Source organism: Alteromonas aquimaris (genome assembly GCF_026183695.1).
Taxonomy (GTDB): domain Bacteria; phylum Pseudomonadota; class Gammaproteobacteria; order Enterobacterales; family Alteromonadaceae; genus Alteromonas; species Alteromonas aquimaris.
Map to the genome: position 1 here is coordinate 57,672 of NZ_JAPFRD010000012.1, position 57,671 is coordinate 115,342.

Genomic DNA, 57,671 nt, shown 5'->3' on the forward strand with positions numbered 1-57,671 from the left:
ATCGTAGCCAACAGCTCAGGAAACCATGCTCAGGCGGTGTCTTGCGTGGCGAAGGAATATGGCATTCCAGCAACAATCTTCGCTGCACAAACAATATCGGAAGTGAAGGCCGCGGCGACCCAAAGTTATGGGGCGGAACTAAAGCTTTTCGATACCCGTAAAGAAGCTGATATTGCGGTGAGCGAAGCTGCAGAAAAACCGGGTACCGTCTGGATCCCACCCTATAATCACGCTGATATTATCGCCGGTCAGGGAACCTGCGCGCTGGAAGCAATTGAAGATGCCGGACATGCTGATGCGATTTTTGCTCCCTGTGGTGGAGGTGGATTACTGAGTGGCTCACTAATCGCAGCGCGTGCGATGCTACCAGAAGCCAAGGTCATTGGCAGTGAGCCTTTGTTAGCAAATGACGCGGCGCGGTCATTGCAAAGTGGAAAGATTGAAACGTTAAATGAAACCCCCGATACCCTGGCAGACGGTGCAGCCACCCCCTGTCTGGGTGATTTAACCTTTCCCTATATTCAGCAGCTCGACGAATTTTATGAAGTTAATGAACAGCAAATAACGTACTGGACCCAATGGCTCCAACATTTATTAAAACTGCATGTGGAGCCAACCAGTGCCATGAGCATGGCAGCGGTCGTCTCTTGGGCGCTTTCGGCGCCGTCTGGTCAGACGGCAATTGTGCTGTTGACCGGGGGTAACATCAGTCAGCAGTCAATGTTAAAAATATGGCAAACTGATTATTTGCTACAACCACCCAATATTACTGAACAGGAGTGAGCTCATGAGGAAAACGCTGATTTTTCTTACCCTGATTTTTGCTGCTTTTAGCCTAAATGCGGCAACATTGATTAACAATGTCAAAGGTTACACACTCAACCCTGAGGGAAATTTAGTGACATTTTCCTCACTTTTAATTGACCAGGGAAAAGTTAAGGCATTGGATCCCGAAAGCTCGCCAGTGGAAGCCGAAATCATTGATGGTAACGGGCATGTCATGTTACCAGGACTGATTGATGCTCACGGCCATTTGTTGGGATTAGGTGATAATCTGCTTAAAGTTGATTTACGCAACACTTCCAGCGAAAAAGAAGCCGCTCAGGCTGTGGCAGAATATGCGTTAGGAAAGGCTCATCTTGATTGGATTACAGGCCGTGGCTGGAATCAGGAACTATGGTCTGATCGAGCCTTTCCAAAAAAATCTTCTTTAGATAAATTAAACATAGATAAACCTATCTGGCTCATTCGCGTTGATGGACACGCCGGCTGGGCAAATAGTAAGGCATTAGAACTAGCAGGCGTGACCAAATCGACTCGCGCCCCCGCAGGAGGGGAAATTATTCGCGATGCCCAAGGTAACCCTACGGGCGTACTCATAGATAACGCTATGAGTCTGATAGAAAAACATTTACCACATGAATCTGCTAACGTCATGCATGCCCAGCTAAGGGCTGCTGGTGAACATTTACTGAGCCAGGGCATAACCAGCATGCACGATGCCGGAATAGGCCACAAAGTGTATACATTTTACTTGGCAAAGGCGGTTGAAGAAAAATTACCGCTGCGCGTATATGCAATGGTTAGCGCCACTGATCCTCAATTGGATCAAATACTTGAAAGGGGCAACATAATCGACCCGCAAGGCATGTTGGTAATCCGCAGCGTGAAGGCGTATGGTGATGGCGCATTGGGCAGCCGTGGGGCTGCTTTGTTAAAACCTTACAGTGATGCTCAGCATCAGCACGGGTTGCTGCTCACTCCCAAGGATGATATGCCTACTCTATTTAACAAAGTAATCGGTGCCGGCTTTCAACTTAATTATCATGCTATTGGCGACAAGGCGAACCGATTAGCCCTGGATCAATTTGAACAAACTTTCAAAATGGCTGGCGGAAAAGATTTACGCAATCGCATTGAGCATGCACAAGTAATAGCTATTCGTGATTTACCGCGTTTCGCTGAGCTTGGTGTATTACCTTCGATGCAACCCACCCACGCAACCAGTGATAAAAATATGGCGGAAGACCGCGTGGGTAAAGAACGCATTAAAGGCGCTTATGCCTGGCAGACGTTATTAAAATCTGGGGTGAGAGTACCGCTGGGATCAGACTTCCCGGTTGAATTAGCTAACCCGTTTTATGGGCTTCACGCTGCGGTCACTCGACAAGACAGAGATAATCAGCCGGTAAAGGGTTGGTACCCTGAAGAGGCCCTTACCCTCGAACAGGCATTTAAAGGTTTCACACTCGATGCAGCTTACGCCGCACATATGGAGGAAGAAATCGGCACTCTGACGCCCGGAAAATGGGCCGACTTTATCTTAGTTGATCAGGATATTTTCAACATTTCAGAAAAAGATATTTGGAAAACACAGGTGTTGCAGACTTGGATTGCTGGCAAAGAAGTGTTTAAGCGCCCACAGCAGTAAGGTTCGAGCAGAAAGATTGAAAGGCTAGACTTTATAGCTGCATTGTTAGAAGGTTACCAGTCATGCCGCGTGCTTATCCAAGGTAACTTAACCGCATGGATTCCGCAACATGGAAGAGTTTGCACATAATGAATATGCACAGAGGATAACGCGTTTATATGCAGCAATTTGATTACATTATCCCGTTTATCAGCATCATTTATGGCATTGCGATAGCTGATCTGCTTTCTAGCATTTATAGACTGGTCGAAGAACGCCAGCACGTGCGTATGCACCCAGTGCCTTTCGTGTGGGCGGCGGTCTGTTTTACCGCTATCATCAATGGATGGTGGGCATTTTTTCAGATTATGGAAAATTTCAAAGTTACCAGTGCAGGTAACCTTTTTGTATTGAGTCTACTTCCTACATTAACCTTTTTGTTTAGCTCAGCAGTATTGCCAAATCGCATAGGCGAGAGTTGCGATCTTTGGCAGTTCTACCGTAAGAACAGAGTGATTTTTTTTAGTACCTTCGCTGCGTATTTATTAAGTGTCCCTATCATTTTGTACGGTTTATTCGATCACTTTAATCAACTATACGTTATCAGCCAACTGGTCGGTTGTTTGTTGCTATTTTTATGTATAACGATAGAAAAACCGTGGCTGCACTGGATAATTTCACTTTACTTTGCGTACAATATTGGCGCAGGATTATTTAATCAGACTTTGACTAATCTTGCATAATCCCGTGGTGATGTGTTAATAGTAGCGACATCCAGCTAAAGGAAAACGGTATTCCTCATTGCAGACTGCGTTCAAAAGGAAAGAACGTAGAAAGCGTCTTAGCAAACCCACATCTGAATGAACTGACCGAGAAACTCTCCCCTTCAGAGCATTTGTGCGTTAAAACCCTTAGAGGTTATCCACAGGCCTTTTTACGAAACAGAGATAATGTAATTTATTCGTGGTTACCGTCGTAATCTCGCTCTACCCTGGCTATGGGTGTTTCAAACGCTGAGCACCATTTTTCACGACCTAATGTTTGCGTGATGATATGTTCAGCATTTTCTTTCCAAAGTCTTAGGGAAGACAGTTCAGTCCAATATCAAACCGCCATCCCCACATCTTTTCTTGAAGACTCTACGCTAAGAAAGCCAGGTTGCTGCATTGCCATCTCAACCATTTTATCAGCCCCCTTGGCATCGTCTTCGATTTTAGTAGATTGGTGTGAGGTGAACACAACAGCGTAATACCGTGGAGTTGGAGTGTTCGCAATCAAAGTCATAGTTACAAGTGCCAAATACGCCTAGTTCACCCTTGCGTGCGAGAAAGATGTTAGTTCGAATCTTTTTCTTCAATCTACAAAACAAGGATACTATCGAGATTACTGGGTCAGACCGGCATGTTGTAAATATTAATATAACGTCTTTATCCACTTTTCTTCAGTGATAAAGCTCCAATGCCAACTTTTCCACTTCTCATCTAAACCCACCGTTACGATCTCTTCTACACTTTTACCTTCCGCTTTGTGCTTCTCGACAAAGGCTTTGGTTTGCTCAATCATGGCAAGAAAATTCTGGTAATCCTCTTTGTTTGCTATTGGGCCGTGTCCCGGTATGATTTTAGTGGTGTCGTTAATTTTTGCTAGCAGGCTCTTTACCGACTCTATATACCCTTTTACCGAGCCACCAGATTGCAGATCGATATACGGAAAGAGGCCGTTAAAAAATAAATCGCCGGTGTGCAGGATATTAGGTTCCTTTATCCAGACCACACTGTCACCATCCGTATGCCCGTCGGGAAGATGAATTATTTCCAGCGTTTCATTATTAAAATGAATTTTAATGCCATCCTGATAGGTCACTACTGGCAGTGCGGCGTCATCTACCTTTTCATCCGACAGTAACCTTACCCTTACATTTTCATGTGCCATGATGGTGCTATCTTTATGAGTGTGAAACCAGCTGTTGCCACCGGTATGGTCACCGTGAAAATGGGTATTGATGATAAATTTTGGTGCGTCGCTACCAAGTTTTGAAAGGGTAGCGGCAATTTTTTCAGCTAAGGGTTCGTATTGATCGTCAATGATAAGGAGCCCATCTTCACCAGCAGAAACACCAATGTTTCCACCCTGCCCCGATAACATATGAATTGAACCACCTAATGAAGTGTCTTTGATTTCAGTATCTGCGAATCTGTCTGTGGCAATGGCAGAAAACGATATTACCGACACTAATGCTGCTATGAATTGTTGGCGTAGGCGCATGATATTCCTTAATTTAAACTATTGAGTTGGTATCACTGTAGTTGAAAGTTTTATTTACAGCCAATATCCAGATTATTCTTTTACGTAAGCAAATCGCGGGACATGCCGACCATTCAGGCAAACCGTCTCACAAAACATCGCTAATGGTCTTACCCAAAGTGCCTGTTCGCCATAACAGGGCTTATAGACCACTACTAATTCATCTGTCTCAGAATGTCTTGCCACACCCAATACCTGATACTCATTGCCTTTATAGTGCCGGTACAATCCGGGTAGCGGGTGACTGTTGTTATTTTTCATATTGTCGTATCCAAAGGTAAAATCAGTTGTTCGAATGGCGTATTTTCGGCCAGGCTGATGTGTAAACCTACTAACCTGATTGCGCGCTGCTGTGCGCGTTGAAAGGCTTCCTCCAGCAAGCTGTTAAAATAAGGCAGTGATAATTGAGTATGCTTATGTTCAACAGTGGTTAACTGAAAGTCGTTAAATTTAAGCTTAACACCCAATGACTTAATCCGGATAGCTTGGCCTGAGCGTGACTCGTAACTGTGGACCCGCTTTTGTATTTTCTCAAATAAACCCGGCAATAATTGTTCACATTCGCTGAGGGTGTGAATATCTTCACGCAATGTACGCTCAACCCCGATAGACTTGCGCTCTCTACTGGTGTTAATGCTGCGCTCGTCGACGCCGTGCGCACGGTTGTACAGGACTACGCCAAACTTACCCAGCTCTTTTTGTAAGCGTTCAAACGGATAGTGGCGTACATCTTCGCAGGTATTCAAGCCTAACCTGCTTAACTTTTGCACTGTCACTTTGCCCACCCCTGGTATTTTTCCTAATGGTAACCTGCGTACGAACTCATCCAGTCGATCAGGTGTGACCACGCACAACCCATCCGGTTTGTTTTCATCACTGGCAATTTTTGCCACAAATTTACACGACGCAACGCCTGCTGAAGCTGTGAGATGCAATTCTTCTTTTATGCGCCGTCTTATATCTTCTGCAATTCGCGTGGCACTACCCGAGAAAAGCTTTACATGAGTGACATCAAGGTAGGCTTCGTCCAATGAGAGGGGCTCGATTAAATCGGTATAGTCAGCAAATATTTGTCTAATTTTCTGTGATTCACGGACGTAGACCTCCATCCGTCCTTTAATAAGTATCAAATTAGGACATAATCTTAATGCGTACGCAGTCGCCATGGCGGAACGTATACCAAATTTTCGCGCTGGATAGTTACAGGTGGAAATAACGCCCCTGCCCTTAGCGCTGCCGCCTATCGCAATGGGTACGTCTTTAAGGGCCGGGTTGTCACGCATTTCAACCGCCGCATAAAAGCAGTCCATATCTACGTGAATAATTTTTCGCACAAAACGCCCAGATCAACTGTACACAAAGACAGTATTATAGGGTAATTTTGGAACAAAAATCACCTTAGCCAGCGAATAAAAAAATAAAAAAAAGGAGTAGGTGCTACTTTCAATGCAGCGCGATAGCTGCATTGAAACTATAATATCTGGTTTTGCTTCCATTCATCTAATTTTTTTTGACGGGCTTCTTCTTTCTCCATACGGGCTTTTTTGCGATCACAGGGTTCTGGGCAATCGCATGCTTTTTCAATTCCTAATGCCCCCAAGCCACCGCAACTGCCTGAGATACTTTTTCGCTGCACTACAAAACCTATGGCCATGGCAAAGACCATGGTCAAAAAGAAAACGAATGCCAGAATAAATGTCGACATTAAAAACCTCTCTAATCGTGCATTTCAACAATGCGGTTAAATTCTTCAGAGGCATACTCTTCAAATTCACCAGCATTTTTACGAATTAAATAAACCGCGAGTTTATACTCTTCTGCTAATGCTTTCGCCTCATTCCAGCCAATAACATTAAATGCGGTGGCGAGCCCATCGGCGGTCATTGATGATTTATCGACCACTGTCACGGAAACTAAATTATGTTGTATAGGTTTGCCGGTGCGCGGATCAATCAGATGTGAATAGCGAACACCATCCTGTTCGTAGAAATTACGATAATCACCTGACGTAGCTATCGCATGTTCACCAATTGAGACAATTCGTTGAACATTGCGTTCATTAGATACCGGTTTTTCAATCGCAATCAGCCATTCTTTGCCATTTCCTCGATGCCCGGAAACGCGCATTTCACCGCCGATCTCAACAAGATAATTTTTCAGACCATTGTCTTCCAGTATCGCAACAACCTCATCCACCCCATATCCTTTAGCTATGGTGGACAGGTCAACATACACCATAGGGTGCAACTTTTTAAGCGTGGTCCCATTCAGCTTGATTTTGTCAAGCCCAACGTATTCTCTTACTGCACTGATAGTTTCATTATCAGGCGTACGCTCAGGACGCTTGTTCGGCCCAAATCCCCACAAATTTACCAGCGGACCAACTGTAATATCCAGCACGCCGTTACTTAACTCTCCCAGTCTCAACGCTTCTGCTATCACCGCGGATGTTTCTTTGGATAAAGTCACAGGATCGGTAAAGCGATTTTGATTGAAACGTGACAACTCAGAGGTCGGATCGTACGTTGACATCAACTTATTGATTTGCGCCAAACGCAAGTCGATTTGTTCTTGCAGGCCATTTATTTCACCTTGTTCAGCGACCACGTATTTAACGTTATAGGTCGTCCCCATAGTTTTGCCTTGCAGATGCACTACGGGTAAGGTGTTACCACTACAGCCAACTAAAATAAAAAGTGTCGCAAGCCATAAACTGGCTACAAAATTTTGCCTAAACACAATATCTCACTATTGAAGCTAAAAAAGGGGGCCTTACGCCCCCTTCATACTTATTCCTAACCCTGCTTAACCACCAAAGTCATCAAGCATGATATTTTCGTCTTCTACACCGAGATCTTTAAGCATATTGATAACGGCGGCATTCATCATTGGTGGTCCACACATATAGAATTCGCAGTCTTCTGGCGCTGGATGATCTTTCAGGTAATTTTCTAACAAGACCTGGTGAATAAATCCAGTATATCCTTCCCAGTTGTCCTCAGGCTGAGGATCCGACAAGGCTACATGCCATTCAAAGTTATCATTCTCTTTGGCCAGCATGTCGAAATCTTCTACGTAGAACATTTCGCGCAATGAGCGAGCGCCATACCAGAAGCTTATCTTGCGATTCGTTTTAATTCGACGAAGTTGATCGAATATATGCGAGCGCATTGGCGCCATACCGGCGCCACCACCGACAAACACCATTTCAGCTTCAGTCTCTTTGGCAAAGAATTCACCAAACGGACCAGAAATCGTTGCTTTGTCGCCAGCTTTCAAGCTCCAAATGTACGACGACATTTTACCGGCAGGTAACGAAAGATTATTTGGTGGCGGCGTAGCGATACGCACGTTCAACATGATAATGCCTTCTTCTTCCGGGTAATTTGCCATCGAGTATGCACGGATAGTTTCTTCATCTACTTTTGATTCAATATCGAAGAAACCGAAACGCTCCCAGTCGCCACGGAATTTCTCAGGAACCTCAAAATCTTTATATTTCACATGATGAGGTGGCGCTTCAATCTGAATATAACCACCAGCGCGGAAAGGAACGCTTTCACCATTTGGAATTTTAAGTTTCAACTCTTTAATGAAAGTGGCTTTGTTGTCGTTGGAAATAACTTCGCAATCCCACTTCTTGATACCGAACACTTCTTCTGGAAGCTCAATATCCATATCCTGTTTAACAGCAACCTGACAGGATAAGCGACAACCTTCCCGAGCTTCACGTTTCGTGATGTGGTCTAATTCAGTAGGTAAGATTTCCCCTCCCCCTGATTTAACATCCACACGACACTGCCCACATGAGCCGCCGCCACCGCAGGCTGATGATACGAAAATACCAGCGTCAGCAAGTGCACCAAGCAACTTCCCACCCGGCTCAGTGTGAATGGCCTTTTCTGGGTCGTTGTTTATGGTAATTTTAACATCACCACTAGGCACAAGCTTAGACTTGGCGAACATGATGATAAAGACAAGCGCAAGCACGATGGCAATAAACATGCCCACGCCAAGATAGATTTCTACCTGATTCATTTAATTGCTCCCACGCTTGATTAAAGCTGAATACCAGTAAACGACTGGAAGCCAAGGGCCATAAGACCCGCGATCATAAATACTGATCCCAAGCCACGAATACCATCGGGCATATCAGCATATTTAAGTTTTTCACGTACTGCAGCAAGCAGAACAATTGCAATTGCCCAACCAAAGCCACTACCAATACCGTAAACAATACTCTCGGTGAAGTTATACTCGCGTTGTACAGCAAATGCGACGCCACCAAAGATAGCGCAGTTAACTGTAATTAACGGAAGAAATATACCCAAGGCGTTGTACAGTGCAGGAAAAAACTTGTCCAAGCTCATTTCAAGAATCTGTACCAGTGCAGCAATTACACCGATAAAGGTTAAGAAATTAAGAAAGCTTAAATCGGCGTCAGGGAAGCCTGCCCACGCTAACGCGCCAGGGGCAAGAATGTTGACATAAATTATCTGGTTAACCGGCACTGAAATACCCAGTACCACGATTACCGCTACCCCTAGTCCCATTGCAGTTTTTACTTTCTTTGAAACCGCAAGGAAAGTACACATCCCTAAAAACAGGGATAACGCCATGTTTTCAACGAAAACCGAGCGAACAAATAAAGATAAATAATATTCCATAACTTATTCCTTAGGCTCGACTTGCTCTGGACGGATGGTACGGATGAACCAGATCATTCCTGCAATCAAGAAGAATGAGCTAAACGGAAGAATTAACAACCCGTTACCCTGGTACCAGCCCCCATTTTGAACCAACGGCAGAATTTCAAAGCCTAAAATGGTACCAAAACCAAATAACTCTTTGATAGTGCCAATGACAATCAGGATAAAGGAATATCCTAAACCGTTACCGATGCCATCTAAGAAGCTCATAAGAGGTGGACTCTTCATGGCGTAGGCTTCAGCCCGCCCCATTACGATACAGTTGGTAATGATAAGTCCAACGAACACCGAAAGCTGTTTTGAAATCTCATAGGAGTAAGCTTTAAGTATTTGATCCACAACAATTACCAACGAAGCAATGATGGTCATCTGAATGATGATTCTCACACTGGAAGGTATCTGATTACGAATAAGTGAAATAAATAAGTTAGAAAACGCCACCACTGTTGTTAATGCCAATGACATAACAAGAGCAGTTTCTAACTTAGTAGTAATAGCCAACGCAGAACAGATACCCAGTACCTGTAATGCGATGGGGTTATTATCAAGAATCGGCCCAAAGAGAGCCTTTTTCATTTCTTTAGCGTCTGCCATGAAAAGCTCCCCTTATGAACGCCATGCTTGTTTCTTCAAAAACGGACCAAAGCCGTTTTCACCAACCCAGTAACGAATGGTGTTTTCCACACCGTTACTGGTCAAAGTTGCACCTGATAGACCATCAACCGCGTACGGATCATCCGGATTAGCACTTTTCTTTACCCGAATGGCGACATCACCATCTTCGTAAAGTTTTTTTCCTTCCCACTTCTCTTGCCAGGAAGGGTTTTGCACTTCACCACCTAATCCAGGTGTTTCTTTCTGTTGATAATAGACCAGCTCCGCTACAGTTTCGCCGTCCGCTTCAACCGCTAAAAAGCCGTACATCAAGTCCCATAATCCACTACCATGTACAGGAAGAATAATGCGATTTACCTCATTACCCTCTTTAACCAGCCACACAGAGGCAACATTGGCGCGGCGTTGGAAGCCAACATTGCTCCCTTCTACCTTTGTGCTCCAGTTTGCTTGCTTAGCAGCCTTGTACATATCGTAATCAGGGGTTGGCGCTTCGGTAAATTCCCCAGTATCCAGATCAACATAATGTTGCTCAACATTTTCACTGTATACCGATTCTATCTGACTTCCACTCATCCCCATTTCATAAAGACCAGCGGCAGCCAAAATATTCGATTTTTTATCCAATGCAGCGTTAGTTTCTTGAATAGAGCGTAAGCCTACTGCTGCACCAGATACAACGATGGAACAAACTAAACAAACGGCAACAACGATGCCGATTGTTTTTCCTAAAGATTCTTTTTTAGCCGACACGTGCTAACCTCCGCTTGATATTGCTTTGCGCGACGAAATAGTCAAACAACGGCGCCCATAAGTTTGCAAATAGAATGGCTAACATAACCCCTTCTGGGAACGCAGGGTTAAGCACACGGATTAGTACCGTCATCACACCAATAAATATACCGAATGCCCATTTACCTTTATTGGTAAACGCTGCAGATACAGGGTCAGTTGCCATAAAGAACATAGCAAACGCTAAGCCCCCCACCACAAAGTGCCAATGTGCAGGCATGGCAAACATAGGATTGGTATCGCTTCCGATAAAATTAAGTAAAGAAGCAAAGGCAAGTACACCCACTGCGACGCCCGCAACAATACGCCAACTGGCTATTCGCATATAAAGTATAAATAGGCCACCCAGGATGATAGCTAAGGTGGAAACTTCACCAGCTGAGCCTTGAATGAAACCATAGAAGCTATCCCACCACATGTTCATGTCAGAGTAGTCAATGGTGCCAGATGCAGCTTGGCTCAGAGCGGTTGCGCCAGAATAGCCATCAGCAGCAACCCAAACCTGATCACCTGAAATCTGCACAGGATAGGCAAAGTATAGGAATGCACGGCCAGCCAACGCAGGGTTAAGGAAGTTACGACCGGTACCGCCAAAGACTTCTTTAGCGATAACTACCCCAAAAGTAATCCCCAACGCTACTTGCCACAAAGGAATGGTTGCCGGTAGCGTTAGTGCGAACAATACGGATGTTACGAAGAACCCTTCGTTCACCTCATGTTTTCTGACGGACGCAAACAAGACTTCCCAGAAGCCACCCACGATAAACGTGACGGCATAAATAGGTAACCAGAAACAGGCACCATACAGGAATAAGCCAAGGCCACCCGCATTAGTTAAATCCCCACCCAAGGCAGTGAAAAGTGCTGCCTGCCATGTATCGGGTAATGTTCCTGCTCCTGCCACTAGTGCTTCTTGAGCCTGGAAACCAATATTGTACATACCAAAAAACATAGCTGGGAATGTCGCCATCCATACCATGATCATAATACGTTTGAGGTCGATACTGTCACGAACGTGCGTGCCGGCCTTATTAACTTTACCTGGAGTATAAAAAATGGTGGCCGCTGCTTCATAAAGCGCGTACCACTTTTCATACTTTCCACCTGGTTCAAAATCAGGTTCGATTTTTTCTAAATACGCTTTCAAACCCATGAGTTAACCCTCTTTCTCGATCTTGGTTAAACAGTTACGCAGAATAGGGCCGTAATTGTATTTGCCTGGACAAACGTAAGTACAAAGTGCCAAATCTTCTTCGTCTAACTCTAAGCACCCCATTTGCTGTGCACTGTCGGTATCACCCGAAATCAGATCACGCAGTAACAATGTGGGCAGGATATCTAATGGCATAACCCGCTCATAATTACCAATTGGCACCATTGAACGTTCTGATCCATTAGTTGACGTAGTCATATCGTAAGTTTTATTGCTCAGGTGTCCCAAATAGGCATTAGTCACTGAATGCATGTCTGAGCCAGGCGATAACCAACCAAATAACTTCTTCTCACGTCCTTCCTTAAGTAAGGACACCTGAAGGTGGAAACGACCAAGGAAACCATGTACACCCTGTGCTGTAGTACCATATAAAACAGAGCCAGAAACCACTCGAACATCGCCTTCCACTACTTCATTCATGGTTAATTCGGTAATGTCAGCGCCAATTACTGTGCGTATAAGACGGGGGTTTGCTGCCGCCGGTCCACCTAAGGCCACGACTCGACGATTATCCAACTCACCTGTTTTTAATAAAGCGCCAATCGCCATCACATCTTGATAGTTGATGTGCCAAACGATTTTCTTTGGCCCAGCAGCATCTAAAAAGTGAATGTGGGTGCCTACCAAACCAGCTGGGTGAGGCCCACCAAACTCTTCTACATCGACTGCTGCATCGCCGGTGGCTACGTTTGAGCCGGCTGCTTTCGACACATAAACTTTACCACCACTCAACACCGTCATGGCTTTTAAACCATGAATAAAGTCTTGTTCACGTTCAGCAATAATAGGTGCCGGATCTGCTGCTAATGGGTTGGTATCCATTGCATTGACAAAAATAGCGGCTGGGATTGAATCAAGCGCAGGGGCCTTACTAAAAGGACGTGTACGCAATGCCGTCCACATGCCGGAGTCAACCAGGGTCTGCTGGAGCTCCGTTCGGGATGCATTCGCAATGTCAGATTCTGAAATCGTAGGGAAGCCCACTTTCTCATCACCTTGCACCTTGATCACAACTGACTGGAGTACACGCTTGGCGCCACGGTTAACTTCAACCACTTCACCAGCAGCAGGCGCGGTAAATTTAACGCCAGGATTCTTTTTGTCTTCAAAAAGCATCTGGCCTTTCTTTACCTGATCACCTACCTGAACGTGCATCGTTGGGCGCATGCCCACATATTCTTCTCCCAGAATGGCAACGCGCGTCACAGCAACTCCTTCGGAGATTTGCTGCTCAGGCGCTCCCTTGATAGGGAGGTCGAGACCTTTCTTGATTTTTATCATATGTATTTGCACTACTCTAATTTAAAAATACCCTTTCGCATGACCGCTAAACTGCGAACGCTTATGCAAAAAAGCACTATCGACCTAAAAACATAGCTTAGTTAAGACATACTGGCTACACAGTTTTACCCCAGAACAAATATTCCCGGTGATACTTGATCACTGCCTACGAATGTTGTGGAGCTTATGCTTGTCAGCAACGTCGTCCCTGATTTGGCGTAGCTAAGCATGAGAAAAGCTATATCTTATGAGGAGTAAACAAAAGTACCCCTACTTAATTTCGGGATTTTAGCATTAACCAGCCACTTTGTGCCATGCAAATAATGGATAAACAGCCATTTTTTTAATCAGCACCTGTTAATTTTGTTTTCCGCAAAGGAATGTAATGGGTTGGCGTGGTGGAAATAAAATGACCTGCGCTAGGGCAGGTCATTCGGTGTGAGGTAAAACAGATTACCAGTTTACCATGGGGTCAACGTCTTGCTCATAGTCAACCGAGTCGATATCAAAGCCAAACAGCTTTAAAAACTCGTGGTTGTAACCTTTATAATCACTCAGCTGATGAAAATTTTCTTGTGTAGTCTGGTCCCACAAAGCTTTGATTTTAGCCTGAGTCTGATCATTGGTTTCCTTACCATCCATGCGGTAGCGGTTTTGTTCGTCCAGCGTAGGATTGTCTCCATACAAGCACTCGTTAAACAAGCCCTGTATCTGTTCAATACAGCCCTCATGGGTACCTTCTTCTTTCATCACTTTGTAGATCAATGAAATATAAAGGGGCATCACCGGAATAGCAGAACTCGCCTGGGTGACCAAGGCTTTTAAAGATGAAACATGTGCTTCAACGGACAATTCACTATGTTTACTGTTGATTGCAGCCGCCGCACGATCCAAGTCTTCCTTCGCTTTACCGATAGTGGCTTGACCATAAATAGGCCAGGTCAATTCTTTACCAATATACGTATAAGCAGTGGTTTTAGCGCCGTCAGCTAATACATCTGCGTCCGCCAGCGCATTAAGCCAACGCTCCCAGTCCTCCCCGCCCATCACTTTAATTGTATGGGCGATTTCTTCATCCGTGGCAGGCTCAAGACTGACCTCATGGACCTTGTCCTTATCCGTATCATAAGTTTTAGTGGTATATGCCTGACCCACGGGTTTAAGGGTCGACTTATACGTAATTCCAGATTCTGGATCAGTGCGACGTGGCGAAGCCAGACTGTAAATGACAAGATCAACCTTGCCCAAATCTGCCTTAATTTTATCGATCACCTGGTTTTTCATCTCATCTGAAAACGCATCGCCATTCAGGGTATCCGCATACAGACCAGCGCTCCTTGCCTCTTGATGAAATGCAGCCGTGTTATACCAGCCTGCTGTGCCCGTTTTTCTATCTGTTGGTGCTTTCTCAAAACATATCCCAAGCGTCTTTGCACCATACCCGAATGCGGCGGTGATACGCGAAGCTAAACCGTAACCCGTAGAGCACCCTATCACTAATACATTTTTGGGCCCCTCGGCATCAGGTTTATGCTGTTGAACATAATTAATTTGCTCTTTAACAGCAGCGGCACAACCCACCGGATGGGCATTCGTACAAATAAAGCCTCGTACTTTCGGCTTAATTACCATAACTATTTATCCTTTGCTTAGATGCGGCTATTGTATGCATGCAATCGATGATAACAACTCGGAGCAGCTCGTTATCGGCGCAAATTGAAATACGCCTGCTCCGAAAGCCCATTATAATGGGCAATTCGTTGATAAAAATCCTCGTACGACTGGTACACTTTTTTAAACGTTGCATCTTGGGAAGATTTTTCAGCAAGCACTTCTTTTGTTGCCGCTTTAAGTGCTTGCAGCACATCATCAGGCAACTTTTTAACGGTTACCCCATGTTCATTAGTTAATTTGCGCATAGCCTGGACATTTCGCGCCACGTATTCGCTTAAAATTTCCTGGTTTACCGCTTTAGTGGCCACCTCGATAATTTTTTTCAAATGAGGTGGCAGTGCCGTCAAGGCTTCTTTGTTGACAAGAAATTCGAGGTTTGCACCAGGTTCATGCCAAGGGGTGGTGTAATAGAACTTGGCTGCTCTAAATAAGCCGAACGCTAGATCGTTATACGGGCCTACCCACTCTGAAGCATCGATGGCACCGGTCTGGAGAGCCACAAATATCTCCCCACCAGTGAGCGAAACAGGGACGCCACCGACTTTTCTAAAGACCTCTCCACCTAACCCAGGTATCCGCATTTTCAGGCCAGTTAAATCATCAACACTGTTGATCTCGCGTTTAAACCATCCGGCCATTTGGGCGCCGGTGTTGCCTCCTGGGTAGGGGATAACTCCAAAAGGAGCATATAGTTCCCGCCATAATTCCATACCGCCGCCATAGTCGAGCCAGGCATTCATCTCCGAGGCATTCATGCCAAACGGAATTGCTGCAAATATTGGCGCGGCGGGCATTTTACCCTTCCAATAATACGCACCTGAGTGGCCCATTTGAGCGGTTCCCTGCGAGACCGCATCAAATACCTCAAACCCTGGTACCAGCTCCCCTGCACCGTAAACTTTAATTTTCAGCTGTCCTGCTGACATTTCATCCACATATTTTGCGAAGAGCTCTGGAGCGTGACCTAAGCCGGGGAAGTTTTTAGGCCACGAAGTGACTAATTTCCATTCGTAGTTTTTCACCTCCACCAACTCTTCCGATGTGGGTTCGGTCGCCTTTTCAGAACAAGCCTGAAGTAGAGAGAGTGTAATGAGAATAAAGATTATTTTTATTTTGTGCATGGTGTTTTCCGGTTATCCATATAGCCAATCTGGTAATGCTGTGACCAGTGTCGGCCAGATAGCAAGCGCTATTAATAACATAATTTGTATGAATATAAAGGGTATTACTCCGCGGTATATATCTCCAGTGGCGACATTTGCTGGGGCCACCCCTCGTAAATAAAACAATGCAAAACCAAAGGGTGGAGTTAAAAAGGAGGTTTGTAAATTTACCGCCAGCATAATTCCAAGCCAAATAGGATCGACCCCCATGGTAAGCAAAACCGGCGCGATTATGGGCACCACCACAAATGTAATTTCGATGAAGTCCAGGATAAACCCTAGGATAAACACCACCAACATAACCAATACCATCGCAGCGAAGATGCCACCGGGTAAATCAGATAAAAAACCGTGTACGAGCTCTTCACCACCAAAGCCACGAAAAACTAAAGAAAAGATAGATGCGCCGATAAGGATTAAAAATACCATCGACGTAATTTTAGTCGTTTCCAACATCACTTCGCGCAGCCTGGAGACAGACATCTTCTGCTGAGCGAGCGCTAACACTAATGCGCCCATTGCCCCTACGCCGGCAGCTTCAGTCGGGGTTGCGAACCCACCCAGGATAGATCCTAATACGATAAATATCAGAATGAGGGGCGGTAACAAAGAAGTAAGCAATTTCTTGATAGCTAATGTTGTTTCGCTATTCATATCTTCCGCAGTGGGCATGGCGGTTTTAGATAAAAAAGACATAGCTAGCACGTATATCAGATACATCCCAACTAAGAGCATTCCAGGCACTATCGCCCCGACAAACAAGTCACCTACCGATACCGAATCAGGTGAAAATATGCCCATGGATAACTGCGCCTTTTGGTATGCACTGGATAACACGTCGCCAAGTAAAACCAAGGCAATAGAGGGTGGAATAATTTGTCCCAAGGTACCCGTCGCACAAATAGCACCACTGGCAAACGAAGGACTATAGCCACGCTTTAACATCGCCGGTAAGGAAAGCAATCCCATGGTAACAACTGTGGCACCGACTATTCCGGTACTGGCAGCCAGCAGCATGCCAACGAGAACAACTGAGACCGCCATACCTGACTTAAAACGTCCAAAAAGCTGTGCCATAGAAACCAGTAAGGCCTCGGCCACTTTCGACTTTTCCAACACTATGCCCATAAAGATAAATAGCGGTACTGCCATTAGTGTCTGGTTGGTGAGAATGCCGTAAAACCGACTGGGAAGGGCATTTAAGTAGCTAGGGTCAAAACTTCCCGACCACACCCCAATTCCAGCAAAAATCAAGGAGGTACCGGCGAGCGTTAACGCCACGGGGTACCCAAACAATAATACAAAACAAATAACTAAAAAGAGAACGACTGCCATCCACTCCATTGCTGTTCCTGTTACTTGGTTAAATTAATAAGTTGGGTGACACTGTTTATCAGCATGCTAACTCCTTGCAAAAAAAGCAGAAGAGCCCCTAGTGGAATCAGCGTTTTGAGTAAAAATACTAGCGGCAGCCCCCCCGCTTCCTGCGAGGTCTCCAACAAACTCCATGATTCAGTAACGTAAGGCAGGCTGTAAAAGAAGATAAAAATACATACGGGGAAAAGCAGCACTAGCGTACCCACGGCATCAATCCAACACTTATTCTTTGGGGACATCTTGCGGTAAAATACATCCACCCGCACATGCCCATCTTCGGCTAAAGTGAAAGCGATGCCGATCATAAATACGGCCGCATGCAGATACATCACTGATTCCTGCATGGCTATCCAGCCAACGCCGACCCCATAACGCAGCACCACAATAGCGAATGTGATCAGCACCATCAGCAATGTTGCCACGCTGATCCAAATGCAAAGCGCACGATTTATCTGTGTGATTCGCCGACTAATCAGCATAACGTTTCCGGCCGAAGCCGAGGGAGAAGACATGAACCCTAACCTGATATTAACGAGTGATTAACAAGGCTGACTAGGGTAATGGCAAATGGAGGCTTTGCCAACTGTTGAACAGCTACCTGATTAAAATAATTCAGGTAGCTGCAGGATTTATAAATTAACCTAGGATATCAAGCAATTCCACATCGAAAACCAATGTGCTATAAGGCTTAATTGCCGCACCTGCACCTTGTTCACCATAGGCAAGTTGCTGTGGAATAGTCAATTTCCACTTCGCCCCAACGGGCATCATCTGCAGTGCTTCGGTCCAGCCTTTGATCACGCCGTTTACTGGGAATTCTGCGGGTTGACCACGCTGATATGAACTATCAAACACAGTGCCGTCGATAAGTTCACCGTGATAATGCACGCGCACGGTGCTATTAGCATTAGGCTTTTCACCATTGCCGGCTTCAACGACTTCATACTGCAATCCAGATTCAGTCACTGATACCTCGTCGCGTTTTGCGTTTTCAGCTAAGAATGTTTCATTCTCAGCAATTACCGCTTTGTTTTGTTCGGCTTTTTCCGCCTGCATACGTTGATGGATTGCTCCAAACGCATCCCGAAGCTGTTCGTTGTCTACCTGTTGGCTTTCACCGTTAAACGCATCACGCAAACCTTCTACAACAGCGTCTAATGCCAGCCCGTCAAATGGATTGGATTTTAACTGCTCGCCCATTTGCCAGCCGATACCGTAACTTGCCTGAGATTCAATTGAAGAAAATTTATCTGACACATTTACTCCTGAAATTTTATTACATTTTTTGAATGATAAATAATCGATATAATTAATAATTATGCTGACTATTTGTAAGCGGGCCACATTATAACACAGTCCTCGCCACCCTGCGCCCACATTGCCTGAAATAGATTTGAACCAAACTAAAGAGATTAATTTATAACTGAAAGTGGTTAGACATCAGCGTTTACACACAGTAAGGTGAATAGCAGGCAAGCAGGAGGAAACAATGCAATCACACTATGATGCTGAACTTAAAGATACTGTGCGATATCTGGGCACAGTGCTCGGACAAACGATTAAAGCACAACTGGGTCAAGAGTGGCTGGATCGGATAGAGACCATCCGCAAAGACGGACGAGCATCATATCAGGGTGAAGGCACAGCCTCTGAAAATCTGAAAGAAATTTTCAAAAACATGGCTGACGCTGATTTATTGACGGTGGGCAGAGCATTTGCCCAGTTTTTGAATCTGGGTAATATTGCCGAGCAAGAATATAACAGTGCAATGAATGTTGATGCTTCCATCGACACCCTGTTCGCGCATGTTGATAAAGCAAACCTGTCACCCGAAAAAGTATTACAAGCGGTCAGTAAACTTAATATTGATATGGTATTAACAGCTCATCCTACCGAAGTTACTCGCCGTACTCTCATCCATAAGCACAAAGAGCTGGCCAGTTGCCTGCAGTCGATTCATCAGGAAACGCTGACAGATTATGAGCGTTCACGTGTCGAAACCCGCATTGCAGATTTGATTAGCCAGGCGTGGCACACGGAAGAAATTCGCTCGGTGCGTCCTACGCCCGTTGATGAAGCGCGGTGGGGCTTCTCTGTTATTGAAAACTCGCTTTGGGAAGCGGTACCTGAGTTTTTACGTGAGTTAGACGAACGCCTTGAACAGGAATATAAGGTTTCTTTACCTATTGATGCTTCACCCATTCAGTTCAGTTCTTGGATGGGCGGTGATCGTGATGGTAATCCGTTTGTCACGGCAAAAGTCACCGAGCAGGTATTATTGCTGGCGCGAAAACGTGCGGCGAAATTGTTTGCACAGGATTTAGATAACCTTCAGGTCGAACTGTCGATGTTCGATTGCAACGAGGCGTTACGCGAAGCAGCCGGTGATGCTAATGAGCCATATCGCGCCGTACTGAGGCCCTTATTGCAGCGATGTGTTGCTACGCGCGATGGGATTTCTGATTATTTGGCCGGTAAAAATGTCGATCCCACAAATTGGATTGAGTCTGACGATGAGTTGCTAGCCCCGCTGACCCTTTGCTACAACTCGCTATGTGACATAGGCATGAAAGTCACGGCAGATGGAAAACTGCTAGACACGATTCGCCGGGTACATAGCTTCGGGGTTCATTTGCTACGTTTAGACATTCGACAGGATTCTGAACGCCACGCAAACGTATTTAGCGAACTTACGCGTTATCTGGGACTAGGAGACTATGCTCAATGGAGTGAGGCGGACAAGCAAGCTTTCTTGTTGCGTGAATTGAGTTCCAAACGCCCGTTATTTCCAACTAACTGGGAGGCTTCGGAAGAAGTACGCGAAGTACTCGATACCTGTAAAATCATTGCGAAACACCGTAAAGACGGCTTTGGCATCTATATTATATCCATGGCTAGTGAGCCGTCCGATGTCCTGGCCGTACAACTTCTTCTACAAGAAAGCGGAGTCACCTGGCCAATGCCGGTAGCGCCACTGTTTGAAACCTTGGATGATTTAAATAATTCTCCAGAGGTGATGCAGCGACTGCTTTCTATCGATTGGTATAGGGGTTACGTAAAAGGCCGTCAATTCGTGATGATCGGCTATTCTGATTCGGCTAAAGATGCCGGCGCACTCGCTGCTGGCTGGGCACAATATGAATCTCAGGAAGCGTTGGTAAAAGTCGCCAATGAGTTTGACGTTACACTTACCTTGTTCCATGGCCGCGGCGGTACAATCGGGCGCGGTGGTTTGCCGGCTCATGCAGCGATCCACTCGCAGCCTCCGGGTTCGTTAGATGGGGGGTTTAGAGTAACCGAACAGGGTGAAACCATTCGCTATAAATTTGGTATGCCTAGACTCGCCAAACGCAGTTTGGGAATCTATACCAGTGCAATTATTGAAGCTATGTTATTCCCACCTCCTGAACCAAAACAGGAATGGCGCGAACTTATTACAAAAATGGCAGCGCTGGGGCGTGACAACTATCGCAAGACGGTACGCAATGATCCTGACTTCGTACCCTATTTCAGAGTGGCTACGCCAGAGCAAGAACTCGGAAAACTGCCTCTTGGTAGCCGCCCCTCAAAACGTAAACCATCAGGGGGAATTGAAAGTCTCCGTGCTATCCCCTGGATATTTGCCTGGGCGCAAACCCGCTTAGTTTTACCTTCATGGCTGGGTGTTATGCGGGCCATTGATGAGGTTAAAGCGGCGAGTAAAGAGGAGGTGGTCAATGAAATGTTCAGAGACTGGCCATTCTACCGTTCCCGTCTTTCTATGTTGGACATGGTGTTTCACAAAGCCGATCCTCGTATCAGCGAAGAATATGATGCGCGACTTGTTCCACAAGAACTACGACATTTTGGTGAGGAGCTGCGTAATGAGCTCAAATCCAGCGTTGCGTCGTTACTCAAACTCACTAACCAGAAATCGATAATGGCGGATGATCCCAGAGGGAAAGAGTCTATGAATATTCGCGCTGGTTACTTGCAACCCTTGCATTTCTTACAAATCGAACTGCTAGAGCGTATTCGAAAACTGCAAGAGGATACTGCTGATACAACGTTAGAAAGAGCGATGATGGTGACCATTGCTGGTATTGCTATTGGAATGCGCAATACCGGTTAAGCATTCTTTCCACCATACCGGTTTGGCAGTAAAAAGACCCCCAGTAATTGGAATGTCTAACTATTGGGGGTCACTTCTAGATAGCCAACCTCTTCAACTTATTCACAAAATGTGAAACGTAAAAAGTGTAAAGGGAAAACTTAGCTATTAACGAACTCTACGCCAATTTGAATGTCGCCACGTAAACCTTCTAACATATCGTCTTTCGCTTTTTGCTCGAAGCTGCTTAGATTGCCATAAGGCAGGATCTCTTCTACACCATTAGGCCCTAAGCGTACTGGGTGAGAGAAGAAAGCCGCATCATCACTGTCGTCAGTTTGCACGTAGGTATATTCAACCACGTTTTCGCCTTGCATCGCTGCCACCAATGACAAACAAAAACGTGCTGCAGCTTGTCCCATCGACAAAGTAGCAGAGCCGCCACCAGCTTTGGCTTCAACCACTTCAGTACCAGCGTTTTGAATACGATGGGTCAGCTTTTCTACTTCTTCATCACTGAAACTTACGCCTTCCACTTGGGAAAGTAGCGGCAGAATCGTCGTGCCAGAATGCCCACCAATGACCGGAACATGCACATTTGCCGGATCAAGATCTTTTAATTCAGCAACAAACGTCTCAGCTCGGATAACGTCAAGTGTGGTGACACCGAACAATTTGTTCTTATCGTAGACACCTTTCTGCTTCAAGGTCTCTGCTGCAATGGCCACCGTAGTGTTCACAGGGTTCGTTATGACACCGATACACGCTTTTGGACAATGTTCGGCCACCCCTTCAATTAAGGTTTTTACAATACCAGCGTTGATATTGAACAAATCTGAACGATCCATACCAGGTTTACGAGGAACACCAGCAGGAATAAGTACAATATCTGTACCTGTTAACGCTTGTTCTAATTCCTCTTTTCCGTGACCGGTGACTTTAACTGCAGTGGGGATATGACTTAGATCAACAGCAACACCTGGCACAACCGGTGCCACATCATATAGCGCTAACTCTGATCCAGCTGGCAGTTGTGTTTTCAACAACAACGATAGCGCTTGACCAATACCACCGGCAGCACCCAACACGGCTACTTTCATACCATTTCTCCTATGGTTTACTCTCGTTTCTTAACGGAGCGTCACAGTAATGTAACGCAAAAGAAAACGCAATCGTATTCAGGGCAAGTGATCCGTGACAAACCTTTCGACGGCTCGACTTCCTGTTTAACGACTGCATATATTCAAAAACTTGAATGATTATGCATTTGAATTGCACCTAATGCACCTATCGGGCAAAATGCACAATTAATTTCTATATAATAACGTAACCCTACCACAACACCAAAAATATGAGATGTAATGGCTAATTTAAAACAAGAACAGCTTATAAAAGCATTTAAGGAAATTCTCAGGGCAGAAAGTTACGGCTCTCAGGGCGAAATTGTCGATGCGTTGAAGACTCAGGGTTATGACAACATTAGCCAATCCAAAATTTCTCGCATGTTAAGCAAATTTGGTGCAGTTCGTACACGCAACGCGCGGGGCGACATGGTGTATTGCCTCCCTCCTGAACTCGGCATGCCTACGGCGAAAAGTCCGCTTAAGCACTTAGTACTTGATATCGTCCACAACAAAGTGATGGTGATTATACGCACCAGCCCAGGTGCTGCTCAGTTAATCGCGCGGCTATTAGACTCGTTGAGTAAAAAAGATGGAGTGCTGGGAACCATCGCCGGCGACGACACCATCTTCATCGCCCCCGCCGACGTAAGCCGAATTGAAGAATTACGTCAGCGAGTAGAAGATTTGTTTGAAAGTGTTTAGAAGTGAGCGCAGGCTCACTTCTTTTATTCTCACTCCTACATCCAGTCCCGTGGGATTGGATTTTACTCCCCTAAACGCGAAATCAGCGCTTCTGCGGCAGGTTTAGAGGAAGCAGGATTCTGACCGGTGATCAGTAAATCACTTTCACATACGTGAGGTTCAAATTGGCCTGCACTAGAGAAACTCCCCCCACGGGAGCGTAATTCGTCCTCGACCAAATAAGGCACCACTGAATCTAATTCCATTGCTTTTTCTTCAGCGTTAGAGAATCCGGTTACTTCCTTACCATTAATATACGCTTTTCCTTCCTGGCCCATCACATCTTTCAATACTATTGGAGCGTGGCAGACTGCTGCAACGGGTTTATCTGCTTTTAACATGTTTTCAATCAAAGTAATCGAATCACGGTTGTCCGCAAGATCGTACAGGGGTCCGTGTCCTCCTGGATAGAACACCGCATCAAATTCCTCAGCACGTACGTCTTTCAACGCAATGGTCGAGGCTAAAGCGGAGCGCGCTTTTTCATCCTCAGAAAACCGTTTAGTGGCTTCTGTAAGTGCGTCTTCTTCAAGACTCGTGGGATCTACCGGCACCTCGCCACCATTGGGGGACGCCAGCGTAATTGAATATCCTTTATCAATAAATGCGTAATACGGTGAAGCGAATTCCTCTAACCATAAGCCTGTCTTATTGCCTGTATCGCCCAGCATGTCGTGCGATGTCATTACCATTAAAATTTGTTTCGACATAAAACCATCTCCTTTTGAGGTTAGTTCTTTTTACCTAGGTGACACTGACTTAGATTACTTCCCGACATAATTTAATATTATGGCGCCCTCTCAGTATCGCAGAAATGGGTATAGGTGAAAGGCAGACAAATTGCCACGTAGCGGACAACTTTAAGCTATTTAGTGCTGCAGCCGGCCCCTTTAGGTACGGTAACTTGGTGTTGTAGTCACTAACAGATAGTCGGTACTTCGATAGAGTTCTGAATTACTGAAGAAAATTAACTGGCGGAAATTGGGCACAGGGCACCAGTAGAAAAAAATAAAAAACCCCTCGACGCTGGAGGGGTTTTTAAAGGACGTTTCAATTCAGCTTATGTCAAATTAAAAGTCGTATTTTACGCCGAACTGGACTTGCCAAACTGAATGCGATAGCACTTCAAGATTAGCAATATTTTCTGGAGTATTAAGATCAAAATATTCGTATTGACCATTCACGATATTAGCAGATACTACCTGGCGCGCGTATTCATAGCGAGTACGTTCTACTCGGCCCCAATCATCATTCAACAGATTACCTAAGTTTTCAATGTCGAAGAAGACGGTAAGCTTATGTTCTGGAAAGAATGCCGGTAGTTGCTGCTGGATACGAAGATCTATCATCGTCATCCAACGAGAATTATCACCGTTTCTTGGCGCAATCCCACCTGCATACTGCGCTAGCTCTGAGCTATTGATATAGTCAATAAAAGCTTGCTGAGCAGCAGTGTCGCCATCAAAGGACGTGGAAGCAAATAACGGATCATTTATGCCATTTGGAACATACAACAAGTGACCTGCATCGTCATTGCGACTTTCACGTGCGCAGCGACCGCCACCTACGTCGAATACGCAAGCGTTATTCTCATCAAAAGTATAGCTATACGGCTGGCCTGAACGACGTTCAGCAAAAATCGAAACTTTCGTTTCGTAGCCATCTATCAGTTCTTTGCTCCAGTTGAAACGCATCTTCCACAGGTGTTCTGTCTGGAAATTAGACGTTCCAGAACGAGGTTGCTGACGATCGTAAGCGGCAAAGTCTGAGTAGTTTGAAGTAGCAGTTGATGAAGTACCATAACCGATGTCCTCAACGTCTGCATAAGTATAGCTTGTAAAGAAATCAAACGAACCATAACTTGTTTCCCAGTCATTACTCGCCGACAGTGCGTATAGCATTGCTGAACCATCATCGACTGAGCCCACTGCAATGGCTTCAGGTCCATTACTACAGTCATAGACTCCGCGGCCATCGGGAGCAGTAGCGACTGGCTTTGCACAGCGTTGATCATACCAATAGGTGGCATTTTCAAGTTTGTTATATAAAACATCCGCTGAAAAGACCCAACCTTCTAGCATTTCCATTTCAGGCTCGTGAGCAACGCCCAAACTAACCTTCCAAGTAGTTGGAATTTCGAAGTCGCGGCGTAAAGCATTAACAGATCCATCGGGCGCGGTATTAGCTAGCGTCGCCAAAACATCTGCTGGGATGTACTGACCTGTGGCTGAATCTGGCGTAGTTGGAACTTGATAGGTCAAGCCCATAAACCCGAAATCACTATAGTCGTCTGAAATTACGCCGTCATTTGAATAACTGTTGGAAATCCATACGCTAGGAGCCCCACCTGAAAAACGACCGATACCACCACGAACTGTGGTTAAGTCTCCGGCGTACCATTTGAAAGATACCCGCGGTAAGATTACATCTAAACCTTCAACATCCGTAGTATTGGTGTAGCCGTAACGGCGCTTGAAGTTTTGGTTTTCTCTTATTTCACCTTCCGACTCATACCAATCGTAACGAATGCCCGCATCGATAGTTAAGTCGCCAGAAAATTCCCATGAATCTTGGAAGTAAAGAGAGTTATAGTTGTAGCCCCAAATAGCGCGCAAGTCGTTTTCATCGTTGGTAACTGCATTGTTATACAAAAGGGCGGAAGCCTCTGCGTTACGTAATGCTTCCAAACTATCAAAATGATACGAACCTTCTGAATTTTGCGCGAATAGATTGTCTACATCGACCTCTTCACGTTCGTAACCAAATTTAAAAATATGGTCGCCCATCGTATAGATACCTACAGCTTTAATCTGTAAGAAATCTTGGTCGAGTTCGTTACCATGGCGGAAACGGTCTGGGCCGATGGTTAGGTAATTATCTTCACCATCTACTTCTCTCAAAAAGATAGCGAAGTTTGGAAACTCAGAACCACTTAAAGAGTCTTGACCTGTTGCCTGCGATGTACTTGCAACTTTAAATTGAGTCGAAAAGTTTGACGTCCAATCTGAGAAAAAGTGACCAATAAAGCTTTCTACTTTTTCAGATCTATCATACCAAGCTGAAGAGGCACCAAGAATGTTATCAGAGGCTAAAAAGTTTGCACCGTCACGCTCATTGATGGAGTTACCCTCAGTCAGCATATAGGTGAATTTGGCACGATGATCATCAGATACGTTCCAATCTATATTTGCCAATACTTTTTCGTCTTCAACCGGATCTTTGGAAAAACCACCAATGTCGAACCCCCAGACATCAGAAACAATACCAGCTACTTGACTAACATCATCCATGGTAATGTTAGCTTCTTCATTTAATGCTCCAGAACCGGCGGGGCCATTTTGTAAAGGCGCGGTTGCTTCAAACTTATCATATGCCACGAAGAAGAAAAGCTTATCTTGAATGATAGGGCCCCCAAGGGTCGCTACAAACGTTTTCTCTTCGAAGTTAAAATCAAACTCGTCTTCGCCGTTTTTGTCGCCAATCAGTGAGTCGTCAGTATAATAATAACCGACTGAGCCATGAAATTCGTTAGTTCCTGATTTCGTTACCGCATTGATAGTACCGCCAGTGAAACCATTGTACTCGACATCAAATGGTGCTGTCTGGATAGAAAGTGACTCAATCGCGTCGTAAGAAATAGGCGAACGCTGTGTAGGGTAACCATTCGCATTTAAACCAAATCGGTCATTTAATGCTACGCCGTCAACGGTAAGGGAGTTAAACCGGTTATTTGCACCGGCAATTGTCAGTTCTTTTGCGCCGCCGCTCTGGACATTGACAGAAGCAAATGGATCTAACTGTGCTGCATCAGTGATATCTCTGTCAATTGAGGCTACCTGGCCGAGGGCTTCTAACCCCATGCTGGTGCTCAGAGCCTCATTTGTATAGCCAGTACCTGCCCTGTTTCCAGTTACAACAATAACTTCAGTACTATCACGTTTCTCTACAGTAATAGGAAGTGACAAAACCTGATCTAAAGAGAGATAAACGTTTTCTACTTTAGTTGGAACAAAGCCTTCACCTTGGATGGTGACAGTATAAGGTCCACCCACTCGTAAGCCGCGGGCAGAAAAGGATCCATTTTCGTTTGTCGTAGCGGTTGAAACTGTGGCAGAGGGCTCATGCACGATAGTAACCGTAGCTCCGGCCAGGTTAGACCCGGCCTCGCTCACTACACTACCACGAATGGATGAGGTGGTTTCTTGTGCCATTGCACTGGTCGCCATGCCAACAGACATAGCAACCGCAATTGCAACGCGGCTTATTTGAGATTTAGCAAACATGTGTGTGTTTCCCTTTAATTTGGCTTTAAAAATTATTTTGTAGCCTGACTAGTTTTTTTGGCGGCAAAATTGTCACGAATGTTTGTTGCAACATTATGAAAATTTCATAGCCATTTTTCGTTTTGCTTGCGTGCCGTACCCTAGTGAGCCGCTAAGCTTTTGTTCTTCTAATGAAAGGACGAATTACTAGATAAGACCCTTTCATTGCGGGCGCAATTGTTACAAAGAAGCAATGAATAACCACCCCTTAATAAAATTCAACTTATTTTATAAAAAATTACGTTAATTCAACCATATAACAACATTGAATAACTTTACCTATTGCAATAAATAACGTTCACTGATGAAATGTGGTCATTAAATAAGAAATATCTCGCATTTAAAGTTGATTAATTTTCACGCTGCTAAAAGTATTTTAATTATATTATGGTTGTCATTGGCAATCGTTTTTGGCTACCTGGGTTTCAATAAAACCTTTAAAAAATTTGGTGAAGTACCCACGCCTATAACACAGACTATCCAATGTGAAACTCGCCTTTCTGAGAACCAGTCGTTTTTTTCAGTATACATTACCGATCGCGCGGTGGCTGAGGCAGTGCTCAACTTACTGTGTAATGATAGCGTAGTCAAACGCCAGTTTGGAGATGTAGAGGTGCGCATCGGACACAGCGATTTGGATACGTTTCGGTATATTAATCATGGCGTAAGTGATTTGGCCTTAATAAAGAGCAATATTGTTGAGGCTTTTGTCGCCGATCAAATATATGGGTATGAGGCGGTCGCCACGTATCCAGATTATCAAGCGTACTTCATTGCATTGCGAGAGAAACCGCAAATTACCAAAGAGTATTTACTGGGGCAAAGAATTGGAATACTGGACTATCCCAGCAGCCGGTCAGGCCACATCATTCCTAAAACAGTGTTTAATTCCTTGGGATTAACTGAAAATACAGTCACCCTCAGCTATTACAATTCTCATCAGGAATTAAGAAACGCTCTGCGTGCTGGCGAAGTCGATATTATCTCCTCTTATTGGGATCACGCTGATAACGAAACGTTGTCTAAGAATTATATCACTCCGATTGACGATACTGTCACAGGCATGCGTTGGTATTTAAAGATGCAGACGCAAAATACCGACCTAAAATGTGCCATCCAAACTATGATTAAAAACTTGGCCGCCTCGCAAAGTAAAGGGTACTACAAGCGCGTTGAATTGCTGGAGGACTGCCTTGAATAGTCAAATGTTACCCCGCATAGTCTGGCCCCGGTTGATGTTGATCATAGCCACTGCATTTTTGGTATTGCAAACCGCTGTATTCATTGGGCAGCTGATTGGCGCTTGGGTTAGCCACCATCAGGCGAACGATAAAGCGTACGAACGCATTCTACTTGATAGCTTTTATCTTGATGTAGGGAACGAAAAGCTTTCCACTTCTGTGAATGAAAAAGCCCTGCGTCAATACATCCATAATTTAAATGCCGTTTTAACGCAGCAGCAACTTCCTGTTCGCGTGCTCGCTATTCAAGGAATCAAAGGCGCCGAAGAAATTAGCGCTGATTACAATTCTGTGCTGACAAAATCATTTGTGGCGGCAGAACAGGAGGTTACGATAAACTTGGCTAACTTACCTTGGTATAGCTATCTGGCTTTCAGCCCGACAAGTGCGCTTGTCGCATTTTTATTAGGCATATGTTCGTACCAACCACACCGCCATGAAAAACACGTCAGCAAAATTAAAAAAACCACTAAGCCACTAGCGCCCAAGCTTATTATCAATCTAAAAGATAAGACATTAATGAACAATGTGGATAGCAAAGCGGTAAACCTCCAAAATAAGCCGTTTTGTTTTTACGCAGCTTTGGTGCAATATTGCATTCAACATCCGCATAGTTCTTTATCCCCTCACCAGGATATTCCCGCCGAACTTACTGTATTGTGTAATAAAATATTCAGCCGTTTAGTAGAGCTTGGGCACACAAAACGTAAGCGACCGGATTTCAATGCGAATCTGGAAAAAACGTTGAGCGAAATTCGTTCTGCTGTAGATGAATTATTTTTTGATTACCCGGCTGAAAAAGAAAAATTTTATCCGCCTCGAGCACAAGGAGAGGGTTCTCGTTCCAAACAACATTCGTTCGGTTTGCGGGGATTGAAATTGACTGATATTGAAATTACTCACACATAGAGCCATTACTCGTCTTTTTTTGATGTAAATTTACCCAATTTCTCATGTTGTGATTGATTCATGCGGTGCAAACAAGTATCTTTGCACCAAGAAAAAATTGTCCTCACATGCTATGCAATCGCCATTAATTATTGCTATTTCCGGTGCTTCAGGTTCTGGCAAATCGCTTTTTACCGAAAATTTGTTTAATGCTTTCTCTGCGCAAGGTAGTCCTGTTCAGATATTGCGGGAAGATCATTATTATCGCGCGCAGGATCATTTGCCGATGGAAGCGCGTGAGAAGAACAATTATGACCATCCCAATGCGTTCGAGCACGAATTATTGAAAGCTCATTTACAAAGTTTGCGAGAAGGCCACAATATTGACTATCCTCATTATTGTTTTAAAACGCACACAAGACTGCCAGACACAGAGTGCCTGGAGCCTGCTCCAGTCATTATTCTTGAAGGAATAATGTTGCTCGCCCGGCCAGAATTGCTCCCGTTATACGATGTTAAAATTTTTATCGACACGCCTTTAGATATCTGTTTGATGCGTCGAATGATGCGTGACGTAAAACAGCGCGGCAGAACGTTAGAGTCTGTGGCGAAGCAATATGAATCCACCGTTAAACCTATGTATCACCAATTCATCGAGCCTAGTCGTTTTACTGCAGACGTTGTAGTAACCCAGGGTGGGAAAAATCAAATTGCACTGGACGTGATCAAGTCGCATATCCAGCAGGCATTGCAGTAAGGAAGTCAGGCCATGGTAAGTTTACTGGGCATTTTGCTGTTGCTCGGCATCGCCTTTGCTTTATCAGCTTCAAGAACATCAATTAACTGGCGCACCGTAGGCGGGGCGTTTGCAATACAGGCGTTAATTGGTGCATTTATCCTTTATTTTGAACCAGGCATCAAAATGCTGCTCAAAATGACTGAATTTGTCGGCGATATCATTGAATATAGCCAGCAAGGGATCAACTTTCTATTTGGACCCGTTGGCGATAAATCACTTGGTTTTATATTTGCCTTCAATGTGTTGCCGGTCATTATATTCTTTTCGTCATTAATTGCTGTGCTGTACCACTTGGGGATAATGAGTTGGATTATCAGAATTATTGGCGGTTTTCTACAAGCGGCGCTGAAAACCAGCCGCCCGGAAAGTATGTCAGCCGCGGCCAATATATTTGTTGGCCAAACTGAAGCACCTCTAGTCGTTCGCCCGTTTATTCCTCATATGACGCGTTCAGAGCTTTTTGCCATTATGGTTGGGGGGTTAGCGTCCATCGCAGGGTCGGTAATGGCAGGGTATGCCAGTTTGGGGGTTGAATTAAAATATTTGTTAGCGGCAAGTTTCATGGCGGCCCCTGGTGGCCTTTTAATGGCTAAAATCATTCAGCCAGAAATTAATCAGGCGAATGACGAACTAGATAATATCGACGCAGAAGAAACCAGTTACGCAAACGTATTTGATGCGGCGGCAACAGGCGCTGCCGCTGGTTTGCAGCTGGCATTAAATGTGGGTGCGATGCTATTGGCGTTCGTAGCATTGATTGCAATGTTAAACGGGTTAATTGGCTGGACAGCAGAAGTATTTGGATTTGATGGCGTAACATTTCAGGGTATCTTAGGCTTTATCTTACAACCATTAGCATGGGCAATTGGAGTACCGTGGGAAGAAGCGCAGATTGCCGGAAGCTTCATTGGCCAAAAAATCGTTGTGAATGAATTTGTCGCCTATCTGGATTTTGTAAAACAGATAGATACCTTGTCGCCTACCACCCAGGCTATTGTTACTTTCTCCTTATGCGGTTTTGCTAATTTCTCATCTATCGCTATATTAATGGGTGGAATTGGCGCAATGGCACCAACGCGCAGAAAAGAGATCGCCTCGCTTGGATTAAAAGCCGTGATTGCTGCAACCTTGTCTAATTTGATGAGCGCAGCGCTTGCAGGTTTTTATTTATCACTTAGTTAATTTTTAATCAATTTTACCGCGGTCAAAACTGCGATAAAATAGCCGTTTTAAAATAGGGCCATTCTAATCGTCGGCCCTTTGTTTATTTGGAAAGAGAGTTATGCAATTAGTCGCTGTTGATTATAACGCTGAGAATGCAGACAAGTTGTTTGTTGAATCGCTTCGCGAAACTGGTTTCGGTGTATTGAAGAACCACCCCCTGCAACAATCCATGGTTCAGGAAATCTATGACGCCTCGCAGGCGTTTTTCGATAGTGAAGAGAAGCATCAGTATCTTTATAATAAACATAAACAGGATGGCTTCTTTCCCACGACAGTGTCTGAAGTGGCGAAGGGCTCCACAAAGAAAGACATTAAAGAGTATTTTCATTTCTATCCGTGGGGACAATGTCCAGAAGCGTTACGCCCCTTGCTCGCATCCTACTATGAAAAGGCAAACACGCTTGCCCGTGAACTGTTGGGCTGGATTGAAAATAACTCGCCGCAAGAGGTCAGTGCAAAATATAGTCAACCGTTATCAGAAATGATCAAAGACAGCGATCAAACGCTATTACGCGTACTTCATTATCCGCCGCTGAAAGGCGATGAAGAGCCGGACGCGATACGTGCGGCAGCACATGAAGACATAAACCTGATCACTATTTTACCCGCGGCAAATGAACCCGGTCTGCAGGTAAGAGCCCAAGATGGCTCATGGATAGATGTACCGTGTGATTTTGGTAATTTGATTGTAAACATCGGTGATATGTTACAAGAAGCGTCTGGACACTACTTCCCATCCACAACCCATAGGGTAATTAATCCTGAGAATGTGGATATGACTAAGTCGCGAATTTCACTTCCTTTGTTCTTACATCCCCGCCCTGATGTGGTGTTGTCTGAGCGCCATACGGCCGACTCTTACCTTAAAGAACGTTTAAAAGAGTTAGGTGTAATTTAATTCTGTGTTTGGCACCCTCGTCAGGGTGCCTTTCACAACCGCGTCTGTAATAACGAAAGCTTGCTCTGATACCGGTTCTCTTCTTCTTTATTGGGTGCAAAACGCGCTGCTAAAGCTAAAAAGTGGGCTGCTTTGGTGATATCCCCTTCTGCGTAGTAACTTTTACCTAAGCCAAACAAAATCTGTGGTTTCTTTCTGTCTAACTTCCAACCGTCCCGATAATGTTTTATTGCTTGAGCATATTCACGTTTTTCAAAAGCTTTCTCACCCAATATAAGATGATAAAAAGGATTATCTAAACGTGAGCGCTCCAGTCTGGCTAAAATTGCTTTACCTTCATCTTCGCGGTCGGTCAGCTTCATAAGATGGGCCAAATTCTCCCACGCGGTCCAATTTTCCTCATCCAGTGCCAGAGAATGGCGATAAGCACGCTCCGCCTCATTGTTATGTCCATTGATCCGGTATAACACGCCTAAATTAGTCCAGGTAGAAGAATACAAGGGATCGGTTAAGGCTGCTTCTCTAAAGAATGCATACGCTTTGCTGTAACTATTTTCTAAGAGTGCATCCGCCCCTTTATTGGTATAAAACATGGCTAAGGCACGTTTTTTAGTGATTCGTTTTCTAGGAAATTGGTCGCGGATATCTTGCGGGTCGAAATCCACATCAATTGCTTTATCAAATACCACCACTGCGCCGGGGGTGATCTGAGGTGAAATTTTGAGGTTGATATGCCCGTTTAGAACATCAAAGCCTGCCCTTCTTACCCAATACTCTGGTATGTCAACGGTATAGAAAGCTGCACCAAGTCCAGCATATTCGGCCATAGCGTATGTCATAATTGAAAGAGAAAGGCAGTTAGCAGTTTGATTAGTAAAGGTTTCACTCGCTGTTGAGTTTGCACTATTACTATAACTCATTCCCATCTCAGTGTGATCGAATATGCTTTCAACCAGGTTATGCGCATTAGGTGCATCAACGAGGCTAGAAGTCTGGGGTTTAATGGCGCGGTTTACGAATAGCTTGGCCTCTTCGTTCAGCGAAAAAACTTGCGCTTCAGTTTCAACGTCAAACAAATTGTAACTTGGAAAAAGATGGTCGGCTAAGTAATTGGAAGACGCATTCGATAGTTCCGAGGGAACAGGGGGACTTGAACATGCGAAGAGAACGCATATAGCTAAAAATAAAGTTAAAATGCGGTTCACATCCACCACCAAAACTTATTTAAGTTAATTTTAGTATAGACGATAAAACGTACAATTTTGGCTTGGCCTAAACGAGTTCAACGTATCACACATGCTTTTTGCCGCAATTTTTAACAACGCTGATAAGAAAAGCGGCCGGATCTAGTCACTATTTAGCTGCATAAAATACGACCAACCGCTAGTATTGAGACGAGAAAACAGCCGCAATTATTAATCACCTGTGGGTATAAATAGCTTTTCTTTACGCTGATCACACTTCATAGCGAAGCAGTATAAGCTATCATAGAACTACACTTGGCAAAGATATCAGTTAAATGGAGATTAATATGCGCGTTCTGGTCCTAGCTTTATTTTTTTTAGCAGCATTACCCTGGTTTAATTATTCTGTCGCAGCGCAGAACTATATGGACGAAGAAACTGACTTTATTGCTACCGCTGCAAAAGATCCTCAATTTACGATTTTTATGGACGCAATTAAAAGTGCAGGTATTACAAGGACACTAAGAGACATAGGTCCTTTCACTGTATTTGCGCCAACAAATGAAGCCTTTAATTCGCTGCCTGAAGAACAGTTAAATAAGTTGTTAAGTAAAGGTAACCGAGAATATCTCGTTCAGGTAATAACCTACCATTTAATAAAAGGAAAACATAAAACCAGTGAGCTAATCAGCCTTGCAGAGCTAACATCGGTGGAAGGTGCCCCTCTGGCTATATCAGAAACCCAGCAAGGATTACAAATAAACGGGGCGAACGTCACTCAGGCCAACATTCGCGCCTCAAACGCAATGATTCATGCCATTGACCAATTACTCATTCCAAAAGATGTTGAAGGAAAGTTATAGGGCGACAATGAGTTCAAGAGGGATTTTTTTATACTTGATTTGGTTACATTTCAGGTCACACCACGATAACGCAAGGGAAGAGTATGTTTTTGACGTATAACTTAGCAATTTGGGGCTTATGGTTTATTTTAACGATGCTGTTCATACAAAGTATGATTGCAACCATCGCGCACCGAAAGCAGTCTCATTATGTGCCAGGCAGGGTAGATGATAATCTGGGGCATGATTCATTCGTATTCAGAAGCCATCGTACCCATCAAAACTCCCTAGAAAACTTACCTTTACTTGTATTTCCAGCATTATTAGCAATCATGGTTGGCTTTAGCCCCACGGCGCTTGCAGTTATCATATGGATTTATGCTATAGCGCGATTACTGCATATGGTTCTTTATTATGCGATTGCTACAGAAAAGAATCCGAGTCCCAGAAGTTATTTTTACATAATAGGGTGGTTGGATTGTGGCGTGTTATTGGTAATGCTAGCCATTCATTTGTTGTAGAAATTGAGGGCGCCATGCAGCGCCCTTAGTGGTAACTCGCTTTGTTACGCCTGTTCTACCAACGTAAATTGCTGTGATTTTTCTGCCTGCTTGGGTTCGATATTGAACACGATGAAAAACAAAAAAGTACTATACAGTGCGGCTAGTAAAATCATGGCTCCGGTGGTATCAATATTCAACATTAATCCTATCGGGATTAACTGAGCCATAGGAACAAAAGCAAGAAATGTCTTAGTGCGCGTCATCAATGCCAACCAGATACGTTCGCCCTGTTTTTTAGAAACGTTTAATCCATTACAAAAGTAAGCTAAAACAAACGGCATGATCTGTGCGATACAGACAATCGCCCCGGCAATGACAGCTACAAGCATCGAGCTAGACGTTAAATCTCCAGCTATAGCTGGCGTAGCAAGCTGAACATGCATGTCTGCTTGCTGGCCCATCATCCCAATAAGTATATCTGCCACAATAAACCCTAACCAGCTAAGCGCCAATACCGCTATAACCGCAGGTAAAAAAACCTTTTGCTGGTAACGTACTTCATCAATCAGGCCTTGTAATGACCCAGTGCGATATAACAATGTAGTCAAACAAACGGTGGTCAAAATAGTCAATGCAAAACCTGCCATCTTGAGGGGGAACATTTCAAACGGAATGAATGATGTAGCGAGAGCCACCGCTACGATTACCGCAGCAAAGAGCGGACGTTTGAAGATGAATGAACACATTTCCTTGTAAGCTTTAATATAATCCTGTTTTTCAAGGTTGGTGTTAATTTGCATACTGCTGACCTCACATTTCGAGGGCGCAATGATATCAAAATGCGGTCATTTGTTAATCAGTTAGAATACCTGTTGGGTAGTAGCGAATATACTTTGATATGCACCTTCATACCCTATTGCATGTTAAATAAACTCAACTGTGCAGGTTGTCCGAATCTGAACTTAACCAAGGTTAAATTGATACGCGTTATTGGCAAGCGCGTTTATCGCGATAGGTGATTGTACCAAGATAGATAACTGTCAGCGGTGGGTTGCGCTTACAGAAAACGTCTTTAAAACTTTATAAAGCATTAGAGTCACAATTAAGTTCGATATAGTATAGGAATGCTCTCAATTCAATAACATAAAAATTACAACGGGAACCAAATGAATCAACTGAAACGCGCTGCGTTACCACTTGTAGCAGCCACTATTGCCGGTCTCTTAACTGCCTGTCAACCTGGTACGAAACAACTTGACGCAGAACAAAATCCAGACGTCACTACAACACCATCTCATAGTATCACCTACCCGACCACCCGGAAAGGCGAAGTGGTAGACACGTATTTTGGGGTTGAAGTGGCTGACCCTTACCGCTGGCTTGAAGACGATCGTAGCGAAGAAACCGCTAACTGGGTAAAAGCGCAGAACCAGGTTACGCAAAATTATTTAGCCAATATCCCCTATCGTCAGGATATCGCCGACAAGTTAAGTGATTTGTTAAATTATGAACGGGTTTCAGCCCCGTTTAAAGAAGGCGATTACACTTACTTTTACAAAAATGACGGCTTACAGAATCAAAGTGTGGTTTATCGTCAAAAGGGTGATGAAGCGCCTGAAGTTTTCATCGATCCTAACACTTTTAGTGAGGACGGCACCGTATCACTTGCGGGCATGGAGTTTTCTGAAGACGGCTCACTAGTAGCATACCAAACCTCCACTGGCGGCAGCGACTGGCGCGATGTATTTATCATGAACGCCGAAACAAAAGAACAGATTGATGATAAATTGGTGAATGTGAAATTCAGTAACATCAGTTGGTATAAAAATGAGGGGTTTTATTATTCAAGCTATGACAAACCTAAGGGGTCTGAGTTAAGCGAGAAAACCGATCAGCATAAAGTGTATTATCATAAAATCGGTACTGACCAAGCAGAAGATGCAAAGGTTTTTGGCCATAATGAAGCGCAAAAGCACCGGTATGTTGGCGCACAAGTAGGTGATGAAAACCGTTACCTTGTGGTGGGGGCCGCAGAATCCACTTCCGGTAACCGATTATTCGTCAAAGATCTACAAAAACCCAATTCAGAGTTTATCACCATCAAAAATGATCTGGAGACAGACGCCAGTTTATTATTGGTACATGACGGTAAGTTTTATTTCAAAACAAATCTGAATGCGCCTAATTCAAAAGTTGTTACTGTGGAAACCAGTAACCCCAGTGTCGACCACTGGACTGACGTGCTGCCAGAAACTGAGCACGTTTTATCTGTCTCAACCGTGGGTGGCTACTTTTTCGCTGAGTATATGGTCGATGCTATCTCCCAAGTAAAGCAGCATGCACTAGATGGCACGTTTGTGCGCGATGTATCACTGCCTGGTATCGGGGCCGTACGTTCTTCAGGACGCGGTCTGGGGGACGTTGCCTCTTTCAAGGGGCCCAAAGACGCGTCTGAGACTTACTTTATGTTTGAAAACTACAGCACCCCTAATACGACTTACCTTTATGATCTTGAAAGTGGAAAAAGTGAGTTAGTGAGGGAAGCTACCACCTCTTTTGATGGCAGCCAGTATGTATCTGAACAGGTCTTCTATACCTCAAAAGATGGTACCAAAGTACCGATGATTATTACCCACCATAAAGATATGCAACTAAATGGCGAGAACCCTACCCTGCTTTACGGTTATGGTGGCTTTAACATTAGTCTGACCCCAAGATACAGCGCAGTTGTAGCAGCCTGGCTGGAAATGGGTGGGGTCTACGCCGTACCCAATATTCGTGGGGGCGGCGAGTATGGAAAGGCCTGGCATAAAGCTGGAACTCAACTGCAAAAACAAAATGTTTTTGACGATTTCATTGCTGCGGGTGAATATCTAATTGAAAAACGTTACACCAGCAAACAGTATCTAGCGCTTCGAGGTGGATCAAACGGCGGTTTACTGGTGGGTGCGGTGATGACCCAGCGTCCTGACTTGGCGCAAGTAGCCCTTCCGGCCGTTGGCGTGCTGGATATGCTGCGTTACCATACATTTACCGCAGGTGCTGGTTGGGCATATGATTATGGTACGTCAGAGCAAAGTGAAGAAATGTTCCGTTACTTGCTTAACTACTCTCCCATTCATAATGTCGAATCGGGAGTAGACTATCCTGCCACGATGATCACCACGGCCGATCATGATGACCGCGTAGTGCCGGCACATTCATTCAAATTCGCAGCCGAACTTCAGGAAAAGAATACCGGCCCCAACCCTATGTTGATTCGCATTGAAACTGACGCGGGTCACGGTGCAGGTACCCCCGTGAGCAAAACCATTGAAGAGTATGCAGATATCTTTGGTTTTACATTGTATTCAATGGGTGTTGAAAAACTTTAACCCCCTCGTTTAGCGCTCAAGGTGTGGTCAGTGAACCCTGACCTCCCTTTGAGCGTTTTACATTGTCACGTTTTCCTTGTTCTCTTATCTCATCCTAGGATTAGCCTACCCCATTTATACCAATCCGCACTGATGTTTAGTATCACATATATATTCAGACAGCTTTACGCTCATTTACCGCCCAGGCATTACCTTGCTAACATTTTTTGCGAGCTGAAAAATTGAATGAGTGTTACGGGTTAAAGCTTACCGAAATACTGCGCCCAATACTGAGAGGGAGCAATTTGCATCGAAGCGCATGCGCAGACCTGATTTACCCATGTAATTTACTGCTCTGAACCACCGCAGTATTACTAAGCGCGGCATCGACTTGCTATTGACACTGACGGCATCACCAGAGGGCTTCTACTTGCGTGCTTAATTTAATTTGAAATGGGATGAAATTAAGGTTTAAGAATATGGTGCCCAGGGGCGGACTTGAACCGCCACGGCCGTGAGGCCACTAGCACCTGAAGCTAGCGTGTCTACCAATTTCACCACCTGGGCTTACAGCAACCGTATAAAGCTGCTGGTGTGGGAAGCGCAAGATACGCTTACCCAAATTTTTTGTCAATTTGTTTTAAGCAGTAATCTCGCTTTTTGGGTAGCGAATACGTTCTACCATCTGTTGTACTTCTGCTGGAGCTGCGGGTGTGAAATGAGCGACGGTAAAGGCAATACTGAAATTAATCAGCATTCCCAGGGTTCCAATGCCCTCTGGTGAAATCCCGAACCACCAAGATTCCTGATTATTAAGCTCCGGCGAAATAAACTTAAAAAACACAATATAACTGGCAGTAAACACAATACCGGTAACCATGCCGCTAACCGCACCTATACTATTCATACGTTTACTAAAAATACCCATAATTATTGCGGGAAAGAAACTCGAAGCCGCCAGCCCAAAGGCAAACGCCACCACTTGAGCCACGAATGCCGGAGGGTTGATACCAAACCAGCCCGCGATGAGGATAGCAATAGCTGCTGCAAGTCTGGCGTAACCTAATTCTCCCCGTTCGGATATTGAAGGCATTAAATTGCGTTTGAGGAGGTCATGGGAAACCGATGTGGATATTACCAATAAGAGTCCCGCTGAAGTCGACAACGCTGCCGCCACTCCGCCCGCAGCCACCAGCGCAATCACCCAGCCTGGTAAATTGGCGATTTCAGGGTTCGCCAGTACCATAATATCGCGATCGATGTTCATTTCGTTACGCTCGTCACCTGCATAGAACATTTTTCCATCTTGATTCTTATCGTCCCACTCAATTAAACCCGTTTTCTCCCAGTTTTTAATCCACGCTGGCGCTTGTTCATAAGTGGTCCCCTGCATATCAGGGCCGTTGATGGTATCAATCATGTTGGTTCGAGCAAATGCCGCCAGCGATGGTGCTGTAGTGTAAAGTACTGCTATAAACAATAGTGCCCATCCAGCACTTTTTCGCGCATCTCTTACCTTCGGCACCGTGAAGAACCGCACAATGACGTGAGGGAGCCCGGCGGTGCCCACCATTAGTGCAAAAGTAATAAAGAAAACATCAATCGTACTTTTGGAGCCTGAGGTATACTCTGCAAAGCCCAATTCCAGAGAAATCTGATCGAGCTTATGTAACAGATAAATGTTTGAACCGTCTGCCAGTGTAGCCCCAAAACCGGTTTGGGGAAGCACATGGCCGGTCAACATTAAGGAAATAAATATGGCTGGCACCAGATAGGCAAATATCATTACGCAGTATTGGGCAACTTGGGTATAGGTAATACCCTTCATTCCCCCTAACACTGTGTAGAAAAAAACGATTGCCATACCAATAAGCACACCCGATACGATATCAACTTCCAGAAAACGACTGAATACGACGCCCACCCCGCGCATTTGACCCGCAACGTAGGTGAAGCAGATAAAAATCGCACAAATTACCGCGACCGAACGCGCAGTCTGCGAGTAATATCGGTCGCCGATAAAGTCCGGTACAGTGAATTTTCCGAATTTTCGAAGATACGGCGCCAAGCAAAGAGCCAGCAGAACATAGCCCCCAGTCCATCCCATGAGATAAACCGCACCGTCGTAGCCCATAAAAGATATTAGCCCAGCCATGGAGATGAAAGAAGCGGCAGACATCCAGTCGGCTGCTGTGGCCATTCCATTCAGTATCGGAGGAACACCGCCACCAGCCACATAAAATTCATTGGTGGAGCCCGCCCTCGCCCAGATGGCGATGCCTATATAAAGCGCAAAGGATAGACCTACAATCAGAAATGTGAGCTGCTGCACATCCATATTATCAATCCTCTTCCACGTCGAATTTCTTATCCATAGCATTCATTCTGTGGACATATATGAAAATTAAAATGACAAACGTGTATATCGCCCCTTGTTGTGCAAACCAGAAGCCTAGCTTAAAGCCGAAAAATGAAAATTCATTGAGGATATCGACAAACAGAATGCCCGCGCCAAATGAAACGACAAACCACACAGACAGAAGTTTAAATAATAAGGATAAGTTAGCCTTCCAATACTCTTCGGCTTGCTCTTTGCGTGTTTTCATAGCGTAGGGCTGACAAAGTTAAAACACCCACCTTACAAAAAAACTTGCCTAATCACTATAAAAAATATCACTAAGCGTTTGGATTATCTTTACTTTCTTTCTCAGCAAGAGGCGCAGGGCTGACTTTTCCCATAGACTGCCATTTGATTTTAGGATTAATCAACACGGGCCGAGTCAGCACCAGGTTGTTAGGATAAAGTACCGTTTCTCGGTCAGGGGTAACCAGACGGGTATTAAAGAGATTGATGTCACCTATGTAACCTTCGATATAATTATCGCCGTCTAATAATCGAATGTAATTCCCGCGCCGATAGGCCACATTTGTTAGCAGTATAAAATACGCGGTGATGTTGCTGATCAATGACCAGCTGGCGAATAACGCAACTCCCGTAAGGGTTAGAATGGAGGTGGATAAAACCAGCAGGCCGGAAAAGTCTATTCCCCACGCCAACAAGATTAATGAAAAGGTTACCACTGCGGTTAAAATTCTAACCACAAATAAACCGTGTACAGCGTTACTCGATTTTAAGCGGCTTTTTTCGATATTTTTTTCTACTCGCGGTAGTACAAAACGTGTTATCGCCAAATACGAGACCAACATTACTGCGGTCCAAATAAAATGCATTTTATAGTCTGACAGCCACTGCGTCAGTTCATTAAACCACACCATTAAAATATACGCTCCTGTTCAATCTGCTAAAGAATAAGGAAAACTCACGCAATTAGCACGTGTTGTTTTGGCAATTTCAGACGGAATCCAGTCGATTGGACGTAAATTATTCAGACTGCTTGATTAAAAATAAAATTACTATCTTCTATACTGAAAGTGAATTACTCTCGCAATCGAACTAAAGCAGCCCATTTATTGTCATCCAATAACTGCTAAAGTGCGTAGCAACCCATTAAATTTTAAAGAGAATATTCGCTATGCGTATAGCTATACTATCGAGAAACGCAAATCTATACTCGACTAAGCGATTAGTCGAAGCTGGCCGCAGCAGGGGGCATGAAGTCGACGTGATTGATACCATGCATTGCTATATGGACATTACCAGTGCAAAACCCTCCGTCCGTTATAAGGGTAAAAGGCTGCCAAAATATGATGCCATTATACCTCGCATTGGAGCCTCGGTAAGTTTTTACGGCACGGCGGTTGTTCGTCAGTTTGAAATGACTGGAACTTATAGCATCAATGAATCTGTTGCTATCAGCCGCTCAAGGGACAAATTGCGCTCGCTCCAATTACTTTCTCGAAAAGGGATTGGCATGCCACGTACCGGTTTTGCCCACCATCCGGATAAGATTGATGATTTGATTAAAAATGTGGGCGGCGCGCCGGTGGTAATTAAGTTACTCGAAGGTACGCAGGGGATTGGCGTTGTATTGGCTGACACCCAAAAAGCCGCAGAGGCTATTATTGAGGCCTTTATGGGCCTTAATGCCAGTATACTGGTGCAGGAATATATTAAAGAAGCTGGTGGCTCTGATATCCGATGCCTCGTAGTGGGAGGTAAAGTCATCGCTGCCATGAAACGGCAAGCAGCGCCTGGTGAGTTTCGGTCAAATTTACATAGAGGCGGCTCTGCCAGCCTGGTCAGGTTATCACCCGCAGAAAGAAAGACTGCGGTGGATGCAGCTAAAACAATGGGATTGAATTGTTGTGGGGTAGACATCTTGCGATCCAATAACGGGCCTGTGGTAATGGAAGTGAATTCTTCACCCGGTTTGGAAGGCATTGAGACCGCGACCAATAAAGATGTGGCCGGTATGATAATTGATTTTATCGCTAAGTCAGCAAAGCCAAATAATACTAAGACGAAAGGTACCGGTTAGTGGCGCAGTCAGAATTAAAAATAGGTGGTGTATCGGTCGCGCCTGGTGAATCTGCCAAAATCCAACTGGACATGCCTCCCTTGTATACCGCTACGCACATGAGTATTCCTGTGTATGTGAAAAGAGGAAAACGGCCTGGTCCCACGCTTTTTGTAAGTGCGGCCATCCATGGGGATGAGCTAAATGGCATTGAAATTGTTTCCCGCCTTATAAGTTCCCGATCGATTGAAAGACTGCGGGGAACCCTCATAGCCGTGCCCATTGTAAACGTCTATGGAGTGCTGGCGCAGTCGCGTTATTTACCCGACCGCCGAGACCTGAATAGAAGTTTTCCTGGCAGTAAAAAGGGGTCATTGGCTAGCAGGCTAGCGCATTTGTTTTTCAACGAAATCATCAGTAAATGTGACTATGGCATCGACTTACATACAGGCGCCATACATCGCAGTAATTTACCTCAGATACGCGCCAATCTGGACGATTTGGAAGTATTGGAAATGGCGAAAGCGTTCGGTATCCCAGTGCTACTGAATGCCGATATTCGCGATGGGTCTTTACGCCAGGCCGCCAGCGATGCGGGGGTTAAAATTCTTCTCTACGAAGCAGGGCAGGCATTACGGTACGATGAATTCTCTATTCGCGCCGGCTTGCGTGGTGTGATAAATACGATGCGCCATCTAGGTATGCTCAATAAAAGCCGCAGCAAAGGGCAGGATATTAAACGTTTTATAGCAAGGGAAAGTGGTTGGGTACGCGCATCAGAAAGCGGTTTTGTAAACCACCTCGCGCAGCTGGGCGATCACGTTTATAAAGATGATATTTTAGCAACTATTGCAGACCCGTTCGGTGATCACAGGGACAATATAGTGTGTCCCGCAGAGGGCGTGGTGATTGGCAAACAAAATATACCGCTCACTCAGGAAGGGGAAGCCATCTATCATATCGCTTATTTTAAGCGACCAAGCTCAGTAGCCGAGCATGTAGGCATATTGCAGGATCACCTTTTACCTGATGATCAACCAATGACATAAAAATAACAGGAATACGTTTATGAGCCAAGACACGCATAACAAGCGACTCGTTGGTGCACTCGAATTGTGTGACCTGCCTAAGTTAGCTATAAATGATTTAAATATTCGGGTAGATACAGGTGCGACAACTTCTTCGCTCCATGTTGATAATATCGATGAATTTGAAAAAGAGGGTGAACTTTGGGTGAGTTTTGACATCCACCCAGATATACACAATGTATCAAAAATAGTTCGTCGCGAAGCGAAAGTTGTCGCACAAAAAAAAGTTAAAAGTTCAACTGCTACCAGAGAGCGTCGTTATACTATCGACACGCCCATTGTCATGGCTGGTGAGAGTTGGGACATTCAATTGACTCTCACCGACCGGTCTGAAATGACCTATTTAATGCTATTAGGTAGAGAAGCCATGTCTGGACGCTTTATAGTTGACCCAGAACATGATTATATACTGACTAAGCCTAGTTCTTAGCATCAGGGAGTAAAGATTGATCGCTAAACCTTTTTTCATCGTCATCGTGACGGCACTGCTTTCACTGACTTCAGCGGAGATGTTGGGCGCAGATGATTTTTCTCGCGACTCCGCTACCCCAACCGAACTTACAATCCCCCAGCCGATTACAGGCACTGACCATTTATACCGATATGTCGTCGATATACTCAAGATGGCGTTAGAAGTCACCGCCCCAAAATATGGACCGGTTACTATTTTTGCGGTAGGAGGGGCGGCTCTGCAAAGTACCCAGCTGCGTGATTTAGAACAGCGCCAACTCGATATCACGTGGAGCGTCACCAGTCTCCAACGGGAAAAAAGACATCAGGCCGTTTATGTCCCACTCACCAATGGATTATTTGGAAAGCGGGTATTGATGGTCAGGAGCGGCGAGGCACGTTTTCATGAAATAAAAGATGAGGATGCACTCAAAGAGTTTCGCTACATTCAAGGCCATGACTGGCCCGACGCGCATATATTCCGTGCTAACGGATATCGTGTGGTAGAAAGCAGTTACACCGGAGCATTTACGATGTTATCGGCAGGGTTTGTTGACGCTTTTCCCCGTGGAGTACTAGAGATCCATCAGGAATTAGCCGAACGGGAAAAAGAAAATTTCAGTGTAGAGCCCCAGATATTGTTTGAATACCCGAGCGCATTACTTTTCTTCGTACCGAAAAACCGCAAAATGCTGGCAGTAAGGCTGGAAGAAGGATTGAAGCATTTATATGGTACCGGCAAGCTGCAACACCATTTGGTGCAACAGCCGTTTTATCAGACAGCGCTTAAGACAATGGAAAACCGAACGGTCATCCAGTTGTCTAACCCATTATTAAGTAAAAAGACTACCCATGCATTGGAAACGTTTAACTTTAGCGATAAGTAGCCTAATCTGGGTCACGGCTTATTTATTTAAACGTCCTTCAATCAGTTTGTCCACCACTGCGGGTTCTGCTAAAGTGGACGTATCCCCGAGCTGATCATGCTCATTTGCAGCGATTTTGCGTAAAATACGTCGCATAATTTTACCCGATCGGGTTTTTGGTAAAGCGGGTGCCCACTGGATTTTATCTGGGACGGCGATAGGACTTAGTTCTGCTCTTACCCAAGCCTTGAGTTCATCGACCAGCGCATCGCTAGCCTGCACGCCATCGTTAAGCGTAACATACACATAAATACCTTGCCCCTTGATGTCATGCTGATAGCCAACCACTGCCGCTTCGGCCACCTTTTCATGGGCCACTAACGCGCTCTCAATTTCCGCTGTGCCAAGACGGTGACCTGACACGTTCAACACATCATCTACTCTCCCTGTAATCCAGTAATATCCATCGTCATCACGCTTTGCGCCGTCCCCGGTAAAATACACACCGGGATAGGTACCAAAATACGTTTGAATAAAACGATCGTGATCGCCATAGACAGTTCTCGCCTGCCCTGGCCAACTCTGCTTAATGACCAGATTACCTTCCCCCGCTCCTAAAATCTCGTGGCCATCACTATCGAACAAAGCGGGCTGTATGCCTAGCATGGGTTGGGTGGCAGACCCTGGTTTTAAATCCGTTACCCCTACTAACGGGGTTATCATGATGCCTCCGGTTTCGGTTTGCCACCAGGTGTCCACTATCGGACATTTACGGTTACCGATAACCCGGTAATACCATTCCCACGCTTCAGGATTTATTGGTTCACCGACTGAGCCTAGAAGTCGCAACGACGATGTATCACAACCTCGCACAGGTTTTTCTCCATGGGCCATTAACGCACGTATAGCCGTTGGCGCGGTATAAAGAATGTTTACCTTATATTTTTCCACTATCTGTGCGATCCTGCGAACATCCGGATAGGTCGGAACTCCCTCGAAGAAAACCTGGCTAGCGGCATTCGCCATCGGCCCATAAATTATATAACTGTGCCCAGTGATCCAACCGACATCTGCAGCACACCAATAAATATCTTCCTTTTTATAATCAAACACTGCACAGAAGGTTAAACTGGTATACAGGTGATAGCCCCCCGTCGTATGCACCACTCCTTTCGGTTTACCCGTTGAGCCTGAGGTATATAAAATAAACAGTGGATCTTCTGCATCCATCACTTCAGGTTCACACGCTGTGTCACATTGAACTTTAAGTTCATCCCAACTTACATCAACGTCGTTTGTTAATGCTGGCTGCCCCCCGGTGACGGTATGCACTAAAACTGATTTAACTGAAGGGCAGGCATCATCTTTTAGCGCTTTGTCTACGTTGGCTTTTAACGGAATCGTTTTACCCGCACGTCTTCCTTCATCAGCAGTGATCACTACTTTCGCGCTGCTGTCGTTTATGCGATCAGCGATAGCATTAGGTGAGAACCCACCAAAAATAACCGAGTGAACCGCTCCAATTCGTGCGCAAGCGAGCATAGCGAAGGCGGCTTCAGGTACCATAGGCATATAAATCGCTACCCGATCCCCTTTCTTCACCCCTAACTTTTTCAAACCATTAGCTAATCGACAAACCTCCTCAAATGCTTGCTGATAAGTAATGGTTTTTGCTTCACTGGGTGAATCCCCTTCCCAGAAAAAAGCAACCCGCTCGGCATGATGAGGTAAATGCCTGTCCAGGCAATTCACGCTTGCATTAAGCTTGCCATCGCTGAACCAGGTGATATCAATACTATCTTTTGTAATTACCGATTCATTGGCTTTCGAAGGAAAAGAAAACCAGTCTAATTGTTTGGCTTGCTCAAGCCAAAATGCATCGGGCTGTGATATTGACGCGTGGTACTGAGAAGCATATTCAGCAGAACTTATATTTGCTTGCTGGGCGATTGATTCGGGTATCGGGTACAGTTTTTGTGACGTCATGCAAATGCCTCCAATGCTTTATTTTTGAGATCATTAACTTAAGAGTGACTTTTAAATTTGGTAGATAGTTATAAACAACTACTCTACTGGGAATGCTATTGTCAGAGCAAGTGTAAACACATGTGCTAATACAACTGCTGACAGCAGTACTAACCGTATTAACATGAATGAAATAAAAGCGCGGACAGGAAAACATTAAAACCCCGCAGGATAGTGATGCATGACAGCTTCGATCTGCTTCAAGGTGGAAGAACTAAGCTCCAGCTCGAACGCCTTAAGATTTTCCAGAAGCTGCTTGCAGCTCGTCGCGCCAATTATCGTGGAAGTGACCCCTGGTACCTGCCTACACCAGGCTAACGCAAGCTGCGCAGACGAAATGCCTTGTGCCTGAGCAAGTTGTTGATAGCGCTGGGTAGCCTCATGCGCAGCTTGTTTGTCCCGAAACAGCCCTTGCCGCTGAATGTAGGTCCACCGCGAACCCGGTGGCCTTTCACCATCAATATATTTACCAGTTAGTATTCCTGTAGCAAGGGGAGACCAGGGTAAGTAGGCGATGTTTTCTAGCACGCATTGCTCTATCAAATAGGGCCAGTCTTTCGTATGCAACAAACTGAACTCATTCTGTAAGGAAACTGGGCGTTCAATATCCATTTCTTCACATAGTTTAAGGTACGCCGAAATACCCCAGGGCGTCTCGTCAGACAATCCCCAATGGCGAATTTTCCCTTCTGCTATGGCTTTATCTATTGCCACTAAAATATCCCGCATCCCCTCGATTTCTGCTGCGACATCAGTTTTGCGCGGATCGGTTTTACCCGGCCAGTGTTTACCAAAGTGAGGGGTTGCACGATTGGGCCAATGCAATTGATAAATATCGATATAGTCTGTTTGCAAACGTGCTAACGAATCATGCAAGGCTTCAGTAAGTGAGTCCCCACTTAAACCACTGCCGTTGCGGATATAGGAAAGCCCCCCACCAGCCACTTTGCTCATAATGACTAACTGGCCGCGCAGATGCTGATGCCGGTTTAACCAGTGACCAAGAATTCGCTCGGTATCCCCATAGGTTTTTTCATTTGGGGGCGTGGGATACATCTCTGCGGTATCGATAAAATTGATCTCAGCTTCGAGCGCCATAGCCAGTTGCTCATCCGCATCGACCTGCGTGTTTTGGATGCCCCAGGTCATGGTGCCAAGACAAACTTCGGACACCTTTAAATGGCTATGCCCTAGCGGATGGAATTTCATGGTTTTCCCAATAGCGTGTTGTCATTGAATGATTTAACCATAGTGAATCCCTGTAAGCTAAGCAATGACTTTATAGTAACGCAGTAAGCCATTAATAATTCCGCGATCTAGGGAGAAACCCCTATAGATGATGAGAAAACGAACAGCCATTATAAACAGATATCCTGCTGATAAGTCAGAAAATAAATAATGTCGGAGTCTGTCATGAAAAAATTCACTTTATCTGCCGTTGCCGCTGCATTCATAGCGGCCCCCGCTTCCCATGCACTTGCAGAGGCGTACATCGGCGAGCAATTAGCCACCCAATTGACCACACTATCCAATGTCGAATCGGTGATGGCGGTGGTCACTTTTGACCAGCTTGAGCCATTGGCCGAGTCTCAAATTCAGCAGATTCTAAATTTAGGTATCGTTGAAGGTGTGCAATTTCGCTCCTTGCCAATTATCGGCGTGATGGCCACTAAGGCGCAAATTGAAGCGTTGGCTAAGTTGGAGAATGTGCGCTCAATTTTCGCCAACCGTAAAATGGAATATTATAATGCCGATGCGCGTGAGATCACCGGGGTAGATGAGGTACAGGGTAATGACTTTGTGCAACGAAATGGTGTCGAGTTTACCGGTAAAGGCGTCACAATTATGGTCAATGATTCTGGTGTAGATGCTTCTCACCAGGATTTGTTGTTTGGCGACACTGTGGTTGAGAATGTTCAGGCGTTGACTCACGCTTCGGCCATTAGCCTTACCGGTGTCACTGATGGATTGACAGTGAAAGGTCAAATCAATACTGACCTAAATTCTGGACATGGCACTCATTGTGCCGGAACGATTGCTGGTAGCGGCGTGATGTCTGAAGGAAAATATGTAGGTGCCGCTCCCGATGCTGACCTGATCGGATATGGGTCAGGTGGCGGTTTATTCTTGCTAGATACTATTGGGGGATTCGACTTCGCAATAAACAATTTATACACCTACGAAAACCCAATTAAAATAATCAGTAACTCATGGGGTACGAGCGGTAAATATGAGCCACTGGGTCCAGTATCGTTAGCCACTTATAAAGCGCACAAACTCGGCATAATTAGCGTTTTCGCAGCGGGTAATGATGGTCCTGGTGAAGATTCCCACAACCCATATGCCCAAATTCCTTGGGGAATGTCAGTAGGTGCGGGCGATAAATTTGGCAAACTTGCTGATTTCTCCTCACGGGGACTACAAAGCGAATCCGGGGATTTCACTATGCCCGATGGTACTGAATGGACCTATCACAATGAAGTGTCGATTGTGGCCCCAGGAGTGGACATAATTTCCACTCGTGCATCAAGCAATCTAGTTGCTAATGGTGGTGATGCAGATTTAGATGCAATTGAAACTGAATATGTTCCTTTTTATACCATGATTTCGGGTACCTCTATGGCCACTCCCCATGTAGCCGGAATAATCGCGTTGATGCTTGAAGCAAACCCAAACCTCGACCCATTAACCATCAAAAAACTTCTCCAGGAAACGGCCACCAATATGCCTGGCTACCAACGCTGGGAAGTTGGCGCGGGCTACGTCAATGCCAGGAGTGCGGTAGCCGCGGCGCTTGATTATGACATGGATTATCGGACCACGGTAAATAACTTGCCGGATAAAACATTTAAAGCCAACGCATTAGTCTCGACAAGCGAACGCACAGAGAATTTTGAAATTTTCTACTCGCCCGTTGGTGAACCGGAAGTGTCTTATTTTGAGGTCGGGGATACTGAGGTACTGGTTAAAGCATCAGCCAGTTCACCAGCTAATTTAACCAAGCTGGTATTGGTGGCGCCTGATGGTACAGAGTATTTTGGTAATTTAACCACACCGGTGTTGAGTGAAACCATGCGTGTTTCAGCACCTGCAATACCTGGCACGTGGGGAATTTACGTATACGGCTTAACGTCCTTGTCTGGCGTAAGCGCTGATCCATTAGGTGTAACCAATGGACCAGGCCTACCAGAAACATTTGATGTCACCGTTTCATTTGAAGAAAGTGGTGGTTTCAAGGGTATAGATGATATCGAAGGCCACCCACACCAAGGGGTAATCGAATTTGCCATCAGCGAGCGCTTAATGGATGGGTCATCAAACCGTAAATTTCATCCAGATTGGGCATTACATAGAATGCATTTCGCTCGCTATGCGGTCATGGGAGGTGCTGTTCGTCAATATCGCGATCTGTTAAATGAATCTGCTCCTTTACACGAGGATACCCCCGGGGACAGTCAACCCTATTTTGAAGCTGTTATGGCCATGGGTGGAGCGCTAAAAGATGCCACTGCATCGCAAAATCCTGTCATGCTGGAGCGCAATGGAAATCTTGCGCCCTATGGCAGAGTGAAAAAGGTAGAAATGGCGTATTCACTGGTTCAGTTATTAGGTATGCAAGCCTTAGCTGAGGCATTCGATCCGAAGGATGACATTATCGTAGAATATAAAGGGCAGCAGATCGTATTGTCAGACCAAGATGACATTCCTATCGAGATGAAAGGCTACGTGCAAGCAGCCATTACCTTGTCGTTGCTGAACGTCGAATTTAGTATCGATCAGGGAAGCTTTGCGTTGGAGCCCACCTTGACTGCATCGTTTTCGCCAGATACGAAAATCAGCCGGGCCCACTATGCGGTAATCGTATCGCGGTTATTCACGCAGTACTTTGAGTAATACACTCAGGGCGCCGGTATTTTCTTGATACTGGCGCACAGCTGCTTTATGGTTGAATACTCTTTTAGATAAGGTAATGCAGATGAACGAACGTAAGCATAACGGATCTTTAATAGGTTTGAAGTGGCTAGCAAGTATGATCTTGTTATTCGCCTTTGTCGCGCCGACTCATGCTCAAGTGGCACTCCCCAACTCACTGACTATCGCTAACCATTCCATTCAAGCGTCAGTAACACTTTCAGACAATATTGCGGTGGATATCACGGTGGAGTTTGAAAATAGTATAGGTTTACACGCCAATAATATTGATGTGCAGGCGACGTTATTAAGTCCCACAGACCCCAGCATTGTTGATCGTCTCCCTTCGTCACTGATTAATGCTGATAATGCTTTTCCTGTTTTAGTCTCAATCAGTCCAAAGTCTGATGCAGGTTTTGGCTTTGAAGGAGTGGCGATGATTGAACTTTACACCACTGCTTTACATTACGTTGAAGGCACACCTCTGCGTTTGTTTCGCTCTCATGATAATGGCGAATTCGAAGACATTACTATGCTAACCGCATCGGGAAGTTTCCGTGCACGCGGAAATACAGGGAGCTTTTCAGATTTCATTATACTTGCCGATATGCGTTCACTAAATGTCGTGCTGGACGAAAAATTTAATGCGTTAAGCAATGTTCTGGCGACTAACCGTCATAATATTAAAAATGCTTTACTTCAACCAATCGATGTCGCTATGGGCAGCTTATACACTGCCATTTCACTGCAAAATTACGCAATGGCATTAACTCAGGTTGATACGTTAATTGGATTAATCCAACCCGCCTCAGGCAACAATATTCCAGATGTGTGGCGTTCAGCTGGAGATATTATTAACGTGAAGGGAGAGTTGCTCACCCACTTATATACATTACGTTATAGTTTACGGACAAATTAAGATGCCGCTTCAGATAGCTGTTTCCACGCCTCAGGGAATAATGGCTGAACACCTTTTATTTGAAGGCCAGCCTTACCACATTGGGCGTGCGAACACAGCTGACATTATAATTAACCATCCCCAGATATCTCGCCAACACGCAATTTTGCGTAATATTGGGGACAAGCAATGGGCACTAAAAGATACCAGCAGTAGCGGCTGTTATAAGCTGGGTAAGAAAATTTCTTCGCTTCTTATTGATGATGAACAGTCGATTTTATTAGGCCCAGTGGTTTGCAAATTTAAACACATCAGTAATCAGGAATTAGAAAAAGCTGAAACTCATCATATCTGGCGGAAATTACAGTTACAGCAGTATTGTGCTCAACTAAACTTATGCGCAGATAGCATGTCGCTGGTACGGTTAGCCAGAGAATGTTTGATTCAATCTTTAGGCTGCGAAAGGGCTGCGTTTATTGTTCTCGATCAACACGGGAATTTTCAGCAAGGTTTGGGGTATGAACCCTGGATGGACGCACAGGATTTTTCAGGTAGTCGGACGGTGATAAAAAAAGCCATTGCACAACAGACCCCCCTTGCATTAGGCAACCTCAAAGGTAATCATGATTACGCCATGCAGCCCAGCGTTATTCAGCATAATATTTTAGCCGCATTGTGTGTGCCCGTTTTAGTTGAGAATCAGGTGGCTGGTGTTTTATATGGCGATAATACAATTGGACGACAATACTTTTCAGAGACTGACGTCACTTTTGCTGCATCATTAGCAAACTTTTTATCCTTAAGGTTATTATTCCACTCTATTGATCATAAGATTTCTTTACTTCGAAGTTCGTAGTACGCTTAAGAGTAAGTAGAAAGTAAGAAGCTAGATGTAATAACCAACAGCTTCAAATTTCGGAGTGGTTTTATTGACTGAGTCGCACGACAGCGCTTCGCCAGGGTCGCTTGATACTCAAAAACTGAATTCTGCTCAGTTATCACCTGATTCGGTACTGGCGGGGCGCTTTACCATACGAAAAAAGCTTGGCTCTGGTGCTCAAGCAGCCGTTTATCATGCATTTGATGAGTTACTTCAGGTCGATGTCGCTCTGAAAGTTGTGGAAGGGGTGACCACCCATTCAGACCAGTTGCAGACGATACGTAATGAAGTCGTAGTCGCAAGACGTTTAAATCATCCCAATATAATTCGTGTTCATGATGTATTCGCCGATGATCAACACGTTTTTTTTACCATGGCTTATGTGCCTGGCGAGCCCCTTTTTCATCGCTTGCAACGCCCCGTGTCGAAATCCGACTACCTCATCTGGGCAAATCAGCTGCTGGATGCGGTGCACACCTGTCAACAGGCTGACGTTTTACATGGCGATATTAAACCTGACAATATTCTGATTGATGCAGAAGGCAAACTCATCTTGATTGACTTTGGCATTGGTCAGCATGGTGAATTAAGTGAACAAACGAGTGGCCACCAACAATATTCTGCACCTGAAGTACTGCATGGTGGTAAGTCTTCGACTTTGGCGGATACCTATAGCGTAGGTAAAGTGCTACAGGAAATACTCGATCGTGTTGCACCACGTAAATTTTCTCTGTTAGATAATTTATTTAAATACAGGCAACGATTGTTTTTACGCAACTTAACCCACCCTGTTCCAATAAAGCGACCAGAAGTGTCAACCGCGTTAGCTCACCTAAACACCCGGAATTATCCCAGAGTCATGCCTAGACCTGTGCTAGTTCTCAGCGCTATAGCGCTGATCGCAGTCGTGATGATAGGCTTCCGTTTGTTTCCCAGCAGCCCTCCCCCTTTTGTACCGACTCAACTGAATCTGATTGTTCACCACCAAAACGATATTCCTGTGTTAGGTACGATCAACCGTCTGCTGAGATTTTCGTTAAGCCAGCATCCACAAATAAACGTGTTAGAAACTGAAACCACTCAGCCATTGATCGCTAACCTCTCCCTTAATCCCATTGACAATGCCAGTGATAGGGTTGAACTGGCCACCCCTCTAGATGCGAATCTAATCATTACGCTTACCGCTGCGTCCACAGGAAATGAAACCTTCTTGCTTGAGGCCACGGGTTATTTGATGCCGGCCAATAAAACATTATTCTCCGTAAACACTGGATTACATACTAACGAAGTGCAAAACAATCTGGCTTCATTTTCCACCCTCATTTTGGATGCTATTGATAACCACACCAATAGTGATTTAGTCGTCCCGGATATAAACTTCCTTACCGCAAAAACAGGTGGGATAAATACGACGGATATCAGTCAGGCCGAATTTATTAAAGCGATGCAATACCATGCGCCTGATGCACCTGAAGGCTGGCTTGCTGGTGCAAATCTAGCGTGGGTTGAGGGTCGTATAGGTGAGGCAAATCAACAGCTGGAAAAATTAGCGAGTTTACCCAACCTTGATGAATATTGGCTTTTGCAAGGTAATTTTCTCAAAGCCCAAATAAACAACGACCTCAAACTTGCACAACAAACAATCGCCCGTTTGACAAAACTTTATCCTGAAAATGCCAGATTGTTAGCAATGCGTGCACAAACTCATGTATGGGCTGATAACATTGACGCTGCGCTAAAAGATTATCGTCACGCATTAAGTGTGACGCCTAAGAATGCACAACTATGGTTTGAACTTGCTCGCCAGCAAATTATTAACGGCGATATTGAAGAGGCAATCGACGAAGCGTTAACAAGATCACTGGTGTTATACCGCCAACAAGAAAACGAAGTAGGTGAGAGTTTAGTTCTAAATGCCTTCGGCGTCGCTCATTTACGGCAAGCCAATTATACTGTAGCTCAGCGCTACTTCAACGAGGCGCTTGCATTACGAACCGCTGCTAAACACCCCTCAGAAAGAGCTACGACGCTGGCCAACATTGCTAATGTAGCAGCAATAAGGGGTGATTATACGCTAGCTGAAACATCGCTCAACGAAGCTTTACAACTTCTGGATAAACTGGGTGACAAGACTAAACAAGCACATGTACTGGATACCTTAGGTTTCCTTTTTGAAGAACAAGGCAGATATCGGGAAGCGCTAGCTTACTACAAGCGCGGTCTGGACATGCGGGTGCAATCAAAAAATGGAAGTAAGCAGGCAGAAAGCATGAGTAACGTTGCCTACATGCACTTTTTGATGGGTGACTTTTCTTTGGCTGATATTTATTGGCAACAAGCTAAAACCCACTTTGAGCGAGAGGGAGACCAAACCCACCTTATCAGAACAGTTCAAAATCTCGCGCAACTGAGTCTAGTTAAAGGAGACAAATTGGCAGCCTCAAGGAGTCTTTCTGCCGTAGAGGCACAGTTACTCCCCCAGCAGACTCAAGAACACATGTACAATCAACTACTGTTTAGCTTCTTAAATTTCGCCGAGGGCAACCTTTCAGTAGCAACGCAGAATATATCCCGTGCGTTAGAACTTGCCACTGATATGGGGGATACTCGCGCGCTGTCGGAAGTAAAGCTTTGGCAAGCAGAAGTATGTGTTTATATTGCTGACTGGCAATGTGTTCAGGAACTAATAATTGAGCTATCGGAATTGATCAACGACGTCATGAAAGAACAGCAGGCAGTACTTGCTTGGTTGCAACGTGTCGTGGATATCGAAACGCAAGGCGCGCGTTCGCTAGCTAAAATGCCAGAGGCTCTGCCTGTTGCGCCCGATACCATTCCGGTACTCACCGAACTGAAAATACTGTTGGATTTACAATATCGACTTCAGCTTTCGCCCACTAGTTTGTATATGAAACGCATAAATAAACTGGTTAAACCTGCTTATTACCAGGCTTATATGCAATGGTTATTTTTGCACGATGAAAACGAACAACTTAAATTGCAAGTTGAAACTCATCCCGACTATTGGCGCAATCACCTTTATTATCGAAACTTGGATGAAGCAAAAAGTCAGGCGTTGACCGAGAAATGGCTGTCAAGCCTGGACGAAACCCAGGCTCGCCAGTACCAGAGGACTTATCTTGAACGACTCTGAAAAAAGGACACTAATCACTGAAATTATTCGTCAGCAAGGTGTTCTGAAAGATTTGCTTCATCATGAACAGAAAGTATTTGCGGATTTAGCTAAGCGGTTATGGGCTCAACAAGAGACAGAAAAGGCCAGACTTTCGCGGGAATTACATGATGGGGTAGGTCAGTTGCTGACTGGATTGACAAGGCGCCTGCAAACGATGGCGCATTCGGATCCTGCAGTAAGTGAACTGGCTGAAATTGCTGGATTAGCGCTTGCAGATGTACGCCAATTATCTCGCTTGATGAGCCCCACCATTCTAGACGATCTCGGGCTAAAGCCAGCATTAAACTGGCTGTGTCGAAATTTATTTGAACATGAAGCGATTAACTATACCTGTGATGTTGACGTAGGTCCGGATTTACCTAAAGATATCAGTATACTCATTTTTCGTGTCACGCAAGAATCCTTAGTCAATTCGATTAAGCATGCACAACCAAAACAGGTAACTGTGACGGTAAAGCAAAGCTTTAACTTGGTAAAACTCAGTCTTATTGATGATGGTCAAGGCTTCTCACGAGATAAAATTACTCCTGGAGTGGGTCTAGCTAGTATGGAAGATCGCGCAAAAGCATTTAATGCAGAACTTAAAATACACTCTTCTCCTGAGCATGGAACCCGAATTTTATTAACGATACCTTTATGAACATCACCGTTGTAATTGCTGACGATCACCTCTTAATGCGTCAGGGCTTAGTTCAGATGCTTAATGCCACTGATGAGATATCGGTGATTGGGGAATGTGGAGATGGCGTTGAGTTTATCGAGCAAGTTATTCGTCTGTGCCCCGATGTGGCCATAATGGATATTTCTATGCCACGCATGAGTGGACTGGTCGCTATCGACAAACTCCTTGCGCAACGGCCTGAGGCGAAGATACTTGTGCTATCTATGCACAATGAACTTGAATATGTCGAAGCCATGCAGGATGCCGGTGCGAAAGGTTATATGTTAAAGGAATCATCCAGCGAGGAATTACAAAATGCAATCGTGGCAATTGCGCAAGGCCAACGATATTTCTATACCCACAAGACAGGGATAAATTCTTCTTCACCTACCAGCGTTGCGTCTTCCAGAGCTAATCCCCTTTCTGCGTTAACGCGGCGGGAACGGGAGGTGTTCTTCCTGGTGGCAGCAGGAAATACCAGTAAAAAAATTGCCGAACTGCTCAATATGAGTCTTAAAACGGCAGAGAAT

Annotated in this window: 50 protein-coding genes and 1 tRNA gene (2 of these 51 cut by a window edge); 23 read left to right on the forward strand and 28 right to left on the reverse strand. The window is 44.9% G+C overall.

Annotated elements, in window-relative coordinates:
- The 3 genes from OPS25_RS14230 to OPS25_RS14240 all read left to right on the forward strand — a co-directional run.
- A protein-coding gene (locus tag OPS25_RS14230; protein ID WP_265618506.1) for a serine/threonine dehydratase crosses the window boundary here: on the forward strand, positions 1-783 show its 3' portion. 219 nt of this gene lie to the left of the window's left edge; only the last 783 of its 1,002 coding nucleotides appear in the window; the start codon falls outside the window, past its left edge; the stop codon is at positions 781-783.
- 4 nt (positions 784-787) lie between these two features.
- Positions 788-2,431 carry an amidohydrolase gene (locus OPS25_RS14235; protein ID WP_265618507.1) on the forward strand — a complete coding sequence of 548 codons (1,644 nt, stop codon included), beginning with the start codon at positions 788-790 and terminating at the stop codon, positions 2,429-2,431.
- Positions 2,432-2,589: 158 nt separating this feature from the next.
- Positions 2,590-3,153, forward strand: a complete 564-nt coding sequence (locus tag OPS25_RS14240; RefSeq protein ID WP_265618509.1) for a hypothetical protein — start codon at positions 2,590-2,592, stop codon at positions 3,151-3,153.
- Positions 3,154-3,514: 361 nt separating this feature from the next.
- On the opposite strand, the gene OPS25_RS14245 is transcribed toward OPS25_RS14240, so the two are convergent.
- From OPS25_RS14245 to OPS25_RS14325, 17 genes are all read right to left on the reverse strand, one after another.
- Positions 3,515-3,649: a hypothetical protein gene (locus OPS25_RS14245; protein ID WP_265618510.1), complete on the reverse strand. Its 135-nt coding sequence runs from the start codon at positions 3,647-3,649 to the stop codon at positions 3,515-3,517.
- 174 nt (positions 3,650-3,823) lie between these two features.
- Entirely contained in the window at positions 3,824-4,675 is an 852-nt protein-coding gene (locus OPS25_RS14250) for an MBL fold metallo-hydrolase (protein ID WP_265618511.1), read from the reverse strand.
- Between the two features lie 72 nt (positions 4,676-4,747).
- On the reverse strand, positions 4,748-4,975 hold the full coding sequence (locus OPS25_RS14255) for a DUF1653 domain-containing protein (RefSeq protein WP_265618512.1): 228 nt from the start codon (positions 4,973-4,975) through the stop codon (positions 4,748-4,750).
- Positions 4,972-6,048 (reverse strand): DNA polymerase IV, encoded by a 1,077-nt coding sequence (dinB, locus tag OPS25_RS14260; RefSeq protein WP_265618513.1) that lies wholly within the window; start codon positions 6,046-6,048, stop codon positions 4,972-4,974. The genes OPS25_RS14255 and dinB overlap by 4 nt, the downstream gene beginning before the upstream one ends.
- A 137-nt stretch (positions 6,049-6,185) precedes the next feature.
- The gene (gene nqrM / locus OPS25_RS14265; RefSeq protein ID WP_265618514.1) at positions 6,186-6,419 is read right to left on the reverse strand and encodes a (Na+)-NQR maturation NqrM; all 234 of its coding nucleotides are present in this window, start codon (positions 6,417-6,419) and stop codon (positions 6,186-6,188) included.
- An 11-nt stretch (positions 6,420-6,430) separates the two neighbouring features.
- The gene (locus tag OPS25_RS14270) at positions 6,431-7,453 is read right to left on the reverse strand and encodes an FAD:protein FMN transferase (RefSeq protein ID WP_265618515.1); all 1,023 of its coding nucleotides are present in this window, start codon (positions 7,451-7,453) and stop codon (positions 6,431-6,433) included.
- Positions 7,454-7,519: 66 nt separating this feature from the next.
- Entirely contained in the window at positions 7,520-8,752 is a 1,233-nt protein-coding gene (nqrF, locus tag OPS25_RS14275) for an NADH:ubiquinone reductase (Na(+)-transporting) subunit F (protein ID WP_265618516.1), read from the reverse strand.
- 20 nt (positions 8,753-8,772) lie between these two features.
- Entirely contained in the window at positions 8,773-9,381 is a 609-nt protein-coding gene (gene nqrE, locus OPS25_RS14280) for an NADH:ubiquinone reductase (Na(+)-transporting) subunit E (RefSeq protein ID WP_265618518.1), read from the reverse strand.
- A 3-nt stretch (positions 9,382-9,384) separates the two neighbouring features.
- Positions 9,385-10,017 carry an NADH:ubiquinone reductase (Na(+)-transporting) subunit D gene (locus OPS25_RS14285; RefSeq protein WP_265618519.1) on the reverse strand — a complete coding sequence of 211 codons (633 nt, stop codon included), beginning with the start codon at positions 10,015-10,017 and terminating at the stop codon, positions 9,385-9,387.
- 12 nt (positions 10,018-10,029) lie between these two features.
- Positions 10,030-10,791: a Na(+)-translocating NADH-quinone reductase subunit C gene (locus OPS25_RS14290; protein WP_265618521.1), complete on the reverse strand. Its 762-nt coding sequence runs from the start codon at positions 10,789-10,791 to the stop codon at positions 10,030-10,032.
- Entirely contained in the window at positions 10,781-11,983 is a 1,203-nt protein-coding gene (locus OPS25_RS14295) for an NADH:ubiquinone reductase (Na(+)-transporting) subunit B (RefSeq protein ID WP_265618522.1), read from the reverse strand. Before OPS25_RS14295 ends, OPS25_RS14290 begins: the two co-directional genes overlap by 11 nt.
- 3 nt (positions 11,984-11,986) lie before the next feature.
- Positions 11,987-13,324, reverse strand: a complete 1,338-nt coding sequence (locus OPS25_RS14300) for a Na(+)-translocating NADH-quinone reductase subunit A (protein WP_265618524.1) — start codon at positions 13,322-13,324, stop codon at positions 11,987-11,989.
- 453 nt (positions 13,325-13,777) lie between these two features.
- Positions 13,778-14,956 (reverse strand): enoyl-ACP reductase FabV, encoded by a 1,179-nt coding sequence (gene fabV, locus OPS25_RS14305; RefSeq protein WP_265618525.1) that lies wholly within the window; start codon positions 14,954-14,956, stop codon positions 13,778-13,780.
- Between the two features lie 71 nt (positions 14,957-15,027).
- Entirely contained in the window at positions 15,028-16,119 is a 1,092-nt protein-coding gene (locus tag OPS25_RS14310; protein ID WP_265618526.1) for a TRAP transporter substrate-binding protein, read from the reverse strand.
- 12 nt (positions 16,120-16,131) lie between these two features.
- Positions 16,132-17,505 carry a TRAP transporter large permease gene (locus tag OPS25_RS14315; RefSeq protein ID WP_265618527.1) on the reverse strand — a complete coding sequence of 458 codons (1,374 nt, stop codon included), beginning with the start codon at positions 17,503-17,505 and terminating at the stop codon, positions 16,132-16,134.
- A gap of 11 nt (positions 17,506-17,516) precedes the next feature.
- On the reverse strand, positions 17,517-18,050 hold the full coding sequence (locus OPS25_RS14320; protein WP_265618528.1) for a TRAP transporter small permease subunit: 534 nt from the start codon (positions 18,048-18,050) through the stop codon (positions 17,517-17,519).
- A gap of 124 nt (positions 18,051-18,174) precedes the next feature.
- The gene (locus OPS25_RS14325; RefSeq protein ID WP_265618529.1) at positions 18,175-18,795 is read right to left on the reverse strand and encodes an FKBP-type peptidyl-prolyl cis-trans isomerase; all 621 of its coding nucleotides are present in this window, start codon (positions 18,793-18,795) and stop codon (positions 18,175-18,177) included.
- Positions 18,796-19,027: 232 nt separating this feature from the next.
- On the opposite strand from OPS25_RS14325, the gene ppc reads away from it, so the two are divergent.
- Complete coding sequence (ppc, locus tag OPS25_RS14330; RefSeq protein ID WP_265618530.1) at positions 19,028-21,649, forward strand: phosphoenolpyruvate carboxylase; 2,622 nt, start codon at positions 19,028-19,030, stop codon at positions 21,647-21,649.
- 140 nt (positions 21,650-21,789) lie between these two features.
- Here the strand turns inward: ppc and mdh are convergent, their stop codons facing one another.
- Positions 21,790-22,728, reverse strand: coding sequence for a malate dehydrogenase (gene mdh, locus OPS25_RS14335; protein ID WP_265618531.1), 939 nt, complete (start codon positions 22,726-22,728; stop codon positions 21,790-21,792).
- A 261-nt stretch (positions 22,729-22,989) separates the two neighbouring features.
- Here mdh and argR point away from each other — a divergent pair, with 261 nt between their 5' ends.
- Positions 22,990-23,454 carry a transcriptional regulator ArgR gene (gene argR / locus OPS25_RS14340; protein ID WP_265618532.1) on the forward strand — a complete coding sequence of 155 codons (465 nt, stop codon included), beginning with the start codon at positions 22,990-22,992 and terminating at the stop codon, positions 23,452-23,454.
- A 62-nt stretch (positions 23,455-23,516) separates the two neighbouring features.
- Here the strand turns inward: argR and OPS25_RS14345 are convergent, their stop codons facing one another.
- Both OPS25_RS14345 and OPS25_RS14350 read right to left on the reverse strand, forming a co-directional pair.
- A complete protein-coding gene (locus OPS25_RS14345) occupies positions 23,517-24,203 on the reverse strand; it encodes a type 1 glutamine amidotransferase domain-containing protein (protein ID WP_265618533.1) in 687 nt (228 codons plus the stop codon).
- 360 nt (positions 24,204-24,563) lie between these two features.
- Positions 24,564-27,776, reverse strand: a complete 3,213-nt coding sequence (locus OPS25_RS14350; RefSeq protein ID WP_265618534.1) for a TonB-dependent receptor — start codon at positions 27,774-27,776, stop codon at positions 24,564-24,566.
- 436 nt (positions 27,777-28,212) lie between these two features.
- On the opposite strand from OPS25_RS14350, the gene OPS25_RS14355 reads away from it, so the two are divergent.
- The 5 genes from OPS25_RS14355 (at position 28,213) to OPS25_RS14375 (ending at position 32,865) form a co-directional block, all read left to right on the forward strand.
- Positions 28,213-29,016 carry a type 2 periplasmic-binding domain-containing protein gene (locus tag OPS25_RS14355; RefSeq protein WP_265618535.1) on the forward strand — a complete coding sequence of 268 codons (804 nt, stop codon included), beginning with the start codon at positions 28,213-28,215 and terminating at the stop codon, positions 29,014-29,016.
- On the forward strand, positions 29,009-29,965 hold the full coding sequence (locus tag OPS25_RS14360) for a hypothetical protein (protein ID WP_265618536.1): 957 nt from the start codon (positions 29,009-29,011) through the stop codon (positions 29,963-29,965). The genes OPS25_RS14355 and OPS25_RS14360 overlap by 8 nt, the downstream gene beginning before the upstream one ends.
- A 112-nt stretch (positions 29,966-30,077) precedes the next feature.
- Entirely contained in the window at positions 30,078-30,701 is a 624-nt protein-coding gene (gene udk / locus OPS25_RS14365; protein ID WP_265618571.1) for a uridine kinase, read from the forward strand.
- Between the two features lie 12 nt (positions 30,702-30,713).
- Positions 30,714-31,925, forward strand: coding sequence for a NupC/NupG family nucleoside CNT transporter (locus OPS25_RS14370; protein WP_265618538.1), 1,212 nt, complete (start codon positions 30,714-30,716; stop codon positions 31,923-31,925).
- Between the two features lie 100 nt (positions 31,926-32,025).
- Positions 32,026-32,865, forward strand: a complete 840-nt coding sequence (locus tag OPS25_RS14375; protein WP_265618539.1) for an isopenicillin N synthase family dioxygenase — start codon at positions 32,026-32,028, stop codon at positions 32,863-32,865.
- A 32-nt stretch (positions 32,866-32,897) separates the two neighbouring features.
- On the opposite strand, the gene OPS25_RS14380 is transcribed toward OPS25_RS14375, so the two are convergent.
- On the reverse strand, positions 32,898-33,941 hold the full coding sequence (locus tag OPS25_RS14380; protein ID WP_265618540.1) for a tetratricopeptide repeat protein: 1,044 nt from the start codon (positions 33,939-33,941) through the stop codon (positions 32,898-32,900).
- Positions 33,942-34,396: 455 nt separating this feature from the next.
- Here OPS25_RS14380 and OPS25_RS14385 point away from each other — a divergent pair, with 455 nt between their 5' ends.
- Both OPS25_RS14385 and OPS25_RS14390 read left to right on the forward strand, forming a co-directional pair.
- Positions 34,397-34,912: a fasciclin domain-containing protein gene (locus tag OPS25_RS14385; protein ID WP_265618541.1), complete on the forward strand. Its 516-nt coding sequence runs from the start codon at positions 34,397-34,399 to the stop codon at positions 34,910-34,912.
- 83 nt (positions 34,913-34,995) lie between these two features.
- Complete coding sequence (locus OPS25_RS14390) at positions 34,996-35,412, forward strand: MAPEG family protein (protein WP_265618542.1); 417 nt, start codon at positions 34,996-34,998, stop codon at positions 35,410-35,412.
- A 44-nt stretch (positions 35,413-35,456) separates the two neighbouring features.
- Here the strand turns inward: OPS25_RS14390 and OPS25_RS14395 are convergent, their stop codons facing one another.
- The gene (locus tag OPS25_RS14395) at positions 35,457-36,194 is read right to left on the reverse strand and encodes a hypothetical protein (protein ID WP_265618543.1); all 738 of its coding nucleotides are present in this window, start codon (positions 36,192-36,194) and stop codon (positions 35,457-35,459) included.
- Between the two features lie 366 nt (positions 36,195-36,560).
- Between OPS25_RS14395 and OPS25_RS14400 the strand changes: the two genes are divergently transcribed.
- A complete protein-coding gene (locus tag OPS25_RS14400; protein ID WP_265618544.1) occupies positions 36,561-38,768 on the forward strand; it encodes a prolyl oligopeptidase family serine peptidase in 2,208 nt (735 codons plus the stop codon).
- A gap of 459 nt (positions 38,769-39,227) precedes the next feature.
- Here OPS25_RS14400 and OPS25_RS14405 read toward each other — a convergent pair.
- The 4 genes from OPS25_RS14405 to OPS25_RS14420 form a co-directional block, all read right to left on the reverse strand.
- Positions 39,228-39,314, reverse strand: a tRNA-Leu gene (locus tag OPS25_RS14405).
- Between the two features lie 73 nt (positions 39,315-39,387).
- Positions 39,388-41,085, reverse strand: coding sequence for a sodium:solute symporter family protein (locus OPS25_RS14410; protein ID WP_265618545.1), 1,698 nt, complete (start codon positions 41,083-41,085; stop codon positions 39,388-39,390).
- Between the two features lie 4 nt (positions 41,086-41,089).
- The gene (locus OPS25_RS14415) at positions 41,090-41,353 is read right to left on the reverse strand and encodes a DUF4212 domain-containing protein (RefSeq protein WP_265618546.1); all 264 of its coding nucleotides are present in this window, start codon (positions 41,351-41,353) and stop codon (positions 41,090-41,092) included.
- A gap of 70 nt (positions 41,354-41,423) precedes the next feature.
- A complete protein-coding gene (locus OPS25_RS14420) occupies positions 41,424-42,023 on the reverse strand; it encodes a mechanosensitive ion channel family protein (RefSeq protein ID WP_265618547.1) in 600 nt (199 codons plus the stop codon).
- A 257-nt stretch (positions 42,024-42,280) separates the two neighbouring features.
- On the opposite strand from OPS25_RS14420, the gene rimK reads away from it, so the two are divergent.
- From rimK to OPS25_RS14440, 4 genes are read left to right on the forward strand one after another with little or no spacing between them, the layout of a single operon-like run.
- A complete protein-coding gene (gene rimK / locus OPS25_RS14425; RefSeq protein WP_265618548.1) occupies positions 42,281-43,186 on the forward strand; it encodes a 30S ribosomal protein S6--L-glutamate ligase in 906 nt (301 codons plus the stop codon).
- A complete protein-coding gene (locus OPS25_RS14430; RefSeq protein ID WP_265618549.1) occupies positions 43,186-44,214 on the forward strand; it encodes a succinylglutamate desuccinylase/aspartoacylase family protein in 1,029 nt (342 codons plus the stop codon). The genes rimK and OPS25_RS14430 overlap by 1 nt, the downstream gene beginning before the upstream one ends.
- Before the next feature lie 19 nt (positions 44,215-44,233).
- Positions 44,234-44,683: an ATP-dependent zinc protease family protein gene (locus OPS25_RS14435; RefSeq protein ID WP_265618550.1), complete on the forward strand. Its 450-nt coding sequence runs from the start codon at positions 44,234-44,236 to the stop codon at positions 44,681-44,683.
- 16 nt (positions 44,684-44,699) lie between these two features.
- Positions 44,700-45,590, forward strand: coding sequence for an amino acid ABC transporter substrate-binding protein (locus OPS25_RS14440; protein ID WP_265618551.1), 891 nt, complete (start codon positions 44,700-44,702; stop codon positions 45,588-45,590).
- 18 nt (positions 45,591-45,608) lie between these two features.
- Here the strand turns inward: OPS25_RS14440 and acs are convergent, their stop codons facing one another.
- Complete coding sequence (gene acs, locus OPS25_RS14445) at positions 45,609-47,555, reverse strand: acetate--CoA ligase (RefSeq protein WP_265618553.1); 1,947 nt, start codon at positions 47,553-47,555, stop codon at positions 45,609-45,611.
- A 195-nt stretch (positions 47,556-47,750) separates the two neighbouring features.
- Entirely contained in the window at positions 47,751-48,803 is a 1,053-nt protein-coding gene (locus OPS25_RS14450; RefSeq protein ID WP_265618554.1) for an aldo/keto reductase, read from the reverse strand.
- A gap of 204 nt (positions 48,804-49,007) precedes the next feature.
- Between OPS25_RS14450 and OPS25_RS14455 the strand changes: the two genes are divergently transcribed.
- The 6 genes from OPS25_RS14455 to OPS25_RS14480 form a co-directional block, all read left to right on the forward strand.
- Positions 49,008-51,488 carry a S8 family peptidase gene (locus tag OPS25_RS14455; protein ID WP_265618555.1) on the forward strand — a complete coding sequence of 827 codons (2,481 nt, stop codon included), beginning with the start codon at positions 49,008-49,010 and terminating at the stop codon, positions 51,486-51,488.
- An 82-nt stretch (positions 51,489-51,570) separates the two neighbouring features.
- Positions 51,571-52,425, forward strand: a complete 855-nt coding sequence (locus OPS25_RS14460) for a DUF6689 family protein (RefSeq protein ID WP_265618556.1) — start codon at positions 51,571-51,573, stop codon at positions 52,423-52,425.
- Position 52,426: 1 nt separating this feature from the next.
- The gene (locus OPS25_RS14465) at positions 52,427-53,260 is read left to right on the forward strand and encodes an FHA domain-containing protein (RefSeq protein WP_265618557.1); all 834 of its coding nucleotides are present in this window, start codon (positions 52,427-52,429) and stop codon (positions 53,258-53,260) included.
- Positions 53,261-53,333: 73 nt separating this feature from the next.
- Positions 53,334-56,438: a serine/threonine-protein kinase gene (locus tag OPS25_RS14470; protein WP_265618558.1), complete on the forward strand. Its 3,105-nt coding sequence runs from the start codon at positions 53,334-53,336 to the stop codon at positions 56,436-56,438.
- Positions 56,425-57,120: a sensor histidine kinase gene (locus OPS25_RS14475; protein WP_265618559.1), complete on the forward strand. Its 696-nt coding sequence runs from the start codon at positions 56,425-56,427 to the stop codon at positions 57,118-57,120. Before OPS25_RS14470 ends, OPS25_RS14475 begins: the two co-directional genes overlap by 14 nt.
- A protein-coding gene (locus OPS25_RS14480) for a response regulator (protein WP_265618560.1) crosses the window boundary here: on the forward strand, positions 57,117-57,671 show its 5' portion. It continues 87 nt past the right edge of the window; the window shows 555 of its 642 coding nt (coding positions 1-555); it begins with the start codon at positions 57,117-57,119; the stop codon falls past the right edge of the window. Before OPS25_RS14475 ends, OPS25_RS14480 begins: the two co-directional genes overlap by 4 nt.

What these genes read in the sequence shown, in the direction of transcription:
- OPS25_RS14235 (WP_265618507.1), top strand. Translation starts at nt 788, where the DNA reads ATGAGGAAAACGCTGATTTTTCTTACCCTGATTTTTGCTGCTTTTAGC.
- OPS25_RS14240 (WP_265618509.1), top strand. Translation starts at nt 2,590, where the DNA reads ATGCAGCAATTTGATTACATTATCCCGTTTATCAGCATCATTTATGGC.
- OPS25_RS14250 (WP_265618511.1), bottom strand. Translation starts at nt 4,675, where the DNA reads ATGCGCCTACGCCAACAATTCATAGCAGCATTAGTGTCGGTAATATCG.
- OPS25_RS14255 (WP_265618512.1), bottom strand. Translation starts at nt 4,975, where the DNA reads ATGAAAAATAACAACAGTCACCCGCTACCCGGATTGTACCGGCACTAT.
- nqrM (WP_265618514.1), bottom strand. Translation starts at nt 6,419, where the DNA reads ATGTCGACATTTATTCTGGCATTCGTTTTCTTTTTGACCATGGTCTTT.
- nqrF (WP_265618516.1), bottom strand. Translation starts at nt 8,752, where the DNA reads ATGAATCAGGTAGAAATCTATCTTGGCGTGGGCATGTTTATTGCCATC.
- nqrE (WP_265618518.1), bottom strand. Translation starts at nt 9,381, where the DNA reads ATGGAATATTATTTATCTTTATTTGTTCGCTCGGTTTTCGTTGAAAAC.
- OPS25_RS14285 (WP_265618519.1), bottom strand. Translation starts at nt 10,017, where the DNA reads ATGGCAGACGCTAAAGAAATGAAAAAGGCTCTCTTTGGGCCGATTCTT.
- OPS25_RS14295 (WP_265618522.1), bottom strand. Translation starts at nt 11,983, where the DNA reads ATGGGTTTGAAAGCGTATTTAGAAAAAATCGAACCTGATTTTGAACCA.
- OPS25_RS14300 (WP_265618524.1), bottom strand. Translation starts at nt 13,324, where the DNA reads ATGATAAAAATCAAGAAAGGTCTCGACCTCCCTATCAAGGGAGCGCCT.
- fabV (WP_265618525.1), bottom strand. Translation starts at nt 14,956, where the DNA reads ATGGTAATTAAGCCGAAAGTACGAGGCTTTATTTGTACGAATGCCCAT.
- OPS25_RS14310 (WP_265618526.1), bottom strand. Translation starts at nt 16,119, where the DNA reads ATGCACAAAATAAAAATAATCTTTATTCTCATTACACTCTCTCTACTT.
- OPS25_RS14315 (WP_265618527.1), bottom strand. Translation starts at nt 17,505, where the DNA reads ATGGAGTGGATGGCAGTCGTTCTCTTTTTAGTTATTTGTTTTGTATTA.
- OPS25_RS14320 (WP_265618528.1), bottom strand. Translation starts at nt 18,050, where the DNA reads ATGTCTTCTCCCTCGGCTTCGGCCGGAAACGTTATGCTGATTAGTCGG.
- ppc (WP_265618530.1), top strand. Translation starts at nt 19,028, where the DNA reads ATGCAATCACACTATGATGCTGAACTTAAAGATACTGTGCGATATCTG.
- mdh (WP_265618531.1), bottom strand. Translation starts at nt 22,728, where the DNA reads ATGAAAGTAGCCGTGTTGGGTGCTGCCGGTGGTATTGGTCAAGCGCTA.
- argR (WP_265618532.1), top strand. Translation starts at nt 22,990, where the DNA reads ATGGCTAATTTAAAACAAGAACAGCTTATAAAAGCATTTAAGGAAATT.
- OPS25_RS14345 (WP_265618533.1), bottom strand. Translation starts at nt 24,203, where the DNA reads ATGTCGAAACAAATTTTAATGGTAATGACATCGCACGACATGCTGGGC.
- OPS25_RS14350 (WP_265618534.1), bottom strand. Translation starts at nt 27,776, where the DNA reads ATGTTTGCTAAATCTCAAATAAGCCGCGTTGCAATTGCGGTTGCTATG.
- udk (WP_265618571.1), top strand. Translation starts at nt 30,078, where the DNA reads ATGCAATCGCCATTAATTATTGCTATTTCCGGTGCTTCAGGTTCTGGC.
- OPS25_RS14370 (WP_265618538.1), top strand. Translation starts at nt 30,714, where the DNA reads ATGGTAAGTTTACTGGGCATTTTGCTGTTGCTCGGCATCGCCTTTGCT.
- OPS25_RS14375 (WP_265618539.1), top strand. Translation starts at nt 32,026, where the DNA reads ATGCAATTAGTCGCTGTTGATTATAACGCTGAGAATGCAGACAAGTTG.
- OPS25_RS14385 (WP_265618541.1), top strand. Translation starts at nt 34,397, where the DNA reads ATGCGCGTTCTGGTCCTAGCTTTATTTTTTTTAGCAGCATTACCCTGG.
- OPS25_RS14390 (WP_265618542.1), top strand. Translation starts at nt 34,996, where the DNA reads ATGTTTTTGACGTATAACTTAGCAATTTGGGGCTTATGGTTTATTTTA.
- OPS25_RS14395 (WP_265618543.1), bottom strand. Translation starts at nt 36,194, where the DNA reads ATGCAAATTAACACCAACCTTGAAAAACAGGATTATATTAAAGCTTAC.
- OPS25_RS14400 (WP_265618544.1), top strand. Translation starts at nt 36,561, where the DNA reads ATGAATCAACTGAAACGCGCTGCGTTACCACTTGTAGCAGCCACTATT.
- OPS25_RS14410 (WP_265618545.1), bottom strand. Translation starts at nt 41,085, where the DNA reads ATGGATGTGCAGCAGCTCACATTTCTGATTGTAGGTCTATCCTTTGCG.
- OPS25_RS14415 (WP_265618546.1), bottom strand. Translation starts at nt 41,353, where the DNA reads ATGAAAACACGCAAAGAGCAAGCCGAAGAGTATTGGAAGGCTAACTTA.
- OPS25_RS14420 (WP_265618547.1), bottom strand. Translation starts at nt 42,023, where the DNA reads ATGGTGTGGTTTAATGAACTGACGCAGTGGCTGTCAGACTATAAAATG.
- rimK (WP_265618548.1), top strand. Translation starts at nt 42,281, where the DNA reads ATGCGTATAGCTATACTATCGAGAAACGCAAATCTATACTCGACTAAG.
- OPS25_RS14435 (WP_265618550.1), top strand. Translation starts at nt 44,234, where the DNA reads ATGAGCCAAGACACGCATAACAAGCGACTCGTTGGTGCACTCGAATTG.
- acs (WP_265618553.1), bottom strand. Translation starts at nt 47,555, where the DNA reads ATGACGTCACAAAAACTGTACCCGATACCCGAATCAATCGCCCAGCAA.
- OPS25_RS14450 (WP_265618554.1), bottom strand. Translation starts at nt 48,803, where the DNA reads ATGAAATTCCATCCGCTAGGGCATAGCCATTTAAAGGTGTCCGAAGTT.
- OPS25_RS14455 (WP_265618555.1), top strand. Translation starts at nt 49,008, where the DNA reads ATGAAAAAATTCACTTTATCTGCCGTTGCCGCTGCATTCATAGCGGCC.
- OPS25_RS14460 (WP_265618556.1), top strand. Translation starts at nt 51,571, where the DNA reads ATGAACGAACGTAAGCATAACGGATCTTTAATAGGTTTGAAGTGGCTA.
- OPS25_RS14465 (WP_265618557.1), top strand. Translation starts at nt 52,427, where the DNA reads ATGCCGCTTCAGATAGCTGTTTCCACGCCTCAGGGAATAATGGCTGAA.